General features: G+C 60.3%; 55 protein-coding genes and 2 pseudogenes (1 of these 57 only partly in view). 33 read left to right on the top strand and 24 right to left on the bottom strand.

Annotated elements, in window-relative coordinates; all coding sequences use genetic code 11:
- Positions 1-413, top strand: the 3' end of a protein-coding gene (locus tag D8U71_RS15055; RefSeq protein WP_016774586.1) for an ATPase domain-containing protein. It extends 1027 nt beyond the left edge of the window; only the last 413 of its 1440 coding nucleotides appear in the window; the start codon falls outside the window, past its left edge; it ends in the stop codon at positions 411-413.
- Positions 414-436: 23 nt separating this feature from the next.
- On the top strand, positions 437-799 hold the full coding sequence (locus D8U71_RS15050; protein WP_071172326.1) for a response regulator: 363 nt from the start codon (positions 437-439) through the stop codon (positions 797-799).
- A gap of 21 nt (positions 800-820) precedes the next feature.
- Here the strand turns inward: D8U71_RS15050 and D8U71_RS15045 are convergent, their stop codons facing one another.
- The 9 genes from D8U71_RS15045 to D8U71_RS15005 all read right to left on the bottom strand — a co-directional run bounded on the left by D8U71_RS15045 (position 821) and on the right by D8U71_RS15005 (position 10241).
- Positions 821-1735: a LysR family transcriptional regulator gene (locus D8U71_RS15045; RefSeq protein ID WP_071172325.1), complete on the bottom strand. Its 915-nt coding sequence runs from the start codon at positions 1733-1735 to the stop codon at positions 821-823.
- Positions 1736-1822: 87 nt separating this feature from the next.
- A complete protein-coding gene (locus D8U71_RS15040) occupies positions 1823-2359 on the bottom strand; it encodes a 2,4'-dihydroxyacetophenone dioxygenase family protein (protein WP_016774574.1) in 537 nt (178 codons plus the stop codon).
- A gap of 130 nt (positions 2360-2489) precedes the next feature.
- A complete protein-coding gene (locus D8U71_RS15035) occupies positions 2490-3614 on the bottom strand; it encodes a glycerol dehydrogenase (RefSeq protein WP_016774573.1) in 1125 nt (374 codons plus the stop codon).
- 24 nt (positions 3615-3638) lie between these two features.
- Positions 3639-4409, bottom strand: a complete 771-nt coding sequence (locus D8U71_RS15030; protein ID WP_130888107.1) for an SDR family NAD(P)-dependent oxidoreductase — start codon at positions 4407-4409, stop codon at positions 3639-3641.
- Between the two features lie 33 nt (positions 4410-4442).
- Entirely contained in the window at positions 4443-5147 is a 705-nt protein-coding gene (locus D8U71_RS15025; RefSeq protein WP_016774571.1) for an ABC transporter ATP-binding protein, read from the bottom strand.
- A complete protein-coding gene (locus D8U71_RS15020; RefSeq protein WP_206663209.1) occupies positions 5140-6921 on the bottom strand; it encodes a branched-chain amino acid ABC transporter ATP-binding protein/permease in 1782 nt (593 codons plus the stop codon). The genes D8U71_RS15025 and D8U71_RS15020 overlap by 8 nt, the downstream gene beginning before the upstream one ends.
- An 11-nt stretch (positions 6922-6932) precedes the next feature.
- Positions 6933-7808: a branched-chain amino acid ABC transporter permease gene (locus D8U71_RS15015; RefSeq protein ID WP_122507239.1), complete on the bottom strand. Its 876-nt coding sequence runs from the start codon at positions 7806-7808 to the stop codon at positions 6933-6935.
- A 77-nt stretch (positions 7809-7885) separates the two neighbouring features.
- Positions 7886-9133 (bottom strand): ABC transporter substrate-binding protein, encoded by a 1248-nt coding sequence (locus D8U71_RS15010; protein WP_130888105.1) that lies wholly within the window; start codon positions 9131-9133, stop codon positions 7886-7888.
- A 202-nt stretch (positions 9134-9335) separates the two neighbouring features.
- Complete coding sequence (locus tag D8U71_RS15005; RefSeq protein ID WP_125926771.1) at positions 9336-10241, bottom strand: LysR family transcriptional regulator; 906 nt, start codon at positions 10239-10241, stop codon at positions 9336-9338.
- Positions 10242-10359: 118 nt separating this feature from the next.
- Between D8U71_RS15005 and D8U71_RS15000 the strand changes: the two genes are divergently transcribed.
- Complete coding sequence (locus tag D8U71_RS15000) at positions 10360-11286, top strand: alpha/beta hydrolase (protein WP_177434914.1); 927 nt, start codon at positions 10360-10362, stop codon at positions 11284-11286.
- 94 nt (positions 11287-11380) lie between these two features.
- A complete protein-coding gene (locus D8U71_RS14995; RefSeq protein ID WP_016770585.1) occupies positions 11381-11590 on the top strand; it encodes a hypothetical protein in 210 nt (69 codons plus the stop codon).
- Position 11591: 1 nt separating this feature from the next.
- Here D8U71_RS14995 and D8U71_RS14990 read toward each other — a convergent pair whose 3' ends face one another.
- Positions 11592-12566 (bottom strand): NAD-dependent epimerase, encoded by a 975-nt coding sequence (locus tag D8U71_RS14990; RefSeq protein ID WP_125926772.1) that lies wholly within the window; start codon positions 12564-12566, stop codon positions 11592-11594.
- A gap of 682 nt (positions 12567-13248) precedes the next feature.
- Between D8U71_RS14990 and rfaH the strand changes: the two genes are divergently transcribed.
- The 14 genes from rfaH (at position 13249) to D8U71_RS14920 (ending at position 29862) form a co-directional block, all read left to right on the top strand.
- Positions 13249-13767, top strand: a complete 519-nt coding sequence (gene rfaH / locus D8U71_RS14985) for a transcription/translation regulatory transformer protein RfaH (RefSeq protein ID WP_110599474.1) — start codon at positions 13249-13251, stop codon at positions 13765-13767.
- 51 nt (positions 13768-13818) lie between these two features.
- Positions 13819-14979 (top strand): outer membrane beta-barrel protein, encoded by a 1161-nt coding sequence (locus D8U71_RS14980; protein ID WP_130888104.1) that lies wholly within the window; start codon positions 13819-13821, stop codon positions 14977-14979.
- Between the two features lie 12 nt (positions 14980-14991).
- Entirely contained in the window at positions 14992-15525 is a 534-nt protein-coding gene (locus tag D8U71_RS14975; RefSeq protein WP_071172312.1) for a polysaccharide biosynthesis/export family protein, read from the top strand.
- Positions 15526-15527: 2 nt separating this feature from the next.
- On the top strand, positions 15528-17837 hold the full coding sequence (locus D8U71_RS14970) for a GNVR domain-containing protein (RefSeq protein WP_130888103.1): 2310 nt from the start codon (positions 15528-15530) through the stop codon (positions 17835-17837).
- 66 nt (positions 17838-17903) lie between these two features.
- Positions 17904-19295, top strand: a complete 1392-nt coding sequence (locus tag D8U71_RS14965) for an undecaprenyl-phosphate glucose phosphotransferase (RefSeq protein WP_016770560.1) — start codon at positions 17904-17906, stop codon at positions 19293-19295.
- A gap of 46 nt (positions 19296-19341) precedes the next feature.
- Entirely contained in the window at positions 19342-20700 is a 1359-nt protein-coding gene (locus D8U71_RS14960; RefSeq protein WP_130888102.1) for a UDP-glucose/GDP-mannose dehydrogenase family protein, read from the top strand.
- The gene (locus tag D8U71_RS14955) at positions 20697-21404 is read left to right on the top strand and encodes a WecB/TagA/CpsF family glycosyltransferase (protein ID WP_122746365.1); all 708 of its coding nucleotides are present in this window, start codon (positions 20697-20699) and stop codon (positions 21402-21404) included. The genes D8U71_RS14960 and D8U71_RS14955 overlap by 4 nt, the downstream gene beginning before the upstream one ends.
- Positions 21405-21415: 11 nt before the next feature.
- Complete coding sequence (locus D8U71_RS14950) at positions 21416-22495, top strand: glycosyltransferase (protein WP_130888101.1); 1080 nt, start codon at positions 21416-21418, stop codon at positions 22493-22495.
- Positions 22492-23598 (top strand): glycosyltransferase, encoded by a 1107-nt coding sequence (locus D8U71_RS14945; protein WP_130888100.1) that lies wholly within the window; start codon positions 22492-22494, stop codon positions 23596-23598. The genes D8U71_RS14950 and D8U71_RS14945 overlap by 4 nt, the downstream gene beginning before the upstream one ends.
- A 1-nt stretch (position 23599) precedes the next feature.
- Positions 23600-24907: an O-antigen ligase family protein gene (locus D8U71_RS14940; protein WP_130888099.1), complete on the top strand. Its 1308-nt coding sequence runs from the start codon at positions 23600-23602 to the stop codon at positions 24905-24907.
- Positions 24901-25830 carry a glycosyltransferase family 2 protein gene (locus D8U71_RS14935; protein ID WP_130888098.1) on the top strand — a complete coding sequence of 310 codons (930 nt, stop codon included), beginning with the start codon at positions 24901-24903 and terminating at the stop codon, positions 25828-25830. The genes D8U71_RS14940 and D8U71_RS14935 overlap by 7 nt, the downstream gene beginning before the upstream one ends.
- Before the next feature lie 17 nt (positions 25831-25847).
- Positions 25848-27266 carry an oligosaccharide flippase family protein gene (locus D8U71_RS14930; RefSeq protein WP_130888097.1) on the top strand — a complete coding sequence of 473 codons (1419 nt, stop codon included), beginning with the start codon at positions 25848-25850 and terminating at the stop codon, positions 27264-27266.
- 31 nt (positions 27267-27297) lie between these two features.
- Complete coding sequence (gene galE, locus D8U71_RS14925) at positions 27298-28353, top strand: UDP-glucose 4-epimerase GalE (RefSeq protein WP_130888096.1); 1056 nt, start codon at positions 27298-27300, stop codon at positions 28351-28353.
- Between the two features lie 30 nt (positions 28354-28383).
- The gene (locus D8U71_RS14920; protein ID WP_130888095.1) at positions 28384-29862 is read left to right on the top strand and encodes a family 16 glycosylhydrolase; all 1479 of its coding nucleotides are present in this window, start codon (positions 28384-28386) and stop codon (positions 29860-29862) included.
- Positions 29863-29870: 8 nt separating this feature from the next.
- On the opposite strand, the gene D8U71_RS14915 is transcribed toward D8U71_RS14920, so the two are convergent.
- From D8U71_RS14915 to D8U71_RS14900, 4 genes are read right to left on the bottom strand one after another with little or no spacing between them, the layout of a single operon-like run.
- Complete coding sequence (locus tag D8U71_RS14915; RefSeq protein ID WP_130888094.1) at positions 29871-31631, bottom strand: ABC transporter ATP-binding protein; 1761 nt, start codon at positions 31629-31631, stop codon at positions 29871-29873.
- Positions 31628-32821 carry a beta-glucosidase gene (locus tag D8U71_RS14910; protein ID WP_130888093.1) on the bottom strand — a complete coding sequence of 398 codons (1194 nt, stop codon included), beginning with the start codon at positions 32819-32821 and terminating at the stop codon, positions 31628-31630. The genes D8U71_RS14915 and D8U71_RS14910 overlap by 4 nt, the downstream gene beginning before the upstream one ends.
- On the bottom strand, positions 32818-33990 hold the full coding sequence (gene glf / locus D8U71_RS14905) for a UDP-galactopyranose mutase (protein ID WP_130888092.1): 1173 nt from the start codon (positions 33988-33990) through the stop codon (positions 32818-32820). Before glf ends, D8U71_RS14910 begins: the two co-directional genes overlap by 4 nt.
- Positions 33978-35147: a glycosyltransferase family 1 protein gene (locus D8U71_RS14900; RefSeq protein WP_130888091.1), complete on the bottom strand. Its 1170-nt coding sequence runs from the start codon at positions 35145-35147 to the stop codon at positions 33978-33980. Before D8U71_RS14900 ends, glf begins: the two co-directional genes overlap by 13 nt.
- Positions 35148-35466: 319 nt before the next feature.
- Between D8U71_RS14900 and galE (D8U71_RS14895) the strand changes: the two genes are divergently transcribed.
- Positions 35467-36492, top strand: coding sequence for a UDP-glucose 4-epimerase GalE (gene galE / locus D8U71_RS14895; protein ID WP_125926834.1), 1026 nt, complete (start codon positions 35467-35469; stop codon positions 36490-36492).
- Between the two features lie 13 nt (positions 36493-36505).
- Here galE (D8U71_RS14895) and D8U71_RS14890 read toward each other — a convergent pair whose 3' ends face one another.
- Positions 36506-36820, bottom strand: a complete 315-nt coding sequence (locus tag D8U71_RS14890; RefSeq protein WP_016774554.1) for a hypothetical protein — start codon at positions 36818-36820, stop codon at positions 36506-36508.
- 320 nt (positions 36821-37140) lie between these two features.
- On the opposite strand from D8U71_RS14890, the gene cyoA reads away from it, so the two are divergent.
- The 10 genes from cyoA to D8U71_RS14840 all read left to right on the top strand — a co-directional run bounded on the left by cyoA (position 37141) and on the right by D8U71_RS14840 (position 46084).
- Complete coding sequence (cyoA, locus tag D8U71_RS14885) at positions 37141-38070, top strand: ubiquinol oxidase subunit II (protein WP_024012805.1); 930 nt, start codon at positions 37141-37143, stop codon at positions 38068-38070.
- A 3-nt stretch (positions 38071-38073) separates the two neighbouring features.
- Entirely contained in the window at positions 38074-40047 is a 1974-nt protein-coding gene (gene cyoB / locus D8U71_RS14880) for a cytochrome o ubiquinol oxidase subunit I (protein ID WP_130888090.1), read from the top strand.
- 2 nt (positions 40048-40049) lie between these two features.
- On the top strand, positions 40050-40664 hold the full coding sequence (locus tag D8U71_RS14875; RefSeq protein WP_130888089.1) for a cytochrome o ubiquinol oxidase subunit III: 615 nt from the start codon (positions 40050-40052) through the stop codon (positions 40662-40664).
- A gap of 1 nt (position 40665) precedes the next feature.
- Positions 40666-41004, top strand: coding sequence for a cytochrome o ubiquinol oxidase subunit IV (gene cyoD / locus D8U71_RS14870; RefSeq protein ID WP_016774550.1), 339 nt, complete (start codon positions 40666-40668; stop codon positions 41002-41004).
- The gene (gene cyoE, locus D8U71_RS14865) at positions 40962-41987 is read left to right on the top strand and encodes a heme o synthase (protein ID WP_130888088.1); all 1026 of its coding nucleotides are present in this window, start codon (positions 40962-40964) and stop codon (positions 41985-41987) included. Before cyoD ends, cyoE begins: the two co-directional genes overlap by 43 nt.
- Complete coding sequence (locus D8U71_RS14860) at positions 41980-42240, top strand: metallothionein (protein WP_024012801.1); 261 nt, start codon at positions 41980-41982, stop codon at positions 42238-42240. Before cyoE ends, D8U71_RS14860 begins: the two co-directional genes overlap by 8 nt.
- A 56-nt stretch (positions 42241-42296) precedes the next feature.
- Positions 42297-42539, top strand: a complete 243-nt coding sequence (locus D8U71_RS14855; RefSeq protein ID WP_130888087.1) for a DUF2934 domain-containing protein — start codon at positions 42297-42299, stop codon at positions 42537-42539.
- A 40-nt stretch (positions 42540-42579) separates the two neighbouring features.
- Positions 42580-43755 carry an MFS transporter gene (locus tag D8U71_RS14850; protein ID WP_177434913.1) on the top strand — a complete coding sequence of 392 codons (1176 nt, stop codon included), beginning with the start codon at positions 42580-42582 and terminating at the stop codon, positions 43753-43755.
- Positions 43756-43782: 27 nt separating this feature from the next.
- The gene (locus D8U71_RS14845; protein WP_110599440.1) at positions 43783-44457 is read left to right on the top strand and encodes a polysaccharide lyase family 7 protein; all 675 of its coding nucleotides are present in this window, start codon (positions 43783-43785) and stop codon (positions 44455-44457) included.
- Positions 44458-44746: 289 nt separating this feature from the next.
- On the top strand, positions 44747-46084 hold the full coding sequence (locus D8U71_RS14840; RefSeq protein ID WP_347233378.1) for an MFS transporter: 1338 nt from the start codon (positions 44747-44749) through the stop codon (positions 46082-46084).
- A gap of 7 nt (positions 46085-46091) precedes the next feature.
- Here the strand turns inward: D8U71_RS14840 and D8U71_RS28765 are convergent, their stop codons facing one another.
- The 3 genes and pseudogenes from D8U71_RS28765 to D8U71_RS14830 form a co-directional block, all read right to left on the bottom strand.
- Positions 46092-46220 carry a hypothetical protein gene (locus tag D8U71_RS28765; RefSeq protein ID WP_256205753.1) on the bottom strand — a complete coding sequence of 43 codons (129 nt, stop codon included), beginning with the start codon at positions 46218-46220 and terminating at the stop codon, positions 46092-46094.
- Between the two features lie 133 nt (positions 46221-46353).
- Positions 46354-46905, bottom strand: coding sequence for a cytochrome b (locus D8U71_RS14835; protein ID WP_110599435.1), 552 nt, complete (start codon positions 46903-46905; stop codon positions 46354-46356).
- 172 nt (positions 46906-47077) lie between these two features.
- Positions 47078-47338, bottom strand: a pseudogene (locus D8U71_RS14830) (universal stress protein); the annotation flags it as partial.
- Between the two features lie 513 nt (positions 47339-47851).
- On the opposite strand from D8U71_RS14830, the gene D8U71_RS14825 reads away from it, so the two are divergent.
- On the top strand, positions 47852-48064 hold the full coding sequence (locus tag D8U71_RS14825) for a hypothetical protein (RefSeq protein ID WP_241664229.1): 213 nt from the start codon (positions 47852-47854) through the stop codon (positions 48062-48064).
- A gap of 44 nt (positions 48065-48108) precedes the next feature.
- On the opposite strand, the pseudogene D8U71_RS14820 reads toward D8U71_RS14825, so the two are convergent.
- A pseudogene (locus tag D8U71_RS14820) lies at positions 48109-49029 on the bottom strand (universal stress protein).
- A gap of 233 nt (positions 49030-49262) precedes the next feature.
- Here D8U71_RS14820 and fnr point away from each other — a divergent pair.
- On the top strand, positions 49263-50003 hold the full coding sequence (gene fnr, locus D8U71_RS14815; RefSeq protein ID WP_130888083.1) for a fumarate/nitrate reduction transcriptional regulator Fnr: 741 nt from the start codon (positions 49263-49265) through the stop codon (positions 50001-50003).
- Positions 50004-50049: 46 nt separating this feature from the next.
- On the opposite strand, the gene D8U71_RS14810 is transcribed toward fnr, so the two are convergent.
- Positions 50050-50961 (bottom strand): universal stress protein, encoded by a 912-nt coding sequence (locus D8U71_RS14810; RefSeq protein ID WP_130888082.1) that lies wholly within the window; start codon positions 50959-50961, stop codon positions 50050-50052.
- Between the two features lie 213 nt (positions 50962-51174).
- Here D8U71_RS14810 and D8U71_RS14805 point away from each other — a divergent pair, with 213 nt between their 5' ends.
- On the top strand, positions 51175-51738 hold the full coding sequence (locus D8U71_RS14805) for a GNAT family N-acetyltransferase (protein ID WP_024012773.1): 564 nt from the start codon (positions 51175-51177) through the stop codon (positions 51736-51738).
- Positions 51739-51791: 53 nt separating this feature from the next.
- On the opposite strand, the gene D8U71_RS14800 is transcribed toward D8U71_RS14805, so the two are convergent.
- The 4 genes from D8U71_RS14800 to D8U71_RS14785 all read right to left on the bottom strand — a co-directional run bounded on the left by D8U71_RS14800 (position 51792) and on the right by D8U71_RS14785 (position 55436).
- Complete coding sequence (locus D8U71_RS14800) at positions 51792-52715, bottom strand: universal stress protein (RefSeq protein ID WP_130888081.1); 924 nt, start codon at positions 52713-52715, stop codon at positions 51792-51794.
- A 100-nt stretch (positions 52716-52815) separates the two neighbouring features.
- A complete protein-coding gene (locus tag D8U71_RS14795; RefSeq protein WP_130888080.1) occupies positions 52816-54057 on the bottom strand; it encodes a DUF4010 domain-containing protein in 1242 nt (413 codons plus the stop codon).
- A gap of 45 nt (positions 54058-54102) precedes the next feature.
- Complete coding sequence (locus D8U71_RS14790) at positions 54103-54327, bottom strand: hypothetical protein (RefSeq protein WP_122610501.1); 225 nt, start codon at positions 54325-54327, stop codon at positions 54103-54105.
- 35 nt (positions 54328-54362) lie between these two features.
- On the bottom strand, positions 54363-55436 hold the full coding sequence (locus D8U71_RS14785; protein WP_130888079.1) for an NAD(P)-dependent alcohol dehydrogenase: 1074 nt from the start codon (positions 55434-55436) through the stop codon (positions 54363-54365).
- A 260-nt stretch (positions 55437-55696) separates the two neighbouring features.
- On the opposite strand from D8U71_RS14785, the gene D8U71_RS14780 reads away from it, so the two are divergent.
- A complete protein-coding gene (locus D8U71_RS14780; RefSeq protein WP_130888117.1) occupies positions 55697-56623 on the top strand; it encodes a universal stress protein in 927 nt (308 codons plus the stop codon).
- The last annotated feature ends 146 nt before the right edge of the window (positions 56624-56769 follow it).

Below are 56769 nucleotides of genomic sequence, written 5' to 3'. Positions count from 1 at the left end.
GCCTGGTCGATGAGAAAGGCATCAAGCGCCTGTTCATCGATAGCCTGAGCGGCATGACACGGGTGTCAACCACACCGGAACGCATCACCGACTTTTTCAGTGCATTGATGAACGAGCTGCGGTCCAGAGGCGTGACGGTCTTTGCCTCTTGGGAAATGCGCGATTTGTTCGGATCCGAGGTCAGCGCACCGAACTCTGACCTGTCCAGTATTGTCGACAACCTGATCCTCATGCGTTTCTTTGAGAATCACGCTGAACTTCGCAGGACGCTTTCCATTCTTAAGGTACGCGATAGCTCCTACAACCCGTCGCGGTTCGAGGTGGTTGTACGCGATCAAGATGTGTTCCTGGAAAAGGCTTTGAAAAATGAACCTTCAGTCGCAGCTGAGTCATTGCCTGGTTCAATTTCGTAAGTCTTCAAGCGGGTTGAAATAACATGACCACCATTCTGGTAGTCGACGACGAGTATCTGATTGCTGACATTCTTGGCTTTGCGCTTGAGGATGAGGGCTTCATGACCGTGACCGCGAGCAACGGCAAGAAAGCGCTCGAGGTGCTGGAAAGAGAACGCCCGGCGCTGGTTATTACCGACTTCATGATGCCAGTCATGGACGGCCTCGAATTCGCCGAAGCCGTGCGTGCCCAGCCGTCCGTCAAACACTTGCCGATCATTCTCATGAGTGGCGCGCAAGCGCACATCGGCATGCAGCGTTCGGATCTGTTTGATGTGGTGGTGCCCAAGCCGTTTGATATTGCGGTGATTGTGGGTGAGGTAAAGAGGCTGTTGGCGACGGAGTAGTCCGTCGCTGACGCCAGTCTTTTACAGCCAGCTTTCAGTTTTCCACGGATGCTCACGCCACTTGTTCTGAAAAAACTCGATGAACACTCGTATCCGTGGACTCAAATGCTTGCGATCCGAATAAAGCAGGTAGATCGGCTCGACCACACCCGTTTTGAAATCCTCAAGCAACGGCACCAGCGTTCCCGCTTTTACATCAAGCCCGATATGAAAGTCCGCAAGCTTCACCACGCCAGCGCCTGACAGCGCCATGTCGCGCAACAGATCGCCTTGAGTAAAAGACGCGCTGGCGGTCACCGGTACCGAGACGCCGTCTCCATCCTGCAAAAATGACCATTTGTTCCACGGGCTGACGAAGCTGAAATTGAAGCAACGATGATTCAGCAAATCTGCGGGTGTGGTTGGTGTGCCGTGTTCAGCCAGGTACTGCGGCGAGGCACAGATCAGCCATTCACATTCGCCGATGCGTCTGGCAATGCGTGATGAGCTGGGCAATACGCCGCTGTGGATGGCGATATCCAGCCCTTGCTCGAAGTGATCGACGAATTGCGCACCGAGTTGAATCTCAACGTCCAGTGAGGGATACAAATCCAGAAATTCGGGCAGCCACGGCACGATCTGGTGTTTGGCGAAAGAGGTCATGGTGTGAATGCGCAGGGTGCCACTGACCCTGGAGGGCAACGCCTCGGCCAGCGAGTCCGCCTCGTTCATGGCTTCGACGACGGCTTTGGCGCTGCGCAGGTAAGCGGCGCCCTCCTCGGTCAGCGTAAGCACGCGCGAGCCGCGCTGGAACAGCCGGACCTGCAAGCGATCTTCCAGGCGGGTGATCAGTTTGCTGACCGCTGATGGCGTCAGGTGATGGGCGCGCGCGGCAGCAGAAAAACTTCCACATTCGGTAGACCAGATAAAAGCGAGTAGCTGCGAATAATTGTCCATGGCCGGTCCTGGCGAAAAGCTTGAAGGCATGTTGTCTCAACGCTCATGAAAAAGCGCGCCGAAGCGCGCTTTTTCCTGGGGTCCGGGTCAGCGAATGAACTGTTCGATGTAGTCGTCCGGCAAACCCAGCGTCTTGTAATGCGCTCGGGCGGCTTCAAGCTTGGTGAACACATCTTCGTAACCCACGGCAACGCCCTGCGGATCGACGTAAGTGTAGCCACCCTGCACGTGGAACCAGGTGATCATTTCACTCACATCCTCGGGGACGAACAGGGTATGCGTTTCACCGGGCGGCTCATAGGCAAAAGACCCCTCCTCCGCGATCCAGTCATGCTCCAGGTAGTACCAGCGACCCTTGAGCACGATCGCATGCACGCCGCCGGTATGGCGGTGACGCGACAGCACGCCGGCCTGACGCACCCGCAACAGGTTGATGTAGTAGCCGCCGCTGGTGTTGAGCAGCAATGGCTTGAAGGAGACAGATTTCGTTACCGGCACCCACAGCGCATCGTCTTCGAGCCACTGCGTCATGACGCCCGGATGCACCATGTCGGGCGTCATGAATGGAACTTGCGGCAACTGGTACGCAATGGCGAGCTCATCAGGTTTAACAGGAGTATTCATTGTCAGGCCTCTAGGTTTTCTTGACGAACTCACAGCACTTGATTGCGCCAGGATTTCGCTTGGGGGAAAGGTTATGGCGTCGCTGTACGGGAGAAAACAGCTACTTGGTCATACCTGTTGTGACACAGGATCACAGCGTCGCGGGCGGCCTCGCGCAGCCTCTGATCAGCCGCGCACCCAGGCTGTCAGCCGCCGCCAATCCTTCCACCAGGCGCTGGTAGGTCAAGGGCGGTTGCATGTTTCTGGCGTATACCGCCGATAAGGTCGCGTCCACGAGGATAGTGATCTGCGCCGTCGTCAATGGCGTGCGCTGACCCAGCTCAGCGAACGTCACAGGCAGCTTCACCGCGTGCAGCAGACGCGCGACCTGTTCAATCTCTTCGACCGGTCGCGCCTCCACCGCCATCTGCACCAGCGTGCCGAACGCTACCAGTTCGCCGTGCAGCATCGACGCCATCGCCGGTATCGCGGTCAGCCCCCGAACCAGGGCATGGGACAGTGACAAACCACCGCTCTCGAAACCGACACCGCTAATCAGCACGGTGCCTTCGATGACCCGCTCGACATCATCGGTGAGTTCATGACGACACACCGCCTGATAAGCCGGGACGCCGCACTGCATCAGCGTGTCGAAAACCAGGTTGGTGAGCATCAACGCCGTGTGCAGAGGCGGTGTGCCGAAAGAGTTGTGGCCGCCGGCGGCGTAGCACTGTCGGGCTTCGAATTTCTTGCTGATGGCATCGCCGATCCCGGCCGCGAAGAACCGTGCCGGCGCCTGAACGATGACCTCTGTATCGACAATCACCGCAGCGGGATTCATCTTCAGGAACTCCACGCCCACCACTTTGTGCTCTTCGTCATAAAGCACGATCAGCCGACTCGTTGGCGCGTCACTTGAAGCGATCGTGGGGCAGACAATGATCGGTACGTCGAGATTGGCCGCCAGCCCCTTCGCCGTATCGATGGTCTTGCCACCGCCCAGCGCAATGATCGTGTCGGGGGCGTGCAGCAATGCCTGCTCGGATAACTGCGCAATCGCAGCGCGCGTGCACTCGCCGGGAAACTCGATGTGCAATGGCTCCCATCCCTGGTCCTGCAACGCGGCGCCAACCTGCGGCCATAGATGCCGGGCGACAAACTCATCGCAAAGCACCAGCGGCCGCGATCGGCCCATGTCGTTCAGCACTCTGCCCAATTGGTGCAATGCATTCGGACCCTGCTCGTAGCGTCCGGGAAATCCCATTGTTTTAACCATGACAAACGTCCTCGCAAGAAGTCATCAGCGCATCAACCAGCCGCCCGCGACATCAACCACCTGGCCGGTAATGAAGTCGCTTTCACTCGACGTGAGAAAACACGCCGCCCTTGCCACCTCAAGCGGTGTACCCAGCCTGCGCAGCGGTGTCTCGTCGACCACGGCTTGATTGGCCTGGGCTGATACGGTCTTGAGCAATGGCGTTTCGATTCGTCCCGGTGCCAGCGCATTGGCGGTGATACCGAACGGCCCGAGTTCGCCGGCCAGGTGGCGGGTAAAGCCGATGATTGCGGCTTTGGTCGCACTGTAGTGCGCTGCGACAATCGGCAAGAACGCGCTGCCCGCCACCGAAGACATATTGACGATGCGCCCGAACCGGCGCTCGACCATGCCGGGCGCGAGCACTCGCACCAGGTTGAAGGAGCCATTGAGGTTGATATCGACCACCCGCAGCCACTCATCCGGCGCCATGGTCCAGATCGGCGCGGGTGCGCCGTGGTGTTTGGGCGAAATGCCGGCGTTGTTGATCAGCGTATCGATGGGGCCGAGCTCACCTTGCAAGCGCTCGCAGGCAGCAGCGCAGTCTTGAAAATTCGCGACATCAGCCTGCGCCCACGCGACCGCAAAACCCGCATCACGCAACGCCACGCCCTGCTGTTGCACCTTGTCGGCATCGGCATCGAGCAGCGCCACGGCTGCACCTTCTTCGCAATACAACCGCGCGATCGCCGCACCGATGCCGCCCCCGGCGCCGGTGACCAATACGGTGCGCCCGGCGTGTCTGGAATGAGTCATGACCTTCTCTCGCTTGCAGATGAATGGATTGGGTCAGAGCCCCAGATAAGCACGCTTGACGTGCGGGTTTTCCAGCAGTTCCTGGCCGGTGCCGCTGAGCACCACCTCGCCGTTCTCCAGCACGTAACCGCGATGAGCAATGCGCAGCGTATGAACGATGTTCTGCTCGACGATCAACACGGTGGTGCCCAACTGGAGAATCCTGTCGATGATCTCGAAGACCTGCGATACCAGCAGCGGTGACAGGCCCAGCGACGGCTCATCAAACATCAACAATTTCGGCTCGGCCATCAGGCCCCGGGCGATGGCAACCATTTGTTGTTCGCCGCCCGACAGTGTCCCGGCGTTCTGATCAAGGCGTTCGCGCACCCTCGGAAACAGATCGAGAATATTGTCCAGACGCTGCCTGTAGCCCGCTCGTGCACTGCGTTTGTAAGCGCCCATCAAGAGGTTGTCGCGCACGCTGATGAAGGGAAACAACTGGCGCCCCTCCGGTATCAGTGTCAGGCCCGCGTCGACAATCTGATCGGGGCGATTGCCATCGATGCGCTGGCCTTCGAATTCGATCGTGCCTTGGGACGGTGTGACGATGCCGCACAAGCTGCGCAGGGTCGTGGTTTTGCCGGCGCCGTTGGCGCCGACGATGGTCACCACCTCACCGGCATTGACCTCGAACGACACGCCACGAAGAATCTCCGTACCGCCATAGCCGCTGTGGACGTTGTCGAGTTTAAGCATGGCTGTACTCCTTGCCGAGGTAGGCTTCGATCACCTGAGGATCGTTGATCACATCATGAGGCGCGCCCTGCATCAGCAGCGTGCCGGAACTGATCACGACGATGCGGTCAGAAAGGCTCATGGTGGCTTGCATCAAGTGCTCGATCATCAACACGCTGACACCCGAATCACGCACCCGGCGAATGACTGCGATCGCCTTGGCAACATCCGTCGGGTTGAGGCCGGCCATGACCTCGTCGAGCAGCAGGATGCGCGGGCGCGTCGCCAGGGCGCGGGCCATTTCCAGGCGCTTCATGCCGCCGACCGTCAAGTTGCGCGCCCGGGTGTCGAGCAGCGCGGTGAGTTCGGTCAGCTCGGCGACTTGCTCGGCGATCGCCCTCGCCTCCTTCGCGTCGGCGGTGTGCATGAATGCACCGAGCATGATGTTTTCGCAGACACTCAAATCAGCGAATGGCTGGACGATCTGAAAGGTCCGGCCAATGCCTGCCCTGGCGAACTCGGCCGGGCTGCTCGGGGTGACCCAGTCGCCATTGAGCAGGCGCACTTTCACTTGGCCTTTGGACGGCAGGAGAAATCCGGAGAGCTGGTTGAACACCGTAGTTTTGCCGGCGCCGTTCGGGCCGATCACACCCACGATTTCGCCTTCGGCCAAGCTCAGCGAAACATCGTTGGTGGCGTGCAGTCCGCCAAAGAACTTGTGCAGGTTTTCTGCGACCAGAACCGGCTCACCGTGCGTGGCCGAGTGGGCTTGCGCCAAGGTCGGCCCGATCGGTGCTTCTGTATTTGCCATCGAACGACGGCCGCCGGGCAATGAGTCGATCCAGGCAAATATCCGGGCCCCAAAACGCCCCACCACGCCTTGCGGAATAGTCAGCACCACCGCGACCAGCACGATGCCATAGACCAGACCGTGCACACCGCTGCCCAGATCGCCCAGCCAGCCGCGTGCCAGTTCAGCCAGCGGCAGCACCAGCAAAGTGCCGATCAGCGGTCCCGATACCGTGCCCAGTCCACCAATCAACGCGAACATGGCGATCTGAATCGACATCTCCAGAGAAAACATCGAGCCGGGTTCGATGAAGGTCAGGTACATCGCGTGAAAGCTGCCGACCAGGCTGGTGATAAATGCGGACAACACCACGGCGATCAGCTTGACCTTGACCGAGTTCACGCCCACCGCATGGGCGGCGTCTTCACGCTCACGCACGGCGATCAGGTAATAACCCAGTCGGGAATTCTTGATCTTCCACGACACCGCCAATGTGGTGAGCAGAAACGCGAAGGCAATCAGCAGGTATGGCCAGCGCGGGCGGAACAACATCCACTCGAAACCGAGCTTCAGCGGTACGCCCAGCCCTGCCGCACCACCGGTCACGTCATGCTGATTGATCGCCACCAGACGCACGACCTCCAGCACCGCAATGGTCGCCAAGGCAAAAAACGGCCCGCGCAACCTGAAGCACGGCCAACTGATCAGCACCGCGACAATTGACGACAGGATTGCGCCAGCGAACATGCCGATCCATGGACTGATGCCCAGTTTCATCATCAACAGCGTCGTCGTGTAAGCGCCCACTCCATAGAACACGGCATGCCCCAACGACAGCTGGCCGGCAAACCCGCCGACGATGTTCCAGGCACTGGCCAGTGCCGCATAACTGCATATGAGGATGAACAGGTGATAAACGAACGGCGAGCCAACGCTCAATGGAATGATCAGTAACAGCGCCAGGGCCAGTGCACTGACATAGACACGCGGGTGCAAAATATTCATGACCATTTTCCTCACTCAGACCCGCGACCGGCGCCGAAAAGACCTGTCGGACGAAACACCAGGATGCCCAGGAAAATCGTGAAATAGACGACCTCCTTGAGGTCCGGCGCGATGTAGTAACCGGCGAGACTGTCGACGATGCCGATCAGCATTGAACCGATCAGTGCGCCGGACAGGCTGCCCAGACCGCCCAGCACCACAATCACAAACGCCGTCAGCACGAAGAAAGTGCCAACGGTTGGAAAGACCGGATATTGCGGAGCGATCAGTCCCGAGGCGACGCCCAGGCAGGCGCAACCCAGGCCGAAGGCAAACACATAGATGTTCTTGACGTTGACACCCATCAGTTGCGCCGCGTTGCGATGCTGTGCAGTAGCGCGGACGGCCCGGCCGAGAAAGGTGTTCTGCAAAAACCAGTGCAGCCCCGCGACCAGTGCGAGCGACGCGACAAAAGTGATCAACTGACCGCTGCTGACGCGAAAGGCGCCAAAGCTGACGGTTGTGGTACCGACGTTGATGTTCTTCACCGTCATGACGTCGGCACCGAAGATCAGCAACGCGCCGTTCATCAGGGCAATCGAGACGCCCACGGTGGCGAAAATCTGGATATGTCCCTCAGCGCCAAGCAACGGCTGAATGATGAAACGCTGCATTGCCGCACCAGCGGCAAACAACAGGATCGTCGCAGGAATGATCGCTATATACGGGTGGATGCCGAAGTGCGAATTCAGCAAGTACACGGCATACAGGCCGATCATCAGAAACTCGCCATGGGCGAAGTTGACCACTCGCACGATGCCGAAAATCAGAGTCAGGCCGATGCTGATGATGGCCAACGTGCCACCGAGCAATAAGCCGTTCAACAGGAGCTGGATGAAAATTTCCACGGTTGGCGCCCTCTTTGCGAGCGAACGAACCCGTGAAGCTCAATGATCAAGCTTCAGCAGATTGCGGGGTTCAGGTATCAGGGTTGGTCGGAAAAACGCGCTTGGGCAACGGCGGCTGCCTGGGGGTAAACGGTTTTCAGCAGTCCGTTCTGCCACTGCATGATTGCCGTATTGGCGCGCTGGTTCTGGCCGTTCTTGCCAAACCTGGCACCGATGCCGGCAGCCGTACCGCCGAGAGGAATATCGATGGTTGCCACCGAGGCACGGATCGCATCGGCGTCCAGCGAAGTACTGTTTTCCATGGCATCGAGGAATATCTTCGCCCCGACATAGTTGATCAGGCTGTGGCCCGAGCGCGGTTCGCTGCCGTAGCGATCCTTGTATGCCTTGGCGAACGCCCCGATACCGGGAGCGCCGTTTTCATTGGTCTGGAACTGTGGGAAATCGACATCAAGCACGCCTTCCATATTGGCTGCGCCGACGACCTTGACCGTGTCCTGCATGGAATAGCCGCCGCCGGCGCCGATAACGGCTTTGGGCCTGAAACCGGCTTCGCGGATCTGGCGGAAAAACAGCGTCGTGTCGTTCTGATAACTGGTCTGCAATACCACATCCGCCTGGGCGCCTTTCAAACGCAGGATCAGCGATGAGAGATCGACCGCTTTGGCCGAATACGGTAGTACCTCGACCACATTCAGACCTTGCTCCTGAGCGATTTTTTTCTGAAACCCGGCGATGGTTGTACCGTACAGCGCATCCTCGTGGATGATCGCGACCTTCAATTGTTTCGGATCGACCTTGAGCGACGGGCTGACAATGTCCGTGATGGCGGTGATGGTGCCCTCGGCAAAATTCCTGGTGGTCGGGTTGCTGCGCATCACGTAGCTCAGATCACGCTCAGTGATGTGGTCGGACACCGCACCCAATTCGAAAAACGGCACCCCCGCCATCTCCGTCACCTGCGTGGCCGCAAATGACAGCGCCGAGGAATAGCTGCCAAATACAGCAGTGACGTTCTCAACAGAGGTGAGCCGGCGCGCGGCACCGACCGCTTGTCCCGCATCGACTGCGTCGGCCTTGAGCAACTTGATCGGCTCGCCCTTCAAACCGCCCGAGGCATTTCGTTCGGCGACGGCCAGTTCGAGGCCACGGAAGCTCTCGTCGCCCAGTAACGCCAGGGATCCACTCAGGGGATAAAGCGCACCGATCCTGATGTCCGCGAGCGCGGCGACCGGGGTGGACAGGCAAAGCAGGATGCCGGCAGCTTTCAGCCAGCTTTTCGTGGTAGCCGCCACGGCCACGGCTTCCTCTTGAGCGAGTCTCATTGGATTCATCTCCCGCAGATATTGTTTTTATTGTTCCTTCAAATGATCCGTGCCGAGCACAGACATCGTCGGATTACAGTGGCGATGACACGCAAGTTTCTGCGCCACTGTTTGCAAGAGTACGGCTCGCCAAGATTGGCTGGATATAGCTGAAAAAGCACACCTGCTGTGAATTTGCGGCACAGCTCCTATGGCGGGCTGATCAGTCCCAAGGCGCCGGTGACCACGCTTCCACCAGCCTGTCGATAAACAGCCGAATCTTCGGCGACAGGTGTCGCTTGCTCGGGTAAATCACCCGGATCGGCTCGGCAGCCTCGGCGTACCCAGCGAGCAACTGCACGAGCTTGCCACTGCGCAGGTCATCGTTGACCACATAGGATGGCAACGTCGCGATACCGAGGCCTGCCGCAGTCGCCTGATGCAAGGCTTCGGCGCTGTCCATTTGCAGCCGTCCGGCATGAATGACCGGCACAGGCTGACCATTGACGCGAAAATTCCACGCCAGCAATCGGCCGCCGCTGACGAAGTGCAGGCACGCATGCCCGGCCAGATCTTCGGGTGTCTGCGGTGCCGGATGTTCATTCAGATAATCGGGCGAGGCACAGGTGATCATTTGCTGGTAAGCCACCGTGCGCGTGAGTAGCCCGGAGTCTTCCTTGGGCGGACCGATGCGAATCGCCAGATCGAAACCCTCGTCGATCAGGTCGACCAGCCGATCGGAAAACGTCGCGTCGATGGCGAGCGACGGCCAGTCTCTCAGACAGCGCTCGATGTGCTGCACAACGTGCAGCCGGCCCAGTGCTACCGGCAGGCTCATGCGCAAGCGGCCGCTGGGCGTCGAACGGCGGAACGCCAAAGCTTCTTCGACCTCGTCCAGATCCTGCAAGATGCCCACACATCGCTCATACAGCACCCGACCATCGTCGGTCAGGCTCAGGCTGCGGGTGGTGCGGTTGAGCAGACGGACCTGCAGACGCGATTCGAGCCGCACGATCGATTTACCGACGGCCGAGCGGGTCAGCCCGAGTTGCCTGGCCGCCGCCGTAAAACTTCCAGTATCCACCGAGGCGACGAAGGCGGCGATGTCGTTCAGGTTATGCAGTTCCATGTGGCCTCCGGGTTTGGCATTCAGGCGGCTTGGCACCGGTTATGGGGAACCCTATTCCCCAATCATGAGCATACCATTTCGATTAGTTAAGCCATCACTAACGTCTGATCGAGGTCATATGAACATTGAAGTAAAAGCAGCTGTACAAACCTGGGCCAACAGCCTCAGCGATCTGGTGCCCGTGCTGAAGGGTATCGATACCACCACTAAGATGAGCGACATCCGCGATGCCTACGCAAAAATGCTAGGGCAGAATCAACCACCGGCTGGCGTGAGGTTTGAAGCAGTCGACATGGGCGGCGTGCCCGCTACGCTGGTGACTCCGGATGAACTCAAGACCGACGCGGTGCTGATGTACATCCACGGCGGCGCCTACATCGTCGGTCGACCTGACGGCTACCACGGCATCGGCGGCAACTACGCAAAAATGCTTGGCGCGCGGGTGTACATGCCGGATTACCGCCTCGCACCCGAGCATCAGTTCCCCGCCCCCATCGATGACACTTTGCGCGCCTATGAGTGGTTGCTTGAGCAGAACATCGCCGCCAGCAAGATTGCCTTCGCAGGCGAGTCGGCGGGTGGCGCGATGGTGGTCAGCGTGATGGTCGCGGCAAAATCCAAAGGCTTGCCCTTGCCCGCAGTGGGTTCGTCCATCTCGCCATGGGCCAACCTCGAACACACCGGCGCCTCCATGAGCAATCGTGAAGGCCTTGACCCGCTAAACTCCAAGCCCGTGCTGGATATCCTCGCGCGAGCCTTTCTCGGCGACACCTTGGCCAACCATCCGCTGGCGTCGCCGGTGTTCGCCGACGTCACCGGACTGCCACCGATTCTGGTACAGATCGGCGAAAACGAACTGATGCTCAGTGACGCCTTGCGTCTGGCCAATCACCTGGCGGACAACCGCGTCCGGGTCAATCTTGAAGTGTGGCCCGGCATGTTTCACGCCTGGCATTTCTACGCAGGCATGCTGGCCGAGGGGCAGCAGGCGCTGGAGAGTTCGGTGCGGTTTATCGAGGCGGGGTTGATTGGGGCGGCTTGCTGATCAGATAGCATTCGCTGCTGATCGGCGACACTTCTGGCTGTATAGCTCGGCGCCTTGGCGGTATGGTGGTTTGCCGACCGACGAGGAACCGTGAATGCCGAAAAAACCACCACCCCCTGAGAACACCGCCAGTGCAGCCGACATCGAACGCGCCATTCTGGCCTTGAACAAAATGGCCGAACGCCTGTGGGGCGTCGGGCGTGAAGCCGAGGCCAAGGCGCTGCTCGATGCACTGGATGCGTTGAACCGCGCCCTCGACCGGATCCGCATCGGGGAAAGTCGCAGGGCCGTCACCCTGCACTGAATCAGACCTGATAAAACTCGCGATACCACTGCACGAACGCTTGCACGCCCTGCTCGATCGGCACCTGCGGGCTGAAGTCGATGCAGCGTGCCAGCGCCGATACGTCGGCCCAGGTCTTCAGCACGTCGCCCTCCTGCATCGGCAAATAACGGCGCTGAGCCTTGATGCCCAGTGCCTGCTCCAGGCATTCGACGAAGCTCATCAGCGCTACTGGACTGCCGCGACCGATATTGAACAGGCGATTGGTGCCGCGCTCGGCGCTGATTGCGGGCGGTTTGTCGAGCAGTCGGAAAATCGCTTCGACGATGTCGTCGATAAAGGTGAAGTCGCGCGCCATTTCGCCTTGGTTGTAGAGGTCGATGGCGCGCCCGTTGAGCATCGCTTCGGTGAATTTGAACAGCGCCATGTCCGGTCGACCCCACGGGCCGTACACGGTAAAGAAGCGCAGGCCGGTGGCTTGCAAGCCGTAGAGATGGCAGTAACTGTGCGCGATCAGTTCGTTGGCGCGTTTGCTCGCGGCGTACAACGAAACCGGTTGATCGACCGGATCGTCTTCTGCAAACGGCATCTTGGTATTGGCGCCATACACCGAACTGCTCGATGCATAGATCAAGTGCTCTGGAGGGTAACGACGGCACGCTTCCAGAACGTTGAGAAACCCGACCAGATTCGACTGCGCATAGGCATCAGGATTGTCCAGCGAGTAGCGCACTCCGGCCTGCGCAGCGAGGTGAATGACCTGTTTGTAGTGGCCGTGTTCGAACAACGCGGTCAAAGCGCTCTGATCGACAATGTCCAGCCGCTGGAACGTAAAATTGACCAGCGTCTGCAATCTCTGCAAACGCGCCTGTTTGAGTTTGACGTCGTAATAAGGATTGAGATTGTCGATACCCACAACCTCTAGCCCTTCGCGACATAAACGCATGACCGTGTGATAACCGATAAAACCTGCGGCACCCGTTACCAGAACACTCATGATTGCCTCGGCTCACCGGTTTGACTTCAAGAAATATGCAGCACGAACATTTACCCGCGAACGACCGTAACTATTCATAGACGACCTTAGTTACCCGGGCCAGCAGCATCCGACGCGAGGCATCTAAAATCAAAACTTCTTACGAACCGAAACATGTAAGATTGAAACTAATTTGCTATCACGCGCGCCATCTAACCCGCGTGACTACAACAACTTCGAAAAGTTTAAAAAACCCGACGAATAAAATCCGCCCTGACCAAACAATGACTTACGTGAGATGGCCATCATCAGCGGATGAAAGGTAATGTTTTTGACTGTTAGCAATTGACAGCTTGCAAAGACTGGCCGATAACTAATCACTGCCCGATGAGCTCGCGCCGACGCGTACTTTTCTGCTCTCCGGCTATTTATGTAATTGGATCCTGAAGGTCGCAACTGCGAACCGTGCGGTAGCTTTGCTCAAACAAAAGCGCGGACTCGTTATAGCCAAGACGGCCATGGATATAACAACAACCCAATCAAGTTGATTCATTTTTGAAACACTTCTTCTGCCAATAAACATTGATGCATCTGGCTCGGCACTTTGCCTTGATCAGCCTACTACCTACTAGCAAGCTTGGCGGCTCTTCCCACGTTATCGGCCGCCCTGCTTACACGATCGCTATGTATGGAGTACTCCAGCATGCTAACGGTTTGCCGCAACGGTTCTAACTGGTATTTATTGCAGTGCAAGCCCCGCCAGGATGAACGGGCACAACTCAATCTGCAGCAACAGAACTATTCGACCTTTCGGCCGCAGCTGATGAGCGAGCGAAGTATTCGTGGCAAACGCCAACGAACACTGGAATCGCTGTTCCCCGGCTACGTGTTCATTGAACTGAGCCGAGACGATAACTGGGCACCGATTCGCTCGACCCGCGGTGTCAGCCGCATCGTCGAATTCAACCATGTGCCCGCCCGGGTCGACGAAGACGTGATTGCGCAACTGCGCGAACGCAGCCAGGAGTCGCTCGGTTTTCCTGCCGAACCGACACTCAAGCCCGGCGAACCTCTGCAAATCGTCCAGGGCCCACTGTCCCCGCTCGAAGGCGTGTTCCTGTCCATGCAGGGCGATGAGCGCGTGATGATCCTGCTCAATTTTCTCAACCGCCAACAGCACGTCAGCGTCCCGCTGAGTTACCTCGAACGCCAGCGACAATAGTCCGGATCCGCTTCGCCCTGACCCCGACCCCCTTAATCAGGAGCGTGATCCATGGCTCTGAAGCCTCGCTGTTCCCTGGTTTTAGTCGTCGCCTGCTGTGCCCCTGAAGCTGCCTGGAGCGTTGAGCCGCAAGCGATCAATGTCTACGGCTTCGATTTCACCCCGACCCTTGCCTTGTCGGAAAGCTACGACGACAACTTTCGCGAAGTCGAACACGATGTCGAATCGACCATGGTCACCCGTCTGGCGCCGGCCTTCGAGCTCAAGGCGGAGGACCGCAACAGCGCCACGCGGGTGATCTGGGAACCGACCCGCTACATCTATCACAGCGCCTCGGACGCTTCGAACACCGCCCAGCGTCTGCGCGCTGACAGCATCATGGAGTTCACCGACCGGCATCGGCTGAAACTCGAAGCCGAGGCGCGCAAATACGAGCGCACCACCTCGACCGCCGTCGACGGCATCAACGACAAGATCGAGAGTCAGCGCGTCGGCGGCGTGTACACCTTCGGTGCGCGCAGTGCGCTGAACCAGATCGACCTCGGCGCCAGCTACGCACAACTGCGCTACGACAACGCCGACGGCATCAACGATGACAAGGAGCGCAACACCAGCAATCTGACCAGCACCTGGTATCACCGCCTCGGCAGCAAGACCCGTGGCTTGCTCGAATACGACCACACCCGCTTCGACTACCTGCAATCGAACAGCCCGCGCAGCAGTCGCTCCGACGCAGTGCTGGCCGGTGCCGAGTGGGACATGACGGCGAAAACCACCGGCAAATTGCGCGTCGGTTACGAGCGCAAGAATTTCGACCAGAGCGGTTCCGACGACCTGAGCAACCCGACCTGGCAAGTGGATCTGGCGTGGAAACCGCGCACCTACTCGACCTTCACCTTTCTCGCCCGCCAGGCCATGGCCGAGGGCGACGACGGCTCCGACGCGGTGAAAGCCACCTTCACCCAGATCGGTTGGCGTCACGGCTGGACCGAACGCATCACCAGCGTTGCCGAAGTCGGCATGGGCCATTACGTCTACGAAGGCCAGGACCGTAGCGACGATTTGCAGGACTACAAACTCGGCGTGAATTACGCAATGCGCCGCTGGCTGGACGTCGAAGTCGCCTACCGCCACCGCGATAACGACTCCGATGCCGACAACGAAAGCTTCACCCGCAATGTTTTCCAGATCACGTTCGACGTCAGTCTGTAGGAGGGTTGGGCCATGCATACGCGCCTGATTTTATTGTTGTTGCTGCTCTGGACAGTGCCCACGGTCGAGGCCGCGGACACCGACACCAATTACCGCCTGGCCGCTGGCGATGTCTTGCGCATCATCGTGTTCGGCGAGCCGGAACTGAGCTTCAAGAAGATCCGCCTCAACGATGCCGGCACCTTCTCCTACCCGTTTCTCGGCGAAATCGTCGCCAAGGGCCTGACGCCCAATCAGGTCGAACAAAAAATCGTCGATGGCCTCAGGCAAGGCTATCTGGTCGATCCGAAAGTCAGCCTCAGCCAGATCGAATACCGCCCGTTCTACATCAACGGCGAGGTGCAGAAGCCCGGCAGTTATCCCTTCCAGCCCGGGCTGACCCTGGAAAAAGCCATCGCCCTGGGTGGCGGCCTGACCGAACGCGCCTCAATGAAACGCGTGACGATTTTGCGCGGCAGTGGTGGCCCGCCGGTCACCGAGAACATCTCGCGCACCACCGTCATCGCCCCCGGCGACACCATTTCCATTGCACAAGGCTTTTTCTGATCATGGACAACAGCCCAAGCACCTACCTCGAACGTCCGCTCCAGGCCCACTCGCAAACAAAAACGGCCGATGAGTCGGACACCCTTGATCTGCTGCACCTGTGGCGGGTGATCTGGTCGGCGAAGTGGAACATCGCCTGGCTGGTGCTGCTCAGTTGCGCGCTGGCCGTGGCGTCGCTGTCGTTCATCACGCCGCAGTACGTCGGCAGTGCCACGTTGCTGATCAAGGACAAGACGCCGCCGGTGTTGAGTTTTCAGCAAGCCGCCGAATCCGGCGGCGCCACCACCACTGATTACTTGCAGACCCAGCAGGCGTTGCTGCAATCGCGGGATCTGGCCGAGCGCGCCGTGCGCAAACTCGGCCTGACTACCAATCCGATCACCGATCCACGCCAGCAGGCGCAGAGTTGGTTCACCCCGCGCCAATGGCTGGCGGAGCTCAATCGCGACCAGTGGCTGCCGTGGCTGGATCTGCTGCCGCCGCCGAAGCCGCCAGCGACCGAAGAACAAGTGTTCAACGACGTCACGCAAAACCTGATGCTGCATACCAGCGTCAAGTTTGTCGGCAAGAGTCAGTTGCTGGAGATCGAGGTCGAACTGCCCGACCCGGCACTCGCTGCGGCGGTGGCCAACGCCCTCGCCCAGGGTTTTATCGACAGCCAGCAGGACACCAGCCTCAAGTCTTCGCAAAACAACACCAGCTGGATGAACACCCGCCTGGTCGAGTTGCGCGACAACCTGCGCGTCGCCGAAAACAAGTTGCAGGCCTACCGCGAGGAACAGGGTCTGGTCGATGTCGACGGTGTCGCCACCATCAGTGCCAACGAGCTGCAGATGACCGGCAACCGCATGATCGATGCGCGCCGCGACCGTGCCGAAGCGGAGAGCCAGTTCCGTCAGGCGCAAGCCTTGAGCAACGGCGACATCAGTCGTTTGTCCAGCGTGCCGGCAGTGCTGAGCAATCCGCTGATTCAGCAGTTCCAGGCCGATCTGGCGAAGGCCCAGGCAAAAGTCGAAGAGTTGTCGGGCCGCTACGGGCCGAAACACCCGGCGCTGATCTCCGCCCGATCCGAACAACGTACGGCGGCCAACAGCCTGCGCCTGCAAGTGCAGCAAGTGGTTGCCGGTATCGAGCGCCAGTATCAACTGGCAGTGGCCAGCGAAGACGCCCTCCGCAAATCCTTCAACAGCAACAAGGCGCAGATTCAGGACATTTCGCGCAAGGAATTCCAGCTGCGCGAATTCCAGCGTGAAGTCGACAGCACCCGAGCGCTCTACGAAACCTTCGTCACCCGCCTCAAGGAAACCGCCGCCACCTCGGACATGGATTCGGCCAAGGCGCGCATCGTCGACCCGGCGATCGCACCGCTGGAAGCGAGCAAACCGCGCAAGAACCTGATTCTCGCAATTGTCGCGCTGGTCGCAGCGATCGTCGGCATCGCCCTCGCCTTCCTCTTCGATACCCTGAGCAACACGTTCAAGACCGACGACACCGTCGAGAGTCTGCTCAATGTGCCGCTGCTCAGCGTCGTGCCGCTGGTGATGAAAAAGAGCCGGCGGCAGTTGGCGCGGCTGTTCGAGGACAACGACCACCCGCGTTTCTGCGAAACCATCCGTAACCTGCGCACTTGGCTGATGCTGCAAAACAACGAACGCCCAGCGCAGGTGGTGCTGGTCACGTCTTCGGTGTCCGGCGAAGGCAAGAGCACTATCGCCAACAATCTCGCTTCGTCGCTGGCGCCGCTGGAACGGGTGCTGCTGATCGATGCCGACATGCGGCAGCCGACGCTGTCGCTGAACTTCGATTTTCCGCCGCAGAGCCCCGGCCTCGCTAACCTCATGGCCGGCAGCGCGCGGCTGGAAGACTGCATCCGCAGCGTCGGCAATCTCGACATGCTCCCGGCCGGCTGCCTGTCGCCATCGGCGCTGGACCCGTTCGAGGCACCGCGTTTGAAAGCCTCGAGCAGTTCGAGCAATGCCGTGGCGCCGGCGCAGGATTTACTCAGCTCACCGCGCCTCGGCCGGCTGTTGCAGATTCTCAAGTCGCGCTACCGGCACATCATCATCGATTCGCCGCCGGCGGAGATCGTCAGTGACGCACTGTTGCTGGCGCAGCATTCCGATGCGGTGATCTACGTGGTCAAGGCGCAGAGCACGCCGGTGGGCCAGGTGCGCAAGAGCATTGCCGTGTTGCAGCAGAGCCAGGCGCCGGTGTTCGGCGTGGTGCTCAATCAGGTCGATCTGCGCAAGGCGCGCAAGTACGGCCATGGCCATTCCCGTTCCTTCTACGACTACGACTTCGCCCCGCGCTGATCCTTCGGGCCGTGCCGCCCGGCAACAGCAAATCCTTCCCTGTTCGACGAATCGGAGATCGCGCCGATGACCTCGCAATATTCCGCGCAAATGGCACACCGTCGCGGCCTCACCTTCTGGGTGCAATGGCTGTGCGCAATGACCCTGGTCAACCTGTTGCTGATCGTGCTGGTGCACTGGCGCATCGGCGAGTTGCCCAGTGAGTACCGCTTGCTGATCATCCTCACCGTGCTTGGCTCAATGCCGGTCTACGGCCTGGTGCAGGTCTACCACAAGCGCCATGGTCTGCTGGTCGGGCTCGGACGTTTGCTCGCCGGTTGGCTGATTCTGCTCGGGCTGCTGATGAGCATCGCCTTCGTCACCCAGACAAGCGCGTTGTTCTCGCGGCAAGTGGTGATTGTCTGGGCCGTGGTCGGTTTTCTCGCCCAGGCGGCGACGTTTCTGCCGCTGCATCTGTTCGTGCGCATGTACACCAAGATGATCAGCAACGAGCGACGCGCGGTGATCATCGGCACCTGCCCGACCGCCCATGAACTGGCGCGCAAACTGCTCGACCCGGATCGTGCGCTGCTGCTCGGTTTTGTCGCGGCGAAAGCCGACAGCGGCCCGGCGCCGAGCATCCTGCCGCTGCTCGGTGAGGTCGAGGACATTCGCGAAATCATCACACGCTTGCAGGCGCGGCGCGTCTACATCGTGCTGCCGATGGCCGAGGCAGCGACCATCGAAGCGCTGTACATCAACCTGCTCGACATGAACGTCGACGTGGTGTGGATTCCGGATCTGGGCAGCATGGTCCTGCTCAATCATTCGATCTCCGAGATCGAGCGGATGCCGGCGATCTATCTCAACGAAAGCCTGCTCACTTCGCACCCCGGCAGCCTGTTCTGCAAGGACCTGTTCGAACGCAGCGTCGCCGCGGTGGCGCTGATTCTGCTCAGCCCGCTGCTGCTCGGCGTGGCCATTGCGGTCAAGCTGACGTCGCCGGGGCCGGTGCTGTTCAAGCAGAACCGCCATGGCTGCGACGGCGAAGTGATCCGCGTGTGGAAATTCCGCTCAATGCGCGTGCACGACGATCAGCAAGTGCGTCAGGCCACCCGCGACGACGACCGCGTCACACCGCTGGGACGCTTTCTGCGACGCAGCTCGATCGATGAGCTGCCGCAGCTATTCAACGTGCTGTTCGGCCACATGGCGCTGGTCGGCCCGCGCCCGCACGCAGTCACTCACAACATCTATTACACCGGCAAGGTGCGCGCCTACATGGCGCGGCATCGGCTCAAGCCTGGCATCACCGGGCTGGCACAGATCACCGGGCATCGCGGCGAAACCGAGACCGTGGAAAAGATGCAGCGCCGGGTCGCCCAGGACCTCAATTACATCAATCAATGGTCGCTGTGGCTGGACATCAAGATCCTGCTGAAGACGCCCTTCACCCTGTTCTCGAAAAACATCTACTGACAGCGGCCAGCGCTCTGGCCCACCCCGCCACGCATGAGGTTTTCCCATGAATGTGAGTGTATTCGGTATCGGTTATGTCGGACTGGTCCAGGGCGCCGCGCTGGCCGAGGTTGGCCACAACGTGCTGTGTGTGGATGTCGACGCGGCCAAGGTGCAAGCCTTGAATGACGGCAGCCTGCCCATCTACGAGCCGGGTCTGAAAAGCCTGGTGCGGGACAATCATCACAGCGGTCGCCTGCAATTCGGCAGTGATCTGGCCGCTGCGGTAAAACACGGCGACGTGTTGCTGATCGCCGTCGGCACGCCGCCGGACGAGGACGGCTCGGCGGATCTCAAACATGTCCTCAGCGTCGCCCGCACCATCGGCGAGCACTTGCGCGGCGAGCAGATCATCGTCGACAAATCCACGGTGCCGGTGGGCACGGCGGACCGGGTGCGCGAATGCATCAGCGCCATCCTCGGCGAAAGCGGCCGTGGTGCACTGACCTTCGATGTGGTTTCCAACCCGGAATTTCTCAAGGAAGGTTGCGCGGTCGACGACTGCATGCGCCCCGACCGGATCATCATCGGCACCGACAGCCCGCGCGCCGAAGCGCTGATGCGTGAGCTGTACGAACCGTTCAATCGCAACCGCGAAAAAATCATCGTCATGGATGTGCGCAGCGCCGAGCTGACCAAGTACGCGGCCAACTGCATGCTCGCGACCAAGATCAGCTTCATGAACGAAATGGCCGGGCTCGCGGAAAAGCTTGGCGCCGACATCGAAATGGTCCGCCATGGCATCGGCTCGGATCCGCGCATCGGCTACCAGTTCATCTATCCCGGCATCGGTTATGGCGGTTCGTGTTTTCCCAAGGATGTGCGGGCGTTGATCCACGCCGCCCACGGCGTCGACATCGATGCGCGCCTGCTCCGCGCGGTGGAGTCACGCAACAACGAGCAGAAGAGCACGCTCTTTCACAAGATCGCCGAGCACTTCAACGGCGCGCTGGAAGGCAAAACCTTCGCGTTGTGGGGCCTGAGCTTCAAGCCCAACACCGACGACATGCGCGAAGCCCCCAGCCGCGTGTTGATGGAGGCGTTGTGGCGGGCCGGCGCCAGCGTGCAGGCATTCGACCCGAAAGCCATGGAACAAGCCCAGCAGCTTTACGGCCCGCGCGATGACCTGACGCTGGCCGGGACCAAAGAGGCGGCGCTGAAAAATGCCGACGCGCTGGTGATCGTCACCGAGTGGCAAGCGTTTCGCGCACCAGACTTCGAACTGCTCGCCCGCCAGTTGAAAAATCCGCTGATTTTCGACGGGCGCAACCTGTTCGATCCGCAACGCCTCAGCGCACGCGGCTTCACCTACATCAGCGTCGGCCGGCCAACCTGCGCCGCCGAAACACAGGATCTCGCATCATGATCCGCCTGGAATTGCTCGACCGTTATTCGCCGGCCCTGCTGGAATCCAACCGGGCGTTCTCCTTTCTCAACTTCGCCTCGATCGGCAGTTTCATCCGCCAGCCGCCGCCGTCGCTGGCGTATTTCTGCGACGGCATGCTGATGTCCGGGTTCATGTCGCGCATCACCGGGCGCGCGGTGCAGCGGGTCAGTTTCGATTTCACCTCGATTGCCGATCCGGTGTTGCGCGAGTCCGAGCAGCGCGGCAAACGCGTCTACGTGGTCGGTGCGCGGCAGGCCGAGCTTGATCGTTTCGTTGACAAGCTCGGTATGCAGTACCCGCGCCTGCAACTGGTCGGCGCGCACAACGGTTACTTCGACGCCGAACAAGGTGCGGCAATTCAAGCTGACATCCGCCGACAGCGCACCAACCTGCTGCTGGTCGGCCTTGGCGCCGGTCTGCAGGAGCGCTTTATCCTCGAAGCACTGCGCGGTGGTTTCAGCGGCGTGGCGTTCACCTGCGGCGGTTTCATTCGTCAGGAGGCCAATGCCAGCGAGCGTTACTACCCCGACGCTATCAATCGCCTGCACCTGCGCGCCTTTTACCGCATGTACCGCGAGCCGCACACGATCAAGCGTTACCTGCTCGACTACCCGAGCAATGCCCTGCGCCTGACCGAACTGATTCTGCGCCAGCAAGTGGCAATCAATGTCACTGCCCCATGAGGATTGTGCCGATGCATATTCTGTTCACGCTCAAGGATTACCAGACTGGCGGCGGCGTCGAGTGCGTGCAGCAACGCCTCGCCGAGCAGTTTCTGGCGGACGGAAGGCGGGTGAGTTTTTTCGTCATGAACGGCGACTCGCCCAACGTCGACGGCGCGCCGAGCATGGCCGGTGGCGGCAGTGGGCTCGCGGGCTGGCTAAAGTCGATCGTGCTGTTGCGCCGGCTGATTCGCCGCGAAAGCGTGACGCACCTGATTGGCGCCAAGGAGCAGGCCAATCTCTGCACCTGGTTCGCCACCCTGGGCAGTCCCTGCAAAGTCATTTACACCCGCCACGCCGCGCTGGATTGCGCCGAGCAAAACACCGGGCGCGCCAGCCTGCGGCTGTTGTACGCGCTGTACCTGTGCGGCAGCGGCAAGGTGGTCGCGGTGTCCCACGGTCTGCGCCAGTCGCTTGCCGGGTTGATGCCGTGGGGGCGACCGCGTATTCGTTATTGCCCGAACGCAGTGATCAGCGAACAACTGATGCGTGCGGCACAAGCGCCGTTGCCCGGTGGTGTGCCCCATCATTACTGGCTGGGCATCGGCCGATTGGTGCACACCAAAGGCTTCGATCTGCTGCTCGACGCCTACGCGCTGGCGGCGCAACAACGCCCGCTGCCGTATCTGGTGATTGCCGGCGACGGCCCGTTGCGCACAGCGCTTGAAGCGCAGGCACAACGGCTGGGCATCGAACGCCTGGTGCATTTCACCGGGCATCTGCGCAATCCCTATCCGCTGATCCGCCATTCGCAACTGTTGGTGCTCAGCTCTTTGCACGAAGGCTTGCCGACGGTGCTGGTCGAGGCGCTGGCGTTGGGTACGGCGGTGATCTCCACCGATTGCGGCAGCGGGCCGCGCGAGTTGCTCGACGATGGGCGCCTCGGGCGTTTGGTCAAGGTCAATGATGTGCCGGCCCTGACCGAGGCAATGCTCGACAGTCTGGCCAACCGCAAACCGGCAGCTCCAGCCCGACATTCAGTCAGCGAAGCGATCCTGCCCTATACCAGCCAATACGCCGCCCAGGCCTATTACCAGGTGTGGAACCGATGAAAAAGCTGCTGATCATCCTCCAGGACCTCGGCGCCGGTGGCGCGGAGAAAATGATGGTGCGCCTCGCCGGTGCCTTGGTCGAGGCCGGCAACGAAGTGACGCTGCTGATGCTCACCGGTGCCGGCATCAATCAACCGGCGCTCGATCCGCGGGTCAGGCAAGTGTTGCTCGACAGCCCGCGCAGCGCCGCTGCCGTGCCCGCGCTCATGCGCTTTTTGCGCAGCAATCGCTACGACGCGCAACTGGCGGTGCTCACTCATGTCAACGTCGTGGCGATTGCCGCCGCCGCGTTGTCCGGTACCTTGGCGCGGCTGCATGTCAGCGAGCGCAATGCCTTTTCGCGGGACAAGCACGTCAACCCGGCCCTGTCGGTCAAGCTCGCCTACTGGCTGGCGCCGTGGCTGTACCGGCTGATTCCCAACCCGGTGATCTGCGTGTCGCAAGGCGTCGCCGAAGATCTGGTCGACACCACCATCACCCGTTCGCGCGATGTGACGACCGCTGACAACCCGGTGCTCGACAACGATTTTCGCGACAAGCCTGCCGCCGCGCCGAGCCATCCCTGGTTGAAGGACAAAACCACTCCGGTGATCGTCGCTGTAGGACGCCTGGCGCAACAAAAAGGCTTCGACACCCTGATCGACGCCTTCGCCCGCCTGCCGCAACGCGATGCGCGGCTGATCATCTTCGGCGAAGGCGCCTTGCGCGGCGAACTGCTGGCACAGGCGGCAGCGCTCGGCGTTGCAGAGCGTTGCGATCTGCCCGGGTATGCCAGTGACCCCATCGCCGAAATCGCTCGGGCCGATTGCTTTGTTTTGTCGTCACGTTTCGAAGGCAGCCCCAACGCCCTGGTCGAAGCCCTGTCGACCGGCACGCCGGTGGTAGCGACGCGCTGCCCGTATGGCCCGCAGGAAATTCTCGCCGATGGTGCCGTCGCGCCCTTGGTCGAGGTCGACGACCCCGCCGCCCTCGCCGCCGCGATCAGTGCGCAAATGGCCACGCCGCGAGCCGTGCATCGCCAGCGCCGCATTGATGCTGCCGCGCGTTTTGTCAATGCTCGCGCGGTGCAGACCTACCTCAAGGCGTTACTCGGGAGGCGCTGAGATGAACCGCCTGCAAGTGCGTTACTCGACGCTGGCGGACGCCTTCACCCTGTTCGGTGTGCTGTTTTACACCCAGGTGATCGGCTTCTTTCTGCGCCTGGGCAACGTCAGTACGCTGGGCGATGCCCAGCAGGATCTGGAAGGCAATCTGGCCAATCAGGTCTGCGGCTTGCTGACCTTGCTAGTGCCGCTGTTCTTTTTCATCCGGCACAAGGTCTTCCTCAGTAAAAGCTTCTACCGGCAGAACCTGTTCTTGCTGCTGTTTCTCGGCTGCGTGGCGGCGTCGATCAGTTGGTCGAGCGAGCCGATGCTCAGTTTCAAGCGTTTCGTCGCGCTGCTCAGTGTGGTGTTCTTCGCCGGTTTCATTGCCTGGCGCTACAGCCTGGAACGCATTGCGTTTCTGTTCGGCTGCGTGATCGGTGCGGCGGCGCTGGTCGGCTTGATCTTTGCCGTGATTCGCCCGGACATCGCCTTTATTTCCGGCGGCATCCGTGACGGTGCGTTTCGCGGGGTGTTCGCGGAAAAGAATGCCGGTGCACGCCTGAACGCTATTGCGATCCTGTTGCTGCTGCCGATGATCCGCCAGCGCAACCCAATGGCCATGCTCTACGGCCTGTTCGCGCTAATTGCCATTGGCCTGGCGCAGTCGGCCACGGCGATTGCGTTGATCGTCGCCGGCACCGCCAGTTACGCCTACTTCATCACCCTGATCCGCTTGCGCATCAACCGCTCACTGTTGGCGTTCACGGCGGCGACGCTGGTGTTCTTCCTTCTGTGTGGCGTGCTCTACGCCAACTACGCGATGCTGCTGGAACTGGTTGGCCGTGACCCGTCGCTGACCGACCGCACGCTGATCTGGGAACTGTTGCAACCGCTGATAGATGCGCAATTTCTCAAGGGCTACGGTTTCGGCGCGTTCTGGGCCAGTGCCGATGCCGATGCGTTCATCACGCGCTGGGGCTACATCGGCAACGCGCACAGCGGCTACGTCGAAACCCTGCTCAATGGCGGCCTGATCCAGTTGATCGCGCTGCTGCTGATGTTTGCCCAGACCCTGAGCAAGCGCTATCGGGCAATCACCGCAGATCAGTCGGCGCGCTATCAGGCCTGTGCGCTGGTGATCATCGGTCTGTTCGTCGTTACCAATTACGTCGCCTATGTGATTCCCAACTATCGCTCGGGTGAGTTCCTGATCTTCTGCGTGCTCAGCCTGACCTTCCGCCATCACCTCGTCGCCCGTCCGCAGCCGCTGCCAGCGGCGAATGCTCGGCCGATGCGCGGCACTTTCCGGGAGCAACGCCCATGCTGAATGATCCCTCAGCCGTCACCGTGTGCGTGGTGATTCCGCTGTACAACGCCGCCGCCAGCATCCAACGCACACTGGACTCGGTGTGCGCACAGACCCGCCTGCCGGACAAAGTCATTGTCGTCGATGATGGTTCCAGTGATGCCGGTCCAGAGATCGTCAAGCACTACGCCGCGCCCTTCCCCATCGTGCTGTTGCAGCAGCCCAACCAAGGCCCGGCGAGTGCGCGCAATCACGGCGTGTTCAGCGCCGAAGAAACCTTTATCGCCTTCCTCGATGCCGATGACCGCTGGCATCCGGAGAAACTGCAAAAACAACTGGCGCTGCACGTGGAGTTGACCCGACAGGGACGCAAAGTCGGTTTGATCGATTGCTTTCAGATGAGCGAATTCAGCGACGGCAAACGCCAATTGGAGGACCGCTGCAAACACGGCGAGCACTTTGCCGACTTCATGCGCGAGAACATCATCAACGGCACCTCCGGCGTACTCGCCCTGCGCGAGATCATCGTCGCCATTGGCGGCTTCGATCAGAGCCTGCGTTTTGCCGAGGATCGCCTGCTGTGGACGCGCATCGCCGAAATCAGCGAGATCCACAGCGTGCCGCAGATCCTCCACTGGCGCGCCGTCAACGCCGCCAACATCACCGCGCAACCGCACAAGTATTACCCGCACAAGCTGCGCTTCATCCAGCTTTATCTGGCGCGTTACGGCACGCGGCTGAACAAACAGCAACGGATCTATTTCGTCCTCGCCAACCACGTGGAATTTCTCAATGCGTTTTCCCGGCGCGGCGATCATCGACGGGTTATCGAGGTGTTCCGGCAGATGCTCGGGCATTCGTGGCAAACGCTGTTTTTCTCCCAGGGCAAACCGACCCTGCGCTACCTCTACGCCTGCTTGAAAAGCCTGGGAAATAGCCGCTGAATTTCAGGGATCGCGCCATGGCCAACCGCCGCCTGATGACCCTCGTATGGATTTTCACCGAGAAGTTCGGCCTGATTTTCCTGTCGATGATTACCTTTGTCGTCTACGCGCATTTGCTGACTCCGACGGAATTGGGCATCGGCACGCTGATCATCGCCGTGGTCGAAGTGGTCGGCATCCTGTTCTCGTCGATGCTGGAAGATCCGCTGGTGCGCCTGGAGCGCGTGGAAGACAAACACATCAGCAGCGTGTTCTGGTTTGCCGTGCTGGTCAGTCTGTTGTCGATTGCGCTGATTGCGCTGGCGGTGGTGCTCTATACGCCGTCCACTGCGCTGCGCTGGATGACCGCCGTGGCCTCGGTAAAAATCCTCTTCACTCTGATGGCCCGAGTGTATGTCGCGCAGATGCGCCGCAGCGGCAATTTCAAGTTGCTGGCCTCGCGTACCTTGCTCGGCAAAGTCGCGGGCGGTGTCGGCGGTGTGGCTGTGGCGCTGCTGGGTTTCGGTCCGTGGGCGGTGGTCGCTCAGGCGCTGATCATGGACGGCATCTCCACACTGGTACTGATGCGCAGCAAGCGTCGGCGCATTCCCTTTCTTATCGACCGCCAAGTGCTGGGCGACGTTCTGCGCGCCGGTCTCCCGGTCTGTGTCAACGTGATGAGTTCGCAAACCCTGCAACGTGGCGTCAACCTGATTCTCGGTTTCACCGCTGGCGCCCATGCAGTGGGCATGTTCAACCTGGCGATGCGCATCATCGACCTGCCGCGCTCGGCAATCTACAACGGCTTGATGAGTTACGCCTTGCCTGTGTTCGCCCGCCGCAGTACCGAGCCTGCGCGGCTGATCGGGGTAATCGGCGATTCCACGGCAATCAGCGGTTTCGTACTGACACCGCTGTTCTTCGGCATCGCCCTGACTGCCAAAGACATCATCCTGCTGATCTTCGGCGCGAAATGGGCCGATGCGATTCCCTTGTTGCAAGTGCTCGCCTGCACGGCGGCGCTGGGCAATCTGGCCCTGTATGCAACCACTGCGCTGGTGGCGGTCAATCGCACGCACCTGACGCTCAAGGCCGAAGTTGCCACCACCTTGCTCGCGCTGGCGCTGGTGTATCTGCTCGGGGCGACCTACGGCGGCATGGCGGCGGCGCTGGCTTTGCTGCTGCGCATGCTGCTGATCACGCCGTTGCAGGTACGCGGCCTGAACGCCGCCATCGGTTATGACTGGCGCAGCTTTTTCCAGTCCAGTTACCGCAGCCTGTTCGCCTCGCTGCTGATGGTCGTCGTGGTGATGTGGACGTCGCGGCAAACGAGCCTGTCCGGCTACGCGCACCTGGCCGGCGATATTGCCATCGGCGCGCTGACCTATGCCTTGGCCTACAGCCTGCTGCACCCGCGCTGGCCGCAAGAATTCAAGTTGGTGTTTACCGCCCGCTGAGCTGAATTTCCTCGCAATGGAGCACGTCGTCATGCGCAAAACCACGTTGATCACGGGCGGTGCCGGCTACATCGGTTCGCACACGGCATTGCAACTGATCGAATCCGGACACTCGGTACTGATCCTCGACAACCTGTGCAACAGCAGCCGCGAAGCAGTCGCACGGCTGGAGCTGTTGAGTCACTCGCACGTCGATTTCATCGAGGGCGATATCCGCGACGCCGCGCTGCTGGACGAGATTTTCAGCACCTACGCGATTGATGCAGTGCTGCATTTCGCCGGCCTCAAAGCCGTTGCGCAGAGCGTGCGCCGCCCGATGGATTACTACGCCAACAATGTGTTCGGCACACTGAACCTGTGTCAGGCGATGGCGCGCGCGCAGGTGTTCAATCTGGTGTTCAGTTCCTCGGCCACTGTCTATGGCGAGCCGACTGTGATGCCGATCGTGGAATCGCATGGCACCGGCAAACCGGCGAACCCGTACGGGCGCTCGAAGCTGGTGATCGAAGAGCTGCTCAGCGACCTCGCCCTCGCGGATGCGCGCTGGAACATCGCCGTGCTGCGGTACTTCAACCCGATCGGCGCGCACCAAAGTGGATTGATCGGTGAAGCGCCCAACGGTCGACCGAACAATCTGCTGCCGTGCCTCACCGAGGTTGCCAGCGGCCAGCGCGCTGCGTTGACCGTGTATGGCAACGACTATCCAACCGTCGACGGCACCTGCGTTCGCGATTACATCCATGTGCTGGATCTGGCCGAAGGTCATCTCAAGGCCCTACAGGTTTTGCAGGGCGACGAGCATGGCCTGCACGTGTGGAATCTCGGCAGCGGCAACGGCTACAGCGTGTTGCAGATCATCAGCGCCTTCGAGGACGTCACCGGCCTGCGTATTCCCTACCGCTTCGCGCCGCGCCGCGCCGGTGATGTCGCCGAGTGCCGCGCCGATGCGAGCAAGGCCGGGCGCGAACTGGGCTGGCGCGCGCAACGCGAGCTGACGCAAATGCTCATCGACAGCTGGCGCTGGCAGACTCACAACCCATGGGGCTACCGCCCGCAACCGGCGCCGCTGCTGGCGGTGGGCACTTGAACCGGGGCAAATCCACGTTAGGGAAGACTCATGAACAGATCACGATGGTTGCTGTTGGTTTTGCTAATGCTGAGCGCCGGCGTCAGGGCCAATATTCCCCAACCGGTGGCTGACGGACTGGTGCTGTGGCTGGACGGCAATGATCCGGCCTCGATGACACTGGAGGGGCAAAACCAGGTCGTGCGCTGGCTGGATAAGTCCGGCAAGGGCAATGACGTCGACATCGACAACCGCGCGGCGACGACTTTGCCGACGCGCTTCGACAACGCCCTCAACGGCCACGGCGTGGTGCGCTTCAGCGGCACGGCGGCATTCATGGGCCAGGCGATCCGCACAAGCAAAGGGCCGGTGACGGTGTTCGTTGTCTCGCGGCGCCTGCCCGAGCAAGCCGGCGGCAAGGCCTGGCAGCGCCTGTTCAGCTCGCGGCCGCAACTGGCGGATAACGATAACGTCGCACCGAATTTCGGCATCAGCGTGCAGCAGACCAGCGCCTACGAGCCGGCGCTGGCGTTGCTGGAAACCAGTGACGTGCCGATCGGCCCGTTCGCGGTGGCGCGCAACGTGGTTGGCACCTCGGAAATCCTCCGCGGCGACATTGCCGAAGTACTGGTTTATGACCGCCCATTCAGCAGCCAGGAAGAACGCCGCAATGTGTTCGAGTATCTGGCGCAAAAGTGGGCGGTCGCCATTCCGCAACAGGTGGATGCGTGGACTCGCGTCGGTCCGCTAGGCCCGACCCCGACGCACGTTACGCCCGACCTGCCGTTATCGGACCAGGCCAATGCCGGCGGTTGGAAACGCGATACGCGGCTGTCCGACGAATTCAACGGCAGCGCGCTCGATGCCGAACGCTGGCACGTCAACAACGCCACCGGCACCGATTCCCTCGGGCGCAAACCGGCGCTGTTTTTGCCGGAGAACGCCAAGCTCGGCAACGGCAATCTGAACATCACTTTCCGCAAACAGACCCTCCCGGAGAAATACGTCGCCCTGGGCTACAAGGATTACAGCTCGGCGATGGTCCGAACCAACGAACGGGGGATGTACGGCTATTACGAAGCCCGGGCAAAACCGATGAACTCTGCCGGTTCCAGTGCCTTCTGGCTGGCCTGGACGGGGCTGCCGGACAACGCCACGGAAATCGATATCTTCGAAATCGGCGGCAAGACCCGAAACGAAGCCTTTGATCGCCGGTACAACATGAACGCGCATGTCTGGGCCAGACCGCAGAATGATCAACACCTCAGCTCCGGCAGCACCTGGATCGCACCCTGGCGGCTGGCCAATACCTTTCATGTCTACGGCTTTGACTGGCAACCCGAGACCTTGCGCTGGTACGTCGACGGCGTGCTGGTGCGAGAGGCGAAAAACAACTACTGGCATTTCCCCATGCAAATCGTCTTCGACAGTGAAGCGATGTGGGACTGGTTCGGCGTGGTCGACGATGCTGATCTGCCGTCGGTGTTTCGCATCGACTACGTCAGGGTCTGGACGCGCTCAGCGCAATAGCAGCGCGTTCAACGGTTGTGCACCATCGCCTGCATCTGCCACAGCGTGCGGAACCGCCCTTGGCTTTCGCGCAGTTCTTCGGGAGTGCCGTCCTGGACGATCTCGCCGTCCTCCAGCACCAGCACCCGATCGAAGTTGGCGATGGTCGAGAGGCGGTGGGCCACGGCGAGTACCGTGCGGCCGCGCATCAGGTTGCTCAATGCGCGCTGGATGATCGCTTCGGAATCGGAATCCAGTGCCGAGGTCGCCTCGTCGAGAATCAGGATCGGTGCGTCTTTCAAAAACGCCCGCGCCAGCCCCAGGCGCTGGCGTTGCCCGCCGGACAACGTCACTCCCCGTTCACCGACAAGGGTGTGATAACCCTGCGGCAACGCCTGGATGAATTCATCGCAAAACGCCTGGCGCGCCGCATCGATGATCTGCTGCTCGGTAGCGTGCGGTTGGCCATAGCCGATGTTTTCCAGAATGCTGCGATTGAACAGCGCCGGTTCCTGCGGCACCACAGCGATCTGTCGGCGCAGGCTGTCCTGGCTGACCGAGCGGATGTCGCGGTCGTCGATCAGGATCACCCCGCTGCGCACATCATCCAGACGTTGCAGCAAACCGAGCAAGGTCGATTTTCCCGAGCCCGAGGTGCCGGCAATGCCGACGCTTTGCCCGGCCGGAATATCGAGAAAGAAATGCTCGAAGACCTTGCGCCCATCCGGGTAGGCGTAACTGACGTCGAGCATTTTGATGTGCCCGCGCGTCGGCGCCAGTTCCTCCAAGGCGTCGCTGAGCTCGTGGGGTTGGGCGACGATGCCCAGGGTTTCGCTGATGACGCCCATCTGCTGGCTGGTTTCCACCAGTGCCAGCGCCAGTTCCCGCGAACCGTGCAGGATGCGGAAGGTCAACGCGCTGACCATCACCACATCCCCCGCCGTCACCTGTCCCGCTCGCCAGAGCAGAATCGCCCAGCCGAGCATGCCGCCGGCCATAACGGTCAGGCAGATGTCGTGCAGTACCCGGGCTTTTTCCATGTACATCCAGCTGCTGCGGTGCGAATCGGCCTCGATGCCGATCTCGCGCTCCAGGCGCAAGCGCTCGCGTTCCCGCCCGGAAAAAGCCTTGATCGTCCATACGTTGGAAACCAGATCGACAATTTCGCCACCGACCCGCGCAGACTGCGACGCGAACGCGATGTGCCGGCTGCGACCGCGCACGCCAAATATGGTAATCAGCGCGGCGACGACTATCACGCAACCGACCAATGCCAGCGCCATCGCACCGTGCACCGCCAACAGCAAGGCCACGGCACCGATGAAATCCACGCATGGCGGCACGATACGCCAGGTCAGCCCGCCATACACTTTGTCGGCAGCGGCGCCGATCGCCGAGACGCGATTGGCCAGCGAACCGGAGAAATGCCGCCGGAAATAACGCATCGGGTGGCCGGTCAGATGATGGAACAGGTCGACGCGCAGATCCGCACAACTGCCGACGATGGTGTGGCAACCGACCCAACCGCCGAGGCGCCACAGCAGGTTTTCCATCACGATCAATGCCATGAACAGGCCGAACGCGTGCCAGACCTGTTCCGCCGCCGACCCGGCGGCCATGGCATCGACGAGCAGTTTCATGCCGTATTGCACCACTACCGCGCAGCACGCCGCGCCGATCACCAGCCCCACCATGGAGATGAAGTGCGCCGGGCGAATTCTTATGTAGCGCCATAGAAACGCGGCGGCTGACGCCGGCAACGGTTCATCGCGCCTGCGCTGGAAGTTCATCTCCCCCGCCCCTCAACACGCCGGCCATTGACCCGGCGCAGACTTGCGGCAATCCGCTCGGGCACTTGCGCCAGCTCGACGTGCAGCGGATGAAACGCCGCGCGCTCGCCCCCGCCATCGGGATAGCCAAACACACCTGTGGGACAATACCGGCCATTGTCCCACCCCGGATAATCGAGAAACGGGTACCAGCAAATCCCCTGCACCGGCACACCGCGTTCGAGGGCAAGCAGCGTCTGCTCGACGATGTAGGCCAGCCACGGCAGGCGTTCATCATCTTCGGCACCGGTTTCGGCGATCAGCACTGGCCGCTGATAACGCTGGTGCAGTTCCTTGAGCATGCCCGACAACGGCCGGAAGTCGCGCTCGCCGCGAAGGATCCGTCGGCCGTGGAAATACCACTGGTTATGCGCATAGAAATTGGCGCCGACGATATCCAGGTAATGCTCCTGCCCACCCAGACCCGGCCATTCGCGGCCGGTGAGCAGATCCCACGCCTGAAATTGCGACAGCCGATAGGCCTCAGCGGCTTCGATATCGTCGCTGCGCCGAGAGCCGGCGATCACATTGATCAACGGATCGCACTGGACAAACCGCGCATTCGGCGCCTGTTCGCGAATCGCTTCGATCGCAGCAATGCTCGCTCGTACCAGCTGATGCTTGAGTTCCTGCGCGCGTCCGCGTGCGTTCGGGTTGAAGTAAGCGACCTCGCCCCCCGCCCAACTCCAGAATGAAATCTCGTTGATCGGCGAATAGAACGGAACGCTGACGCCCTCTTCCGCCATCAGCTTCGCAGCAGCACCGGCGAAACGCGCGAAGCGCTCGACGAATGCCGGGCGCCAGATATCCAGATCGTCCGGATAGCCGTAGTGACACAAATCCCAGACCACCTGCACCCGCTGCGCTTGCGCGGCTTTGAGCATTGGCACGAAGCTGCTCCAGTCATAACGACCGGGGCTGCGCTCGATCAGGTGCCAGCGCAAGCCGTCGCGGGCGCAGCGAATCTTCAAAGCGCTGAGTCGCTGGTAATCCTTGTCCACCCAGCGCGCATGCCCGGTGTCGGCCAGCAGATCCAGGCGCCGACCGTCCTGGCGGCGCTGACTGGAACATTCGAAACCGGCCATCACCCAGCTGCTGAAGATCGAAGAAGCATCTGCGTCGGGCTCGTCGCCTTTCGGCTGCGCGGTCATGAAGCATCGATCTCGGTTTCAGCGGTGGTTTCTGCCTGCGCCGCCTCGATATCCCGATACAAGGCCAGCGCCTGGCCCACCACCTGATCCATGTTGTAGTACTTGTAGGTACCCAGTCGGCCGAGAAACGTCACGTTCGGCGTCTGCTCGGCGAGCGCTCGATAGCGTTTGTACAGCTCGGCATTTTCTGCGCGCGGCACCGGGTAATACGGGTCGCCATCGTCACACGGATATTCGTAAGTGATGCTGGTGCACGGGTGCGTTTGCCCGGTCAGGTGTTTGTATTCAGTGATGCGCGTATACGGCACATCCGGGTGCGGATAATTCACTACCGCCACTGGCTGATAGTGTTCCTGCTCGAGGGTCTGGTGTTCGAAGCGCAGGGACCGATACGGCAAACGGCCCAACTGGAAATCGAAGTATTCGTCGATCGGGCCGCAGTAGATCAGATGCGCGTACTTCACCTCGTCGCGCACTGCCTTGAAATCGGTGCCGAGCAGCAGATCGATGTTCGGGTGATCGAGCATGCGTTCGAACATTTGCGTGTAGCCGCCCGAGGGCATGATCTGGAAAGTGTCGGCGAAATAGCGGTCGTCTTCGCTGGTCCGCGTCGGTATGCGCGAAGTCACCGATTTATCCAGTGCCGAGGGATCCAGCCCCCACTGCTTGCGCGTGTATCCGCGAAAGAATTTTTCGTAGAGCTCACGGCCGATCTGATTGACCACGACGTCTTCTGACGTGCGAATGGTCGCCACCGGTTCGGCGCGTTCGGCGAGGAACACTTCGGCTTCTTCGGAGGACATTGACAGGCCGTAGAGCGAATTCAGCGTGGTCAGATTGATCGGGATCGGCACCAGCTTGCCGTCGACCTGCGCCAGCACGCGGTGCTCGTAGGGCCGCCATTCCGTGAAGCGTGACAGGTAGTCGACGATCCGTTGCGCGTTGGTGTGGAAAATATGCGGGCCATAACGATGCACCAGCACCCCGGCCTCATCGTAATGGTCGTAGGCATTGCCGGCGATATGCGGGCGCCGGTCAATCAGCAACACTCGGCGTCCCAATCCTTCGGCCAGACGCTCAGCGATGACACTGCCGGCGAACCCGGCACCGACGATCAGGTAGTCATAGGCTTGGCCGGACTTGGCGCGCTCAAGGCTTATCGTAGGCATTCGATCTGCTCCTGCATGAAGCGGCTGGTGTTGTCCCACGACATGCCGGCGATCGCGGCATCGGCGCGCTGCAGAAATTCGATGGTGCCTTTGAGTGGCAAAGCTTTTTCGATGGCCTCGACGAAGGCCTCGGCGGTGTCGGCGATGAACACCGCGCCGCTCTCGCCGTAGCCGCTGATCACATCGTGAATCGGCGTCGACACCACCGGGCATCCGCCCGCCAGATATTCCGGAGTCTTGGTCGGGCTGATGTATCGCGTGGAAGCGTTGAGTGCAAACGGCATCAGTGCCACGTCCCAGCCAGCGAGGTAGTCCGGCAGCTCGGCATATTGCTTGCCGCCCAGATAATGAATGTTCGGCCGTTGCGGCAGCGTCTGCGGATCGATCTTCACCACCGGACCGATCAGCACGATCTGCCAGTCGGGACGCATCGCCGCCACGCGGTCAATCAATTCGATATCGAAGCGTTCATCGATCACGCCGAAAAAGCCCAGGCGTGGCCGCGCTATGGATGCTTGATCGGGCGGTTCCGGCAGTGCCTGCCGCGCCGCCGCGAAATGCGCGATGTCGACGCTGCTCGGTACCGGATAGGCATTACCGTGCTGGCGCTGCTTGACCTCCCATAGACTGAAGCCGCCGGTAAACACCACGTCAGCCCGGGCGAGCAGTTGCTGCTCCATGTCGATCAAGCGCGCCGGTGCGCCCATGAACGCCGACAGTTCATCCATGCAGTCATAGACGGTAACCCGAGCGTCGAGGTGCTCGGTAAACAGCAGGCTCATCGGCGTGAAATACCAAAGGAGCAGATCGCCCTGAACGCGCCCGGCGAGATGTTCATCGAGCAATTGCCTCTGCGCCTGCTCGATCGCCTCGCCACTCATGCCGATCGGCAATTGCGGCACCGCCACTTGTATTCCCGCCGCCGGATTCGAAAGCTCGAGTCTGGGCGTGGCGTCTTCGACAAATACCGGCTCTTCGAAAAACACCACGTCGTAGTGTTTGGCCAATCGCGACATGACGTGCTGCGGCCGTTGATAGACAAATCCCCAGCGCAGATGCGACAGGCACACCAACGTTGAGCGCACCTGAAGGGATGCTTCGACAGCATTTTGCGCGCTCGCCAGTGCGAGCGCCTCGGGTTGTTCTGCCAGGTTCATAGCCAGATCCTCATCAAAAAAAACAAGACGACTCAGTGCCGAGCCACCGGGCCGTCACACTTGTCGACACTGCAAGTGCAGGGCATTTCTCGATGAGGCCGTAAGGCTCTTGAAGGTTGGAATCACGGCGTTCACACGACGTTCAGCCCAACTTCGAGCGCAGCCGATGAAGTGCACATACCGGCTGGCAAACGAGGTTGAACTTGCCGATCAATCCAGCCCCTACCGTCCAGAACAACCATGGTTTTTGCCGCCGCACAGGCGCATCGAAACCATCTACGAAGCCATCGCCGATGGCGTCACTTGTGAGGGCGGGCGCATGATCTTGATTACGGGTGGTGCGGGATACATTGGTGCGCATGTCGCACTGCAATGGCTGGGCAACGGCGAGGATGTGGTGATCCTCGACAACTTGTGCAACAGCCAGCGCGCGGCGATCGAGCGCATCAGTACGCTGGCCGGAAAACGACCGGAGTTCATCCAGGGCGATGTACGCAATCGACGACTGCTCGACAACCTGTTGCGGGACTACCCGATCGATGCCGTGGTGCATTGCGCCGGGTTGAAAGCGGTCGGCGAAAGCGTGCGTGAACCTCTGCGCTATTTCGACACCAATGTCGGCGGCAGCCTGACCTTGTGCCAGGCCATGGCCCAGGCCGGAGTTTTCCATCTGGTGTTCAGTTCATCGGCCACTGTTTATGGCGACTGCGCCACCCTGCCAGTCAACGAAAACTGCGCCACTGGCCAGCCGACCAATCCTTACGGCATGTCGAAACTGATGTCGGAAAATATCATGAAGAGTGTCGCCAGTTCCGACCCGCGCTGGTCGATCGGCCTGCTGCGCTATTTCAATCCGATTGGTGCGCACCCTTCCGGCCTGCTCGGCGAGGCCCCCACCAGCACGCCGAACAATCTGCTGCCCTATCTGCTGGAAGTTGCCAGTGGCCAGCGCGCGCAGCTGTCAGTGTTCGGCAACGATTACCCGACCCCGGACGGCACCGGCATTCGTGATTATCTGCACGTCGTCGACCTTGCGCTCGGGCACGTCTGCGCGCTCGACGCCTTGCGCGATCGCCATGGTGTGAGCATCTGGAACCTCGGTACCGGGCGCGGCTATTCGGTGCTGGAGGTAGTCAGCGCCTTCGAGCAAGTGACCGGTATCAAGATCCCTTTGCGGATTGAAGCAAGGCGCCCCGGCGACATCGCGCGATGCTGGGCGGACCCGCAAAAAGCCCTCGAAGAACTGGGCTGGCAGGCGAGCCGCTCACTGCACAGCATGCTCGCCGATGCCTGGCGCTGGCAGTGCAATCAACTCGGCCAGGTTGACGTTCGCCAGGCCAATTGAAAGCTGCGCACGCTCACTCGTTCTCATGGCCGTGCGCATCGGCACAGGACAATCGTCCGGACTCGCCGCCGGCGATTCGTTCTGCCTGATCGATGCCACGTTTGAGCGCGTCCTCGACTTCCCATTCCACGCCGGGCAATTTCCTGATGCGCTCGTAGGCGCACTCGCCGGTCGCGGTGTAAACGCTGATGAACATTTCGACGTCGCCATCATCGGCTTCCCGTGCCCGTACCTCGATATGACAGCCGTTTTCAACCTCTTCGGTATGGCACTTTTCCGCCTTTTCCGTCGCCTTCCATTTGTTGTAGGTTTCGCCGCGTTTGAACATGTCGTACTCCTGAACTCAACTCGCTCACGTCAAAGATCTTTCCTTTGGCGGAATAATTCCACGGATTGCCAAGAGGCATTTTCAGCATAGCGCGTTGATTCGCGCCCGCCGTTTCGCTAGTTCAACCGTTCGTCAGCTTGCGTAACATTCTGTAAAACCAACGTCGCAATGCTCATTCAAAAAGTTCGTGGCCCAGGCGAGCTCAAGTACAACTCGTTATTCAGCCCAGCGTGATTAGCCGGTACAGAAACAGGGTTTTCTGTCCATGGCCAACTGTTGCCCGAAGAAAACAAGGATCGCTATAAAGAACAGGAGCATGTATGAAGCGAACAATCAGCTATTGCCTGGTCTATCTCGCTACCAGCGTTCTGCTCGCCGGTTGCAACCTGGTGGTGTTCAACCCCAAGGGCGATGTTGCCCGAGATGAACGCGACCTGATCATTCTCGCCACGGGCCTGATGCTGTTGGTGGTGATCCCGGTCATCGTCATGACCTTCCTGTTCGCCTATCGCTACCGCGCGACCAACAAGAAGGCCCGTTATTCGCCGCGTTGGGCCAGTTCGCACAAGATCGAAGCGGTGGTCTGGGGCGTGCCGTTCCTGATTATTTGCGTACTCGGCTGGGTGACCTGGGAAACCACCCATGCACTCGATCCCTATCGCCCGTTGGACTCCGACGTGCCGCACCTCAATGTGCAAGTGGTGGCAACGGACTGGAAATGGCTGTTCATTTATCCCGATCTGGGCATTGCCTCGGTCAATGAACTGGCGATACCGGTGAATACGCCGGTAAGTTTCACCGTCACTTCCGACGCGGCCATGACTTCATTCTTTATTCCGGCACTCGGTGGGCAGATATATGCCATGGCCGGCATGCAGACCAAGTTGCATTTGATCGCCAATGAAATCGGCCAGTATCGCGGGATTGCTGCGAACTATAACGGCCACGGTTTTTCCGACATGCACTTCAGCACCCTGGCACTCAGTGGCGCTGATTACGAGGCGTGGGTCAACAAAGTCAAAGCGGCGCCCGGGCAACTTGATCAAGCCAGTTATGCCGAGTTGGCCAAGCCTTCAGTGGCGCACAGGATCACTTATTACTCGGCTGTGCAGGAGCGACTGTTTCTCGACATCGTCGACAAGTACGAAGGAATGAACAAAGCACCGCGCAAGAAGGAAACCCAGGTGCAAAGCAACAGCGACGATGTGCGCGTCAATCAACAACCAAGTCTGCTGGCCGAGGAGCGTTAAATCATGTTCGGGAAACTTTCATGGGACGCGGTTCCATTGCACGAGCCGATTGTCATGTACACCCTGGCTATCGTCGGCCTGATGGGTTTTGCCCTGGTCGGTACCGTCACCTGGAAGCGCAAGTGGGGCTACCTGTGGCGCGAGTGGTTCACTTCGGTGGATCACAAGAGAATCGGCTGCATGTACATCATCGTCGCGCTGGTCATGCTGCTGCGCGGTTTCTCCGACGCGATCATGATGCGCACCCAACAGGCCATGGCATCAAGTGGCGGGCCGGGTTATCTGCCGCCGGAACACTACGACCAGATCTTCACCGCCCACGGCGTGATCATGATTTTCTTCATGGCGATGCCGTTCGTGGTCGGCCTGATGAACATCGTCGTGCCGTTGCAGATCGGTGCCCGCGACGTCGCCTACCCGTTCCTCAATGCGCTGAGTTTCTGGCTGTTCGTCGTGGGTGCGGCGCTTGTGAACATCTCGCTGGGCGTTGGTGAGTTTGCCCGCACCGGCTGGGTCGCCTACCCGCCCCTGTCCGAACTTGGCTACAGCCCCGGAGTCGGGGTGGATTACTACATCTGGTCATTACAGATATCCGGCATAGGGACGCTGTTAACCGGGGTTAACTTCTTCGTGACCATCCTCAAGATGCGCACCGAAGGCATGACCCTGTTCAAGATGCCGGTGTTCACCTGGAACGCACTGTGCACCTCGATCCTGATTCTCGCTGCGTTCCCGATCCTTACCGCCACCCTGTTGATGCTGACCCTCGATCGTTATCTGGGCATGCACTTTTTCACCAACGAGGCCGGCGGCAACCCGATGATGTACGTCAACCTCATCTGGGCGTGGGGGCATCCGGAGGTGTACATCCTGATCCTGCCGGCGTTCGGGATCTTCTCGGAGATCGCCGCGACCTTCAGCAGCAAGCGCCTGTTCGGCTATGTCTCGCTGGTGTGGGCGACGATTGCGATCACGATTCTGTCGTTCATCGTCTGGCTGCACCACTTCTTCACCATGGGCGCGGGGGCCAACGTCAACGCGTTTTTCGGCATCATGACGATGATCATTGCAGTGCCGACCGGGGTGAAAATCTTCACCTGGCTGTTCACCATGTATCGCGGCCGCGTGCGCTTCGAAACGCCGATGCTGTGGACGCTGGGCTTTATCGTCACGTTCAGTATCGGCGGCATGACCGGCGTGCTGCTGGCGGTGCCCGGGGCCGACTTCCTGCTGCACAACAGCCTGTTTCTGATCGCGCACTTCCATAACGTGATCATCGGTGGCGCGGTGTTCGGCTACATGGCCGGGCTGACTTACTGGTTCCCCAAGGCGTTCGGTTTCCGCCTCAACGACCGCCTCGGGCGCATTGCGTTCTGGTGCTGGCTGGTCGGTTTCTACTTCGCGTTCATGCCATCCTACGTGCTCGGTTTCATGGGCATGACCCGACGACTGAACCATTTCGACAACCCGGCCTGGCAACCGTGGTTGCTGCTGGAACTGCTTGGCGTCGGCATCATTCTTTGTGGCGTGTCCGCGCAGGCGTTGCAGCTCTACGTGAGCATTCGCAACCGCGCGAAACTGCGCGACCTCACCGGCGACCCGTGGGACGGTCGCACGCTGGAATGGGCCACGGCCTCGCCGCCGCCGTTCTACAACTTCGCCGAGCAACCGAAAGTCAACGATCTCGACGCCTATTGGGGCATGAAGGAGCGCGGCGTCAGCACCCTCAGTCACACCGACTACCGCGCCATCCATATGCCGCGCAACACCTCCGCCGGCCTGGTGATCAGTGTCTTCGCGCTGATCTGCAGCTTCGCCCTGGTGTGGCATATCTGGTGGCTGGCGATCTTCGGCCTGGTCGCTTCGGTGGTGGCAATGGTCGTGCGCAGCTATGACGAAGACATCGACTATTTCGTCCCGGCGCAGGAAGTGGCGCGGATTGAAAAAGCGCGTCTCAAAGACTTGGCGGAGGCTTGAACATGTCCAATATCGTTCTGGATAAAGACATCGCGCACAGCCATGAACATGGCCATGAAGACGCGGGCTCGATGCGCATTTTCGGTTTCTGGATCTACCTGATGACCGACTGCATCCTGTTTGCGACGCTGTTCGCAGGCTATGCCGTACTGCGTGACAGCGTGGCTGGCGGGCCTTCGACTGTCGACATTTTCGAACTGCCCTACGTCCTTGCCGAAACCGCGTTGCTGCTGCTCAGCAGCATCACTTACGGCTACGCGATGCTGGCGATGAACCGCAATGACAAAGCCAACGTGCTGCGCTGGCTTGGCGTCACCTTCGTGCTGGGTTGCGGCTTCATCGCCATGGAAATCAACGAATTCCATCATCTGATCGCAGAAGGCTACGGGCCGGATCGCAGCGGATTCCTGACCGCGTTCTTCACCCTCGTCGGCACCCACGGCGCCCACGTGCTCAGTGGTCTGGTGTGGATGGCAGTGTTGATGCTGCAAGTAAGCAGCCGGGGCCTGACCAATACCAACACCACGCGCCTGAGTTGCCTGAGTCTGTTCTGGCACTTCCTCGATGTGGTGTGGATCTGCGTATTTACCGTGGTTTATCTGCTGGGGGTGGTGTGACATGTATAACCAGAGTCCGATTCATAGCAGTGCCGGCACCAGCCATGGCACTAGTCGTTCATACATGGTCGGTTTCATTATTTCAGTGATTCTGACCGTCATTCCCTTTGGCCTGGTCATGTACCCGACGTTGCCACGCAGCGTCACCGCTTGGGTGGTGGTTGCACTTGGCGTGGTGCAGGTCTTCGCCCACCTCAAATATTTCCTGCATCTGGACACCGCCAAGGAGCAACGCTGGAACCTCAGAGCGCTGATCTTCTCGGTGGTGATCATTCTTCTGCTGGTGGGGCTTTCGCTATGGATCATGGACAGCATTCACCACAACATGCTGGCGCACTGAAGCAATGGCGGCTGTCGCTGAATGTCGGGCTGGAACTGACCAAGCCCGGCATCATCGTCGGCAATCTGGCTTCGGTGTTCGGCGGCTATCTGCTTGCCGCCGGTGGCCGCCCGGTGTCCCTGGCGCATTTCTTGGCCGCCCTGCTCGGCACCGCGCTGGTCATCGCTTGCGGTTGCGTGATCAACAACTGCGTCGACCGCGATATCGACCGGCGCATGGTGCGCACCTGTCATCGGGCGCTGGCCGTTCGCGCTGTGTCGTTGCCCAGTGCGTTTTGCTACGCGACGGTGCTGGGTGTGATCGGCTTCGGTTTGCTGTGGCTCGGCACCACAGCATTGGCCTGCGCCATGGCGGCAGTCGGTCTGATCGTTTATGCGGGCGTTTATACCTGCCTGATGAAACGCCGTTCGCACTGGGGCACGCTGGTCGGCAGCCTGTCCGGGGCCATGCCGCCGGTGGTCGGTTATTGCGCCGTGACCGGCAGCTTCGATGCCACGGCGCTGATGCTCATCGTGGTGTTTTGCTGCTGGCAGATGCCCCACTCCCACGCGATCACCGTCATGCGCCATGAAGACTTTCGTGCCGCCGGATTGCCAACCTTGACGCTCAGACAGGCACGACGCGAGATCAACCTGTACATGGTCGCGTTCCTGATCAGCGCGGCGATATTGGGCTGGGTTGCGGCTATCAATGTTTCTTATCCGCTGGTGGTACTTGGCCTGGGCGGCTACTGGTTTTATCTGACGTTGCGACCGGTGCGAACCACCAATGCGAAAGTCTGGGCGCGGCGCATTTTCAGCGTATCGATCCTGCTGATCCTGGCGCTGAATCTTTCCCTGGCACTGAACGCCGTACTGCCCTCGCCCTCTGCGCTCTACCACTCATCGGGCGTGGGGGAAAATCATCAAACGCAGGTGCGGGGCGGGTTATCAGAATCGGTAACGACTGCCTTTACAGACCACCTGGAGGAAACCCATGGCTAACGATCCTTCAACAATTGATTGCGCCTGCCCGGGCTGCACCTGCAAATGCAGCGGCGAACAAACCTTCGAGCGTGACGGCAAGCAGTTTTGCAGTCAGGCCTGCGCGGATCTTCACCCGAAGGGCCAACCCTGCCCGTCCTCGACCTGCCATTGCGAGCAGAACCTTGGGGCCGATGAGCGCAATGTCAGTGACTCGAAACTGGATCAGGCAGTCGAGGAAACCTTTCCCGCCAGCGATCCGATTTCCCCGTGATCCGCCAGGGGTGCTCGCCTTCGAGGCACTTTTTTACATCAGCAGGAGACAACGAAATGGACGAGGAAACCATCCGCAAGATCGCCTACAGGCTTTGGGAGGAACAAGGTCGGCCGCACGGCAATGATTTCGAGCACTGGTTGCAGGCGCGCGCAGAACTGGATGCGTTCGATTCCGATGGCTTGCCGGGTTCGGTCGCCAGCAGCGTAGCGCCGCCGGCACCACGGAAAAAGGCCAAGCCTGGGACCGCTGCTCCCGCGACCAGAACCCGCAAAAAAACCACGTCTGCTGCTAAATGACCGGTCTTCAAAGGCGCGCGCTTGCGGGAGGAATGGGCTCGTGAAGCGCGGCATCAATCTGGTGCTGGCGGCCTTCGCGTTGACGGCGTTGTCCTACGGTCTGGCACGCTTCGCCTATGGCCTGCTGCTGCCGCAGATTCGTCAGGATCTGGCACTGAGTGTTTCCGCCGCTGGATGGATCGGCGGCAGTGCATTTGCGGCGTATTGCGTGGGCATCGTCGCGACGTTTGTGTGCAGCGGCAAAGTCAGCCCACGCGGATTGACGGTAATGGCCGGCGCGGCGGCGGCGCTCGGGATGGGTTTGATTGTGCTCGCGTCGTCGGGATTGACGTTGGGTTGCGGCGTGGCTCTGGCGGGATTGAGCACCGGTTTGACCTCGCCGCCATTGGCCAGTGCGGTGGCAGCGCGTCTTGATGATGCGGATCGCCCGCGGGCCAATGGTTTTATCAATGCCGGGACAGCGGCGGGCATCGTTTTTTCCGGTTTGGCGGCGATATTGGCGGCCGGGCAATGGCGCCAGCTGTATGCCCTGTTTGCCTTGATCGGCATCGGCGTCACGATCTGGCTCTGGTTTGCGGTACCGCGCCGGGTCGAGCATGACATCGCGCAGAACTTCTCGCTGGCAATGCTGCGTCGACCCGGCGTACTGCCTCTGTGCGCCAGTGCTTTCCTGATGGGGTTGGCGAGCACGGCGATCTGGACATTCGGTGCCGATATCCTGCGCGGCGAGGCTGGATTCAGTGATCAGTCGATCGCCTGGGCGTGGATCGTCCTGGGTGCGGCGGGAATCAGCGGGTGTATGACGGGCGTGTTCACCGGCCGATTCGGTGTCGTGCGTATTCAGCATCTGGCACTGGCTGGGATCGCCCTCGGGACATTGGGCCTGTCGGCCGCCTCGATATCAGCCGGGTCTGGCCTCGTCGCAATGTGCCTGTTTGGCGCGGCCTATATCGTTTCCTCGGGCGTTTATCTGCTGCAAGGCATCCGCCTGTTTCCGGATCGTCCCGACTTGGGATTGGGCATACCGTTTCTGCTTCTGGCACTCGGCCAAACCGCCGGCACGCCGATTTTCGGCGCTGTGCTGGAGGCAACGGGCGTGATCTTTGCCCTTTGTGTTTTCGCGGCGGCCGCTTGCGCCGCCATGGTGCTGTGCCCAAGAGATGGTGAAAGTCCGCGCAGACAGATGTGCCAATCCACCGAAGGCTTGGGTCGCTAATGATTTTTATCGTCAGGAGTACAAACCATGGCCGTAAACATCAGCAATCTCACCCTCTCCACTCCGGTTCCCGTCTCGGCGACCAATCCGGTCGCACTTGAGCTCAACGGCGCCGAAGCCATTGCGCAGTTCCCGAGCATCGTCACGGTGCTACCGGATGGATCGCTGCAACTGTCCGCGCCGACCAAAGGCGCCTCGAGCAAGAGCACTCACCGCACCCGCTGCGAATGGAAAGAATCCTTCTATTGGTCGCTGGCCAGCGCCGCTGACCACCTCAACTATCAGGAAATGACCGTGACCAAGGTCAACTCTGCGCAGAAAGTCGTTATCTCGCAGATGCATGTGAAAAACGACGACGGCCCGGTCATCAAAGTGTTCTGGCAGAAAGGCAACATCACCATGGGCTTCCGCCAGAGTTTCAATCAGCCCACGCCGGTCAACACCACGGTGCTCAAGGGTGTACCGTTGGGGGCGAAGTTCAAGATCACCATTCGCGCCAACTCTGCCGGCGTGGCTCGAGTCACTGTCGACTACAACGGCGTTGTCGGTACATCAGGTGATTTGCAGCTCGACTCAACCTGGAATTCGCAGGTGTTCAATTTCCACGGCGGGGTCTACAACCAGATCGACTACACCGACGCCACGCCGCCAGAGGATGGCTCGATCTGCATCATCAGTGACTTGTTGATTTCGCATACTTAGGGGCTGAAACGAGCAAGGGCCTGGGTCAGCTTTCGCTGGCAGGCCCTTGTCAGAGCTGAGCTCGATGGTGGGTTTTCAGCCTCCTCTTCGACTTCGAAATTGCCTGCGTCCTAACGTCGCAGCCTTCGGCTATTGGCAAATCCTGCGCAAGCCGTAGAATCCCGCGCGCTCTTGCAAGCGCGCGTCTGGTCACAGACGCGCACTTGCAGGGCTGGCCATGTCGGCCGACGCCACCGCCCTGCCCGATCGGCAGACATTTGCACAACACCTGTTCCAGCCTGGCAACCGCATGCGCAGAGGCGCACGTTGCGCTGTACGATTTCTTGAGGTTTTTATGTCTCCGCGTTTGCTGGCCATGGCGCTGGCGCCCCTGCTCGGGCTGTTCATTATTGCTCTGGGCAACGGTTTTCTGTCTTCCCTGACCACCCTTCGCCTGGACGCCGCCGGCGCCTCGGCGACGATGATCGGAATTGTTTCGTCGGCCTACTTCATCGGCCTGACGCTGGGGGCGGTGTTCAACGACCGGCTGATACTGCGCATCGGCCACATTCGTGCCTACGGCAGCTTCGCCTCGCTGATCGCCGTGACGATCCTTTTGCAGGGTCTGTTCTATGACGCTTGGGGCTGGCTGGTCCTGCGCCTGATCAACGGCTGGGCCACGGTCGGTGTGTTTCTGGTGATCGAAAGCTGGCTGCTACTGGCCGGTGACGAGAAGATCCGCGGGCGCTTGCTCGCGCTGTACATGATCGTCCTTTATGGCGCTGGCGTTTTGGGCCAGGCGACGCTGGGAACCATCACCGGCATGAGCGACAGCGCGCCGTTCATGGTCGCCGGCATGCTCGCTGCGTTGTCGGTGCTGCCGATCGTGATCCTGCCGCGCGTCTCGCCGCTGCTCGATCAAGTCGAGCCGCTCAAGCCCCGGCAACTGCTGGGCGTGACGCCGACCGGGCTGGTCGGCTGTTTCGGCTCGGGCGTGACCATAGCGGCGATCTACACCTTGTTGCCGCTGTATCTGCAACGCAGAGGTCTGGACGTCGGTGAAGTCGGCAGCATGATGGCCTGGACGATTCTCGGCGCGATGCTGCTGCAGTATCCAGTCGGACGCTGGTCCGACCGCACCGATCGCTTGCAGGTGCTGACCCTGCTGACGGTGGCGTGCACCGCGTTATCACTGGTGATTGTGCTGCTGCCGCTGTCTTCGACAATGCTCGCGGCGATGCTGTTTCTGCTCGGTGGCGGCGTCTTCGCGCTGTACCCGGTGGCCGTCAGCCACGCGGCCGACCGCGCCCCGGCCGAAGCGCTGGTGCCGATGATTCAGGGTTTGCTGCTGATCAACTCGCTGGGCTCGGCCATCAGCCCGATGATGATCTCGCCGGTGATGAACTCGTTCGGCGCCAACGGCCTGTTCTGGGTCTTCGCAGTGGTCAATTTGAGCATGGTCAGCTTTTTCTTCTGGCGCCGCGGCAAACGCCCGGTGCCGGCCAACCCCGCCCCGTTCACGGCGGCAGCCACCTATTCGCCGACGGGTGCGGAGTTGCGGGTCACCGAGGATTTGCGCGTCGCCGCTGAGGAGCATCCGGCGATGATGGATGCGATCAGCGGGGAACTGGTGACGCAGCCTCGGTGACCGCTGATCAGCAACTGCCCGGCGGGATGCCGTCCTTGTTGAAGTCCTTCAAGCGCTCGCGCTCTTCTTCGGTGGAATGCGCCGGGGTTGTTTGATCCGGTACTTCTTCCGGCACTTCGGTTTTTTCTTCAGTCATGGCTTTGCCCTCGTAGTTGATGCTATTTCGGCATCGGCGAGGGGTGGCAGTTCCGGATTTTCAGCTCCACCGCAGCCATGCTGCTTGAGTTGCGGCGAGCATTCCCTTCGACGAACGGCGCAAGATGCCTGCCTCAAGAGCGGGCACGCTCAATCAACATCCTCTGCAACGTGTTGTCCTTCACCCAGTAATGGTGGAACAACCCCGCCAGCGCGTGCAGGCCGATCAGCCAGTAGCCGGCACTGCCAATCCATTCGTGCCAGTACTTGAGTTGTTTGGCCAGGTCCGGATCAATAGCCACCGGCGCCGGCACATGGAAGCCGAAGTACGGAAACGGCTTATCGCCCGCCGCGAGCATCAGCCACGCGAGGAGCGGTGTGACAATCATCAATCCATACAGCGCCAGGTGTGTCAGGTGCGCGATTGCGGTCTGCCACGCCGGTGGCTTGGGGATGATCGGCGGACGCGGAGTCAGGCGGCCGATCAGGCGAATCCACACCAAGGCGAAGATGCTGGCGCCAAACAGGCCATGCAGGCCCATCAGCATGCTGCGCCCCTCACTGCCCTTGGGCAGATAGCCCTTGATTTCGACGCACGCATACACCCCGACGAACAACGCCAGCATCAGCCAGTGCAGAATGATTGAGAGTTTTCCATAACGGGTTACAGCGGTGTCGCGGATCATAGGAAACGCCTCGTGATTGTTGTGGAACGACGATCATCTCGCTCGAAATTATCCATGAACAGAAGCGCAAGGGTTATCACCTCAGCCCATCAAAGGCGAGTAAGTTTCCAGCAGCTGCCCCTTGTCGACAAGTCGGAAAGGGGCTGTTCGGCAAGGCGCACCGTTGTTCGTTCTAGACCGCCAGTACGCTGCAGGGAACCTGGTACAGAATATGTTCGGTGGTACTTCCCAGCAGTTTTTCCAGCCCGTGACGTTGAACCCTGCCCATCACAATCACGTCCACATCGTGCTCTTCGGCAAACTCACTGATCGCCGCCACGGGATGTCCCTCCCTGCTATGCCTGTGCTCGGCCGTCACACCGAATTTCCCCGCCAAAGCGCTGTAATGCGCTTGCAGTTCCTTGCGCCGGGCATTCATCAATTCCGAAACCGTCCAGTTGTTCACCAGGGGAATGGCGCAGCGCCGGGTTGATCATCAGCAACAAGTGTTGATATTGGCTCATGTTTGTCTCCAGAGAGATGGAAGTCTGCGCTCATGTCACACGCAGCTGACCCGGGCCGAAAGAATCAGACAACAACGCCAATCGAGGTTGCGCCATAGCCCGGCGACTTCCTTGATAAATGTCATATGCAAGGCCCCTGGTGCTCGTCCTCCCCCTGAAAAACCTGAATATCGAGGCTTGTCCACCACCCTTGCGCAAGCGCCTGGAAAACCGACAAAGCGGCGATGAAACTGGCGAGCGACATTGATCTGGATCAATCGCTGCGACGACAAACTGGATCGAAATAGAGTCATGACTCGGCTGCGCCCGCATCTCGGATCAGGAACAGTCACAAGCTGCTCGAACGCGTGAAAGTTACAGATGCGGCCACAGAATGACAGGTCCGCAACCCACCCTCATTCTTGCTTTGCGAGGTTCACGATATGGTCATCAATGATCCAGCCATGACAACCGCCAATGTCCGCGACGCAATCGATGACAGTGGCGCACTGTTTCACGAAGCCGATCGGCTCAGCGACCAGGCCTATGCCGTCCTTGAAGAGCCGTTTTCTCCAGACACCATGCACAAGTTCAGCGAAGCGAAGAAACGCGCCGATGAGAAATATCGGCACTCCTGGCAACAATGGCAATACGCACACGGCGGGCGCAGTCACTGATGGATTACCCCCAACCGATTACCATCAACTGCTGCGATGACCGGTCAGGCTTTGGCAGGCATTGCCTTGACCATCATCAAACTGCAAGGAGCCCGGTTCATCAGGCATTCGGCCGTGCCGCCGATAAAGCCGTCTAGCGCTCGATGGTGACAGATGCCGAGCACCAGCAGGTCGAACGCGTTCTGCCGGGCAAAGTCTTCGATCACCCGGTACGGGACACCTGAGAGCAGGTGGCTGTGCTGTTCATCGAGACCATAGCGCTCGGCCAGCGTATCGAACGCTTCTTGCTGAGTATCGTTGATCGCATCGCACAAGCTGTGGTCCAGGCTCAAGTTCGGCACGCTCATCGCCGCATCACCTACCACCGACCAATTGGCGACGTTCAACAAGTGCAACGATGCATCGCATTACGACGCCAATGTCGATGCAACGCCGAGTATCCGGTCGTTGAGCCCTTGGGTCAGATCCTCGAGATGCGACAGGTCAATGGCCGCCAGGATCTTCAAGGGTTTCGGATGTGCGGCCTCGGTGACCAGATGCACACAGGCGGAACAATCTCGTACCAATAGCCAGTCCAACGGCTGGTGAAACGTTTGATTGAGCGCCGAAACATGGTGAGCATCCTTGATCACCAGATCGGCTTGAAAGTCATTGATGTACTCAAGTACATGGGCCGGCGTGGCCCTGGCCCAGACCACTTCGGTGCTGACTTGCACGCCAGCGCCACGTTGAAACCGGGCCTGCTGCTCCAGCCACTGGCGATGCATCTGCAAATAGCCTTCACGCGCTTGCGCCATGGCGTCGTGGTCGAACAGACCGGCCAACGCCAGGGACTGGACATGATCGAACGCGACGATGTGCAGCAACGCGCCACTGGCCCGAGCGAGCGCCTGGGCGCGATCAAACGCCGGGGTGCGGGTCATTTCAGCGGGTGCGATCAACAGAATGCGTTTGAGCCTGAACATCACGTGTATTTCCAGTCAGCGCCATTGGACGATTCTGCAACTCTGCCAACCTCCACGCTTGATATGCATCAAGTCTCCCCATCAACCCTGCGACACAAGAGCGGCGCAGAGGCCGTTGCCTTTGTGATTCCCCTCCCCGCCGTTCGTCCGTAATCACGCTGACAAACCAAACGAAAGGCACGTGCGCTGCGAAGACTTCTATGCTTATCACACTCATTGGAGGCTGCTTATCCATGCTTGAAGCCCACTCGCCCCCGCCGATTCTCAAAACTGCCTGTTCCAACTGCAGTGTGGTCGAGTTATGCCTGCCGCTTGGCCTGACTGGCCCGGAGGTTGATCGACTCGACACACTGATCGTGCAGCGATACAAGGTGAAGAAAGGCGCCGCTCTCTACCGGACCGGGGATCCGCTGCGCTCGCTGTACGCTGTGCGAATAGGTTCGTTCAAGACCAGCGTGGTCTCCGTCGATGGGCGTGAGCAAGTGACCGGTTTTCATATTCCCGGCGAAATGCTCGGGCTGGACGCCATCAGCATCGATCAACACGCGTGTACTGCGTATGCGCTGGAAGACAGCGAAGTCTGTCCGATTCACTTCGCTCAGCTGGAAAAACTCGCGCAAAGCCTGCCATCCCTGCAGCACAACCTCAATAAACTGCTGAGCCGGGAAATTGTGCGCGATCACAGCATGTTGATGCTCATGGGCAACATGAACTCCGATGAGCGCCTGGCGGCTTTCCTGCTCAACCTCTCGCAACGCCTCAGCTCCCGTGGCTATTCCTCGAAAGAGTTCGTGCTGAAAATGCGCCGCGAAGAAATCGGCTCCTACCTTGGGCTGCGTCTGGAAACCATTTGCCGCGGCATTGCCCACTTGCGCGATCAGGGTTTGGTGGAAATCACCGCGCGCGACGTGAGAATCCACAACATGGACGGCCTCAAGCAGATGGTGTCGGGCTGCAACCGCCAGAGTCATTGAGCCCTGCCAGGTTTACGCTGGATGAATCCGAAGCGGGTGATTGTGCTCATCCCGCGACCATTGGTTTGACTGCCAGAATGCTCCCCGGCACCGAATACAAGGCGCGCTCGGTGGTGCTGCCGATCACGCGTTCGATGCCCACGCGATGAACCGTGCCCATCACCACCACGTCGGCCAGGTACTGCTCGACGAACTCATTGATGACCTGCACTGGATGGCCCATGACGAAGTGTCGACGCTCAGGGGGCACGCCGTGGCGATCGGCAAGGGCGACAAAAGCCTGATGCAGTGTCTGACGCAGTTCGTTCGCCAAATCTTCGTTCCAGCCACCGTTGACCACTGGCGCTTCGCCGTTGAAGGCAGCGGACAAATCGTAGGCGCAGAGCAGGTGCAACGGCACGTCGCATTGCACCGCCAAAGCGTTCGCCGACCGTATGATCACGTCGTTCAAGCCACTGATTTGGGTATCCGGATCGAACGGGTCCACGGCTGCCACGACACGATGCGGCAACGCATAGCGAATCTGATTGACCAGATGCACCGGAATCGGACACTCACGCAGCAGGTGGCAATCGAGCGGCGTGATGAACACGCGTTTGAGCGCCGGTTCCAGTCGCACGTCCTTGATCAACAGGTCGGGCTTGAGCACATGGACGGTCTTGAGGATGTCCAGCAGCGGATGGCTGGAGAAGACCACATCAACCGTGCCGTCCAGCCCCTGGTTGCTGAGCTGCTCGAGCTCATCGGCCACCCAGCGACGGTAGCGCCGCTGATAGCGCTGAGCATCCACGTCATCGATTTTTTCCTCCCACAGATGGGTGATCGGCACCGGCGAGACAAAGGCCCGCACGTCCAGCGCCGCCCCGCTCGCCTTGGCCAGCGCGATGGCACGCAGCATCGCCGCCGATTGATGCAGCGTCTGGTCGGCGACCAGCAACAGACGTTCATATTGGCCCATCACACACCTCCGCTCGGCACCGGCGCGGTGGGCCGGCAGGCTTCAAGACTGCGCCCGCTCGCCCTTGCCCGGCGTTGATTTACATCAAGCCCGGGTCAATGAAAGAGGCGTCTGATGTAGATCAGATGTCGCCGTGGGCAACCGCGTAGAAGGAAGGCAAGCGGACGGTTTTCCAACCGCCCGCCAGCCTCTCGAACCGGATGGAGAATGATCATGCTCACCGTCAAAGACCACAACGATCAGGCCGTGGCCGCTTATGCGGCGGTCGCCGGACAATACTGGATTGAGGCGCTCAAGGACGGCCGCCATGTATTGATCCGGCCCCTCACGGAGAAGGATCGCCTGCGCGAATACGACTTCATCAAGCGCCTGTCGCCCGAATCCAGGCACATGCGTTTTCTCGCCCAGATCAGCGAACCCGGCACCGCTCTGCTAGACCAGTTGATGGACACCGATAACAAACAGCGCACCGCCTTCATTGCACTGGTTCACGAGAACGGCAAGTTGATCGAAATCGGCATCAGCCGCTATGCCGGCACAGGCGCCCATCAATGCGAATGCGCGGTGACGGTCGCCGATGAATGGCAGCACCTGGGCTTGGGCACGTTGCTGATGGAGCATCTGATCAAGGCAGCCCGCCGCAACGGATTCCGCCAGATGTACTCGGTCGATGCCGCCAGTAACGCGGCGATGCGCGATCTGGCCAAAAGCCTGGGCTTCGAGACCCACAATGATCCGGACGACGCACGCCAGGTCATTCATCGTCTTGACCTGTAAATGAATCGCCCCGAGGTGAGTCGGCCAACGACGCACCTCGGGGCGATCGTGTTTCAGGATTGCAGCGTGGGTTGCGGCTTGATCGCCAACACACTGCAAGGTGCCCGATGCAGCAGCTGTTCGGCGGTGGTGCCTAACAACTTGCTCAAGCCGTGGTGCTGCACTGTGCCCATGACAATGACGTCAATCTGCTTGTCGATGGCGAACCCGCAGATACTGCGCACCGGTGCGCCCTCGATGAAGTGCCGGCATGAGACCGGCACGCCGTGGCGCTCGGCCAAGGCCGTAAATGCCTCATGCTGCGCAGTGCCCAGCGCTTCATGAATCCCGGTGGCCAGCGGCAATGCGCCGAACCCCATGTCCGTGGCGTAAACCGCCGTCCAGTCGTAAACATGCACCACATCAAGACCGGCATCGCACTGCGCGGCGAGTTGGGCGGCGGCATCAATGATCTGATCGTTGAACAGGCAGTCCTGCTCTTCGCTGCGCAAGACATCGACGATGGCCAGGACACGGCGCAGGCGCGGATGGGTGTCGTCGGTCACCAGATGCACCGGCACCGGGCAATCGCGCAACAGTTGCCAGTCCAGCGGGGTGTAGAAAATACGCTCCAGGACGGACTCGTGCTGCACATCCTTGATGATCAATAGCAACGGCATTTCGTTGATGAACTGCAGGATCTCGGCGAAGGGATCCTGGACCCACATCACTTCGCTGGTGACCATGATCTGATGCCTCGCCAGCAATGAAGCCTGCTCTGCGAGCCACTGCCGGTGAGTGCGCAGATAACCATCGCGGGCGAGGCGGATCTGCTCGGGGGCAAACAGCCCTGCCACGGCCAGCGCCTGCAAGTAGTCGAAGGCCACGATGTGCAGCGGCAACTGCATGGCCTGGGCCAGTGCAGCCGCGCGCTCGAACGCCGGCGTGCGCTCCATGGCTGAAGGAGCGATCAACAGTAAACGCGGAGTCTGTGACATGGGATACCTCGGCATGCGGCCAGCCAGGAGAAACAGACTTCAGGGTGAATGCTGTGGCCATTGGCAGCTTGATCTTTATCAGCAAGAGCACCGATCGCGCTCAAAACAGCACAGTGCCCGCCCACATGGCCAAGGTCAGCAATACCTGGCCCGGGATCACGCAGGCAGCGAAACGCCTGCCGCCGCTGACCCACGCCACCACGCATTTGCTCACCGAGTTACTGCTGACGGCAATCAGCGCTGGCACCGCTATCGAGTCATAAGGCACCTGGCCCGCCTTGGCCAGGCTGGCGATGGACGCTGTGGCAGAGTGCGCATCGGCAAAGCCCGAAAGCATTGCGGTCAGCCACAAGCCTGCCTGACCAAAGTGGCTGAGCATGGCCGAGGAGACGAATGTGATGCCGGTAAGGGTCAGTGTCACGATGACCGCGAGTTTCAGATTGAACGCTCCTGCCGTGTCGACCGGCTTGCTGCGGCTCCCTCGCGTGGGGTCGGGGAACATCAGGCAGGCGCCGTACAACATCGTAGCGATCAAGCCGAAGAGCAGTGGCGCCCATAAACTGTTCAGCAGATCCGCATCAACCATCGTCAGGATCAGGCCGATCTGTATCACCGTCGCGAGATTGGAAAAAATCGCCGCCGCGCTGAGGATGCGGATGTTGTCCGGCTCATGGGCAAGGCGTTGGCCCATGGTCGCGATCGTCACGGTACTGGAGGCGAAGCCGGATGCAATCGCGCTGATGACGTAGCCATAGCGCGAGCCCAGGGCGCGCACGGCAATGTGGCCGAACGCGCCGACCAGCATCAGCAACACCGTCACGGTACAAATGGTGCGCAGATTGATCGCGGCGTACGGGCCGATATATCGGTCCGGTGCCAAAGGCAGTATCACCAGCGCTGCGATCAGCAGGATCAGGCCGTCACGCATTTCCGTTTCGGACAACTGGCTGTTGGCAAAGTGATGCAGCGCCTGGCGATACGCCAAAAGGCCCGCGATCACCACGCCAAGGGCAATGGCCAGCGCCGGCGCGGTTGCGCACAACGCGCCCAGGATCAGCACGGTGATCAACGCCACCTCGCTGGTCAGCCCAGGGTCGTCGCTTTGACTACGCCAGTACGCAACGCTGGTCAGCAACGTGACACAGCCGGCGACGATCCCCAGCAGCAGGCCACCGCCGACCTGTAGCGCGACATACCCCAACAGCGCGGTAATGGCGAACGTGCGCAAGCCGGCGCAGTGTCGCGCATCGCCAGTGCCCTTGTGCCGTTCACGCTCAAGACCGATGAGCATGCCGATCCCCAACGCCGCAGCGGCGCCGGACAGATCAAAAACCTCATTCATGATGGGTAGCGTCCCGCAGGATTTGCGCACCCTGCTGCACTCGGTTTATGGCGAGCATTCAACGCTTGCGCTGATGCGGCGAGCCGTTACCGGCCTTGCTGGCAACGGCTGGGCAAACGCATTCGGCCACTCGTGAGGGGCGTTGATACGGGCCTCAAGCACCTCGACAAATTCCTGCGCAGCCTTGAGGCTCATGAAGCCCACATCCCAGTCATCCATGTGCACGACCCAGCCGTGGGGAGCGTGTTTTTCAGTGATCTTGATGTTCATGGAAACCCCGGTTTCAGCGGCACGCCAAGGTGCTTTCAAGGAGTGATTGCGACTTTCATGACCCCGTCGCGTTGATGAGCGAACAACTCATACGCCTGCTCGATGTCGTCCAGTCTGAAACGGTGAGTCACCAGCGGTGACAGATCGACGGCGCCGCTCTGCACCACGGCCATCAGTCGACGCATGCGTTCCTTGCCGCCCGGGCACAGGGTGGAAACGATGCTGTAATCGCCCAATCCGGCGGCAAACGCGCCGAGCGGGATGTGCAGATCGCTGGAATACACCCCGAGGCTGGACAAACGCCCGCCCGGGCGCAGCACCCGCAATGCCGACTCGAACGTGCCTTGGGTGCCCAGCGCTTCGATGGACACATCCACGCCACGGCCATCGGTCAATGCCATGATCTGTTCCACCACATTGCCGTCCTTGAAATTGACGGTATGGGTCGCGCCCAGCTGGCGCGCCATGGCCATGCGTTCGGCCACCGCGTCGACACCGATAATCGTGGTGGCGCCCTTCAGCCGTGCTCCGGCCACGGCACAGAGGCCGATCGGGCCCAATGCAAACACCGCGACAGCGTCGCCGATGGCGATCTCGCCCCGCTCCGCCCCCGAGAACCCGGTGGACATGATGTCCGGGCACATCAGCACCTGTTCATCGCTCAACTGATCGGGGATCGGGCACAGGTTGGCCTGTGCATCCGGCACCAACACGTACTCGGCCTGGCAACCGTCGATCGTGTTGCCAAACTTCCAGCCGCCGATGGCCTTGAAGCCGTGCCGGGTGTCGGGGCCGTCCTGCGAGCCGCAGCCACACAGGCACGCGTAACTGTGCCCGCTGGGGGTGATGGCCCCGGCGATCACCCGCTGCCCTTCGACAAAACCGAGTACTTGCGAGCCCAATCGCTCAATGATGCCGACCGGTTCGTGGCCGATGGTCAGTCCTCTGGCCACTGGGTATTCGCCGCGCAGGATATGCACGTCGGTGCCGCAAATGGTGGTGGTGGTCACGCGGATCAACGCATCCAGCGGCCCGACCTCGGGAATCGGCTTGTCATCGAGCACGATGCGATTTTTTTCAACGAATATTGCGGCTTTCATGGTGGCCATGATGGCTTTCCCTCCGCCGGCGTGTGAGTGCAAGGCAGAGCTTGAGCCGGGACGGCGGGGTCTTAGTTGATAATGGTCAACTATCCGAGGATCAGTGGTATTGCCCGACCGTATATCCGCTCACGGCCACGCGCTGATGTCTGGTTGATAAATATCAACCCCGCCCTGCTGGCTCGCTCCACGATAAGCGCATGCCCCACTACTCACTGTTTCCAGGCATGCAGCGCAATGCCTGGGTGACTACCCTCGGGAGTTCTGTCATGTCTGAGCAATCGCGTTTCATGCTGGTCGTGTCGCCGCTGATGAAAAACAGTCCGGCGTTCGACCGCGCCGCCGCACTGGCCAAAGCGTCGGATGCCGCACTGCATATTGTCGCGTTTGATTATCTGGAGGGCCTGGCGACCGCAGGAATGGTCAACGAGCAAGCCCTGGAGCAGATGCGCCTGGGCTATGTCGAACGCCATCATCAATGGCTCGAAGACCAGGCCCGGCCGTTGCGCAAGATCGGAGTGACCGTCACCACCGAGGTCGTCTGGGTGGACAATCCTTTGAAGGAAATCCTCATTCATTTGAAAGAACAGCCGATGGCTGTCCTTATAAAGGCTCTGGAGCACGAATCAGTTCTGTCGCGACTGATGTTCACCCCGCTGGACATCCACCTGTTGCGCGAATGCCCGGTGCCGCTGCATTTTGTCAGCCACGCTCAAAACGCTCTGCCGCGCCGAATCGTCGCGGCGGTCGACCCCTTCCATCGTGATGGCCAATACCAGGGCCTCAACGATCGGATCCTGCGCGAAGCAGCAAGACTGGCCAGTGTCTGCAATGGCAGCCTGGACGTGATTTATGCCCACGACCTGTCATCGATCAGCGCTGCCGAATTCGGCTTCAATAACGCGTCCGCGATCTTTTCTTCCAGCGCAGCCAAAAAACTGTTCGAGGCCCAAGGCGAAGCCTTCCAGGCGTTGGCTGAACGTAACAACATTCCGGCAGAGAACCAGCACATGATTGTGGGCGATCCCGCCAAGGTGCTTTCCAGCTATGCCGATGCTTACGACATCGATGTGATCGTAATGGGCCGCGTCACCCATCGAGGAATCGCCCGACTGGTTGGCAGTACGGTCGAGCATCTGTTGTACAAAATGCCTTGTAGTGTGTGGGTGGTGGCGCCGGAAACGCTTACTCGCTGATGGATGCAGTCGACGCTGAAGAAAGGAGTGGATTTCCAAACACCAGACGGTGACGGAATGGCCAGTCAGGAGCGTGGAAAACATCTCCATTGCACCATAAATATCAAGGGCTTGCATGACATATGTCATGCAAGCCCTTGATATTT

The organism is Pseudomonas sp. Sample_21, assembly GCF_004307525.1.
GTDB classification, from domain to species: domain Bacteria; phylum Pseudomonadota; class Gammaproteobacteria; order Pseudomonadales; family Pseudomonadaceae; genus Aquipseudomonas; species Aquipseudomonas atacamensis.
Note: the sequence above shows the minus strand (reverse complement) of the source record. Positions and strands in the feature narration are given on the sequence as shown.

Coding starts and splice junctions, on each gene's coding strand:
- D8U71_RS15050 (WP_071172326.1), top strand. CDS start 437: ATGACCACCATTCTGGTAGTCGACGACGAGTATCTGATTGCTGACATT.
- D8U71_RS15045 (WP_071172325.1), bottom strand. CDS start 1,735: ATGGACAATTATTCGCAGCTACTCGCTTTTATCTGGTCTACCGAATGT.
- D8U71_RS15040 (WP_016774574.1), bottom strand. CDS start 2,359: ATGAATACTCCTGTTAAACCTGATGAGCTCGCCATTGCGTACCAGTTG.
- D8U71_RS15035 (WP_016774573.1), bottom strand. CDS start 3,614: ATGGTTAAAACAATGGGATTTCCCGGACGCTACGAGCAGGGTCCGAAT.
- D8U71_RS15030 (WP_130888107.1), bottom strand. CDS start 4,409: ATGACTCATTCCAGACACGCCGGGCGCACCGTATTGGTCACCGGCGCC.
- D8U71_RS15025 (WP_016774571.1), bottom strand. CDS start 5,147: ATGCTTAAACTCGACAACGTCCACAGCGGCTATGGCGGTACGGAGATT.
- D8U71_RS15020 (WP_206663209.1), bottom strand. CDS start 6,921: ATGAATATTTTGCACCCGCGTGTCTATGTCAGTGCACTGGCCCTGGCG.
- D8U71_RS15010 (WP_130888105.1), bottom strand. CDS start 9,133: ATGAGACTCGCTCAAGAGGAAGCCGTGGCCGTGGCGGCTACCACGAAA.
- D8U71_RS15005 (WP_125926771.1), bottom strand. CDS start 10,241: ATGGAACTGCATAACCTGAACGACATCGCCGCCTTCGTCGCCTCGGTG.
- D8U71_RS15000 (WP_177434914.1), top strand. CDS start 10,360: ATGAACATTGAAGTAAAAGCAGCTGTACAAACCTGGGCCAACAGCCTC.
- D8U71_RS14995 (WP_016770585.1), top strand. CDS start 11,381: ATGCCGAAAAAACCACCACCCCCTGAGAACACCGCCAGTGCAGCCGAC.
- D8U71_RS14990 (WP_125926772.1), bottom strand. CDS start 12,566: ATGAGTGTTCTGGTAACGGGTGCCGCAGGTTTTATCGGTTATCACACG.
- rfaH (WP_110599474.1), top strand. CDS start 13,249: ATGCTAACGGTTTGCCGCAACGGTTCTAACTGGTATTTATTGCAGTGC.
- D8U71_RS14980 (WP_130888104.1), top strand. CDS start 13,819: ATGGCTCTGAAGCCTCGCTGTTCCCTGGTTTTAGTCGTCGCCTGCTGT.
- D8U71_RS14975 (WP_071172312.1), top strand. CDS start 14,992: ATGCATACGCGCCTGATTTTATTGTTGTTGCTGCTCTGGACAGTGCCC.
- D8U71_RS14970 (WP_130888103.1), top strand. CDS start 15,528: ATGGACAACAGCCCAAGCACCTACCTCGAACGTCCGCTCCAGGCCCAC.
- D8U71_RS14965 (WP_016770560.1), top strand. CDS start 17,904: ATGACCTCGCAATATTCCGCGCAAATGGCACACCGTCGCGGCCTCACC.
- D8U71_RS14960 (WP_130888102.1), top strand. CDS start 19,342: ATGAATGTGAGTGTATTCGGTATCGGTTATGTCGGACTGGTCCAGGGC.
- D8U71_RS14955 (WP_122746365.1), top strand. CDS start 20,697: ATGATCCGCCTGGAATTGCTCGACCGTTATTCGCCGGCCCTGCTGGAA.
- D8U71_RS14950 (WP_130888101.1), top strand. CDS start 21,416: ATGCATATTCTGTTCACGCTCAAGGATTACCAGACTGGCGGCGGCGTC.
- D8U71_RS14945 (WP_130888100.1), top strand. CDS start 22,492: ATGAAAAAGCTGCTGATCATCCTCCAGGACCTCGGCGCCGGTGGCGCG.
- D8U71_RS14940 (WP_130888099.1), top strand. CDS start 23,600: ATGAACCGCCTGCAAGTGCGTTACTCGACGCTGGCGGACGCCTTCACC.
- D8U71_RS14935 (WP_130888098.1), top strand. CDS start 24,901: ATGCTGAATGATCCCTCAGCCGTCACCGTGTGCGTGGTGATTCCGCTG.
- D8U71_RS14930 (WP_130888097.1), top strand. CDS start 25,848: ATGGCCAACCGCCGCCTGATGACCCTCGTATGGATTTTCACCGAGAAG.
- galE (WP_130888096.1), top strand. CDS start 27,298: ATGCGCAAAACCACGTTGATCACGGGCGGTGCCGGCTACATCGGTTCG.
- D8U71_RS14920 (WP_130888095.1), top strand. CDS start 28,384: ATGAACAGATCACGATGGTTGCTGTTGGTTTTGCTAATGCTGAGCGCC.
- D8U71_RS14915 (WP_130888094.1), bottom strand. CDS start 31,631: ATGAACTTCCAGCGCAGGCGCGATGAACCGTTGCCGGCGTCAGCCGCC.
- D8U71_RS14910 (WP_130888093.1), bottom strand. CDS start 32,821: ATGACCGCGCAGCCGAAAGGCGACGAGCCCGACGCAGATGCTTCTTCG.
- glf (WP_130888092.1), bottom strand. CDS start 33,990: ATGCCTACGATAAGCCTTGAGCGCGCCAAGTCCGGCCAAGCCTATGAC.
- D8U71_RS14900 (WP_130888091.1), bottom strand. CDS start 35,147: ATGAACCTGGCAGAACAACCCGAGGCGCTCGCACTGGCGAGCGCGCAA.
- galE (WP_125926834.1), top strand. CDS start 35,467: ATGATCTTGATTACGGGTGGTGCGGGATACATTGGTGCGCATGTCGCA.
- D8U71_RS14890 (WP_016774554.1), bottom strand. CDS start 36,820: ATGTTCAAACGCGGCGAAACCTACAACAAATGGAAGGCGACGGAAAAG.
- cyoA (WP_024012805.1), top strand. CDS start 37,141: ATGAAGCGAACAATCAGCTATTGCCTGGTCTATCTCGCTACCAGCGTT.
- cyoB (WP_130888090.1), top strand. CDS start 38,074: ATGTTCGGGAAACTTTCATGGGACGCGGTTCCATTGCACGAGCCGATT.
- D8U71_RS14875 (WP_130888089.1), top strand. CDS start 40,050: ATGTCCAATATCGTTCTGGATAAAGACATCGCGCACAGCCATGAACAT.
- cyoD (WP_016774550.1), top strand. CDS start 40,666: ATGTATAACCAGAGTCCGATTCATAGCAGTGCCGGCACCAGCCATGGC.
- cyoE (WP_130888088.1), top strand. CDS start 40,962: ATGGATCATGGACAGCATTCACCACAACATGCTGGCGCACTGAAGCAA.
- D8U71_RS14860 (WP_024012801.1), top strand. CDS start 41,980: ATGGCTAACGATCCTTCAACAATTGATTGCGCCTGCCCGGGCTGCACC.
- D8U71_RS14855 (WP_130888087.1), top strand. CDS start 42,297: ATGGACGAGGAAACCATCCGCAAGATCGCCTACAGGCTTTGGGAGGAA.
- D8U71_RS14845 (WP_110599440.1), top strand. CDS start 43,783: ATGGCCGTAAACATCAGCAATCTCACCCTCTCCACTCCGGTTCCCGTC.
- D8U71_RS14840 (WP_347233378.1), top strand. CDS start 44,747: ATGCGCAGAGGCGCACGTTGCGCTGTACGATTTCTTGAGGTTTTTATG.
- D8U71_RS28765 (WP_256205753.1), bottom strand. CDS start 46,220: ATGACTGAAGAAAAAACCGAAGTGCCGGAAGAAGTACCGGATCAAACA.
- D8U71_RS14835 (WP_110599435.1), bottom strand. CDS start 46,905: ATGATCCGCGACACCGCTGTAACCCGTTATGGAAAACTCTCAATCATT.
- D8U71_RS14825 (WP_241664229.1), top strand. CDS start 47,852: ATGACAACCGCCAATGTCCGCGACGCAATCGATGACAGTGGCGCACTG.
- fnr (WP_130888083.1), top strand. CDS start 49,263: ATGCTTGAAGCCCACTCGCCCCCGCCGATTCTCAAAACTGCCTGTTCC.
- D8U71_RS14810 (WP_130888082.1), bottom strand. CDS start 50,961: ATGGGCCAATATGAACGTCTGTTGCTGGTCGCCGACCAGACGCTGCAT.
- D8U71_RS14805 (WP_024012773.1), top strand. CDS start 51,175: ATGCTCACCGTCAAAGACCACAACGATCAGGCCGTGGCCGCTTATGCG.
- D8U71_RS14800 (WP_130888081.1), bottom strand. CDS start 52,715: ATGTCACAGACTCCGCGTTTACTGTTGATCGCTCCTTCAGCCATGGAG.
- D8U71_RS14795 (WP_130888080.1), bottom strand. CDS start 54,057: ATGAATGAGGTTTTTGATCTGTCCGGCGCCGCTGCGGCGTTGGGGATC.
- D8U71_RS14790 (WP_122610501.1), bottom strand. CDS start 54,327: ATGAACATCAAGATCACTGAAAAACACGCTCCCCACGGCTGGGTCGTG.
- D8U71_RS14785 (WP_130888079.1), bottom strand. CDS start 55,436: ATGGCCACCATGAAAGCCGCAATATTCGTTGAAAAAAATCGCATCGTG.
- D8U71_RS14780 (WP_130888117.1), top strand. CDS start 55,697: ATGTCTGAGCAATCGCGTTTCATGCTGGTCGTGTCGCCGCTGATGAAA.